Source organism: Yinghuangia soli (assembly GCF_021502675.1).
Lineage (GTDB): Bacteria > Actinomycetota > Actinomycetes > Streptomycetales > Streptomycetaceae > Yinghuangia > Yinghuangia soli.
Map to the genome: position 1 here is coordinate 35644 of NZ_JAKFHA010000008.1, position 57671 is coordinate 93314.

Sequence of the window (57671 nt, forward strand, 5' to 3'; positions counted from 1 at the left end):
CCGCGGCCGTCGCCGAGGCGCTCGCGGACTGACGGCTGCCGGACGCCGGCGCACCGGGCGCGGTGCGGCACCTGTCGGGTTGCCGCACCGCGCCCGTTTTCGTGGGGAAAGCGACACCAGGAGAGTGTCGGCAAGATTTTATCTTTGATAAACTATTGAACAGATGATGGTCAGGGTGTCGAGGGGAGCGGGTCCATGCTTTCGCGAGAAGAGCGCGAGTTCGTCGGCGTCGTGCGGCGGTTCGTCGACTCCGAGGTCAAACCGGTGGCACACGACCTCGAAGCGGAGGACATCTACCCCGAGAAGCTCATCGAGGGGATGAAGGAGCTCGGGATCTACGGGCTCGCCGTGCCCGAGCCGTGGGGCTACGGGAAGGTGAGCGCGGCCTGCTACGTGCTGGTCACCGAGGAACTCGCCCGGGGCTGGATGAGTCTGGCCGGCGCGATGGGCGGCCACACCGTGGTGGCCAAGCTGATCCTGGACTACGGCACGCAGGAGCAGAAGGACAAATACCTGCCGCGGCTGGCCACCGGCGAACTGCGCGCCACCATGGCCCTGACCGAGCCCGGCGGCGGCTCGGACCTCCAGGCCATGCGCACCGTCGCCCGCGCCGAGGGCGGCAAGTACGTCGTCAACGGCTCGAAGACCTGGATCTCCAACGGCCGCCGGGCCGGCCTGGTCGCCCTGCTCTGCAAGACCGACCCCGCCGCCGAACCCGCGCACAAGGGAGTGTCGATCCTGCTGGTCGAGAAGGGCGAAGGCCTGACGGTCTCCCGCGACCTGCACAAGCTCGGCTACAAGGGCGTCGAGACGTCGGAGCTGGTCTTCGAGGACATGCACGTGCCGGCCGACGCTCTCCTCGGCACCGCGGAAGGCCAGGGCTTCGCCCAGATGATGCGCGGCCTCGAAGTCGGCCGCCTCCAAGTCGCCGCCCGCGCCCTCGGCGTGGGCCGGGCCGCGCTGGAGGACTCGCTGCGCTACGCGCAGGAGCGCGAGTCGTTCGGCCGGCCGATCTGGAAGCACCAGTCCATCGGCAACTACCTCGCCAACATGGCCACCAAGCTCGAAGCCGCCCGCCAGCTCACCCTGTTCGCGGCCCAGCGCTACGACGAGGGCGACCGCGTCGACATGGAAGCCGGCATGGCCAAACTCTTCGCCTCCGAGACGGCCATGGAGATCGCCCTCGACGCGGTCCGCATCCACGGCGGCTACGGCTACTCCTCGGAGTTCGACGTCGAACGCTACTTCCGCGATGCCCCGCTCATGATCGTCGGCGAGGGCACCAACGAGATCCAGCGCAACGTCATCGTCAAGCAGTTGGTCGGCCGCAACCGCGTCGCCCGCTGAGAACCCCGGGCGTTGCGCCCGGCGTCGAGCGGCCCGGCGGATCCCGATCCGCCGGGCCGCGGGCCGACTGCACGGCCCGGCGCGCCGCGCCCCCCCCCCCCCGCGGGCCCCGCGGGCCGACGGCACGTCCGCGGGGGCGGACGGCGGTACGCAAGAAGGGGGCTTCCCGATCGGGAAGCCCCCTTCGCCGTGCGGGCCGTGCGGGCCGTGGGCGGCGGTGGGCCGCAGCGGCCCGTGCGCAGCGGCAGGTTCAGGGCGCGGCGGGCGTCTCAGCGGCCGCGGCAAGGATGCGTTCGGCGCGGAGCAGCACCGGGCGGTCGATCATGTGGCCGTCGATGGCGGTGGCCGAGTCTCCGGCGGCCAGGACGCTTGCGGCCCAGCGGACCTCTTCGGGAGACGGTGCGAAGCCCCGGGCCGCACCCGGGAGTTGCGCCGGGTGGATGCAGAGCTTGGCGGTGAAGCCGAGGCGGCGGGCGTGGCCTATGTCGGTGCGGAGGGCGTCGAGGTCGCGCAGCGCGGTGGTGACGCCGTCGACGGGCGGCGCGATGCCGGCCGCAGCGGAGGCGACGACGAGGCGGGACCGAGCGTAGGCCAGAGCCGTGTGGTCGTCGGGGGCCGTGCCGAGTTGGGCGGAGAGGTCGACGTTGCCGAAGGCGGCGCGGACCACGCCCGGTGCGCGGCAGACCTCGTACGCGCGTTCCACGCCGAGCGCGGTCTCGACGAGAGCGATGAGGCCGCAGCGGGCGCCGGAGAGGGCCACGAGGTCCGCGAGCGTCGCCGCGTCCTCGGCCTTGGGCACTATGACGGGGCAGCCGTGCCGGGCCGCCATCGCGACGTCGGCTGCGGACCAGGGAGTTCCGGGGGCGTTGATGCGGACGATCGCCTGGTTGCCGTCGGCGAGCCATCGGTCCGCGGCGGCGCGGGCTTCGTCCTTGTCGGCGAGGGCCACCGCGTCCTCGAGGTCGAGGATGACGAGGTCGGCGCCGGAGGAGGCCGCCTTGGCGAAGCGGTCGGGGCGGTTGCCGGGGACGAAGAGCAGCGTGGTCGCGGTGGCGATCCGGTCGCGGGTTTCGGTGTTCATGCGAAGTCCACCTCGGCCGTGGCGTGTTCGCCCGCGCGGTGGGTGGCGGTGCGGAGGATGGCGCCGGTGGTGGTCGGCGTTCCGTACGCGGCCAGGCGTTCGCCGCCGAAGATCGGTGCACGGAGGCGGTAAGAGAGGGCGCGGACCTGCCGGGCCGGTGCGTGGCGGCGGGGGAGTTCGAGCATGAGGAGGGCGAGGAGCGGGCCGTGCACGACGAGCCCGGGGTAGCCCTCCTCGTCGCGGCAGTACGGCGCGTCGTAGTGGATCCGATGGGCGTTCGCGGTCAGGGCGCTGAAGCGGAAGAGCAGCGGCGGGTCCGGCTGAAGCGCGAGCTGCCAGGGGGCGTCGGCTTCGGGGCGTGCGGACGTGTCCAGGCTTTGGGGGTGCCGGGCTTCGTTGCGGCCGGAGCGGTAGACGATGTCCTGTTCCTCGACCAGGCACGTGCGACCGCGCTGGCGGAACTCGCGGCGTTCGGTGACGAAGAGGAGATCGCCGGTGCGGCCGTGCTTCTCGGTGATGGAGAGCAGGCTGCTTGTGCGCTCGGCGGGTTCGCCCACGAGCAGCGGTTCGGTGATCGTGCAGCGGCCGCCGGCGAACATGCGCTGCCGGTCCGGGACGGGCGGCAGGAAATGCCCGTCGCGCGGGTGGCCGTCGGCGCCGAGGGCCTGGTGCGCGGGCCACGGGAGGAAGTGCAGCCAGTGCCACAGCGGCGGCAGCGGGTCGCCGTCGCGGGCGACGGGTGCGGGGAGGTCGAGGACCGCGGAGAGAGCGGCGACCGGCCCGGCGAGCAGCGGGTCTTCGTCGGTGACCGGGGCCGGACACCAGGATGCGACATACGAGCCGAGGGACGCCGTCGCGTCGGGGCCGGTCTCGGGAGCGGCGGACATCGGTGCCTCCGGCGGCGCGTGGGGGATGAGGGCATGAGGGCAGAACGAACGGGCGGACGCCTCGGCATAGGCGTCCGCCCGTGTTCGATCATCGGTGCTGCGCGGCGGGGTTGGACAATAGAAAGGCGTGATGGGCGCATGAGCGGGAGGCATGGCCGCGGGCGGTGGCCATGGCGCGCGCTCTGGTGCGGGCGAGGACTCGCCGGGGCCGCTCAGGAATCGGCCGGCGGATCCCCGGCGCCGGGTGCCAGGGCCGAAGGCCAGCGGCCCTGCGCCACCGCGGTGCCGATCAGGTGGACCAGTTCGCGGGCCACGACCTCGACCGCGGGCGGCGTACGGGCGTACCGCGGCGTGGCGAGCACGATCGAGCGCCAGATGTCCGGCTCGCTCAGCGGTGCCGCGCTGATCGTGCCGGATTCGACGTCGTCGGCGATGCCGAGTCCGGGCAGGATCGTCCAGCCGTGCCCGGCGGCCACGAGTTGCTTCTGGACGCGCATGGAGTTGGTCTGCACGGCGACGGAAAGCTCGGTGCGGGCCCGGGTCGCGGCGGCGTCGATCAGGCCCCGGAGCGCGTGCCCGGCCGCGGGCATGACCAAGGGGTGGAGGGCGGCCTCGGCGAAGGGCACCGGGACGTCGGCGCGCAGGCCGGCCTCGGGCGGCGCGACCGCCCACAGGCGCTCGCGGACGAGGGGGGTCGCGTTGACGGCCGGAGTGCTGTCCAGGTTGTAGAGCAGGGTGAGGTCCAGGTCGCCGTCCGCGAGCCACTGCTGGAGATGGCCCGAGTACGCGGTGATCAGCTGCAGCACGACGCCGGGGTGCTCGCGGCCGAGCGCCGCGACGAGGGGCTCGGCCAGCAGGTCGCTCGTGCTCTCCAGCAGGCCGACCGCGACGATGCCGGTGACCTGGCCCGGCGGCGGCTGCACCTCGGCGCGGGCGCGTTCGAGTTCGTTGAGGGCGCGGCGGGCCCGGTCGACCATGATCGCGCCGGCCTTGGTCGGCCGCATGCCCTGCCCGGTCCGCTCGAAGAGCGCGATGCCGAGCTCCTTCTCCAGGCTGCGGATCTGCCGGGTGACCGCGGGCTGGACGAGATGCAGCAGCTCCGCCGCCCGGGTGACGCTGCCCGCCTCGGCCACCGTGACGACGGCCCTGAGCTGCTTGATGTCCACGGTGGGCCTTTCCGTACCGCGTCGTGCCGGCTATCCGAGGCCCGCATGGGGGCATCACAGAATGCTATTTCAATTGGGACGCCATCACTCATCATGATGGTGGGACCGGTGCCGGTTCCCTGCCCTTGGAGGCCGCATGAGCGACGACCCTGCTGCACGGCTGCCGCTCGCCGGCATCACCGTCGTCAGCATCGAGCAGGCGGTCGCCGCCCCGTTCGCCACCCGCCAGCTCGCCGACCTCGGCGCCCGGGTGGTCAAGGTGGAGCGCCCGGGCGGCGGCGACTTCGCGCGCCGCTACGACACCACCGTGCACGGCGAGTCCAGCTACTTCGTGTGGCTCAACCGGGGCAAGGAATCGGTCACGCTCGACCTCAAGGCCGGTGCCGGACGCGCGATCCTCGAGGAACTCCTCGCCGGAGCCGACGTGTTCGTCCAGAACCTGGCCCCCGGCGCGGCCGCCCGCATGGGCCTGGGCGCGGCCGACCTCGCGGCGCGCTTCCCGGACCTGATCGCCTGCACGGTGTCGGGCTACGGCACCGACGGCCCCTGGGCCGACCGCAAGGCGTACGACCTGCTCGTGCAGTGCCAGACCGGCCTGGTCTCGCTGACCGGCAACGAGCACGGCGCGGCCCGGGTCGGCGTGTCGATCGCCGACATCGCGGCCGGCATGTACGCCTACTCCGGCATCCTCACCGCGCTCTTCACCCGGGCCGCCACCGGCGTCGCGCGGGCCGTGGAGGTCTCGCTCTTCGAGGCACTGGCCGAATGGGTGAGCCAGCCCGCGTACTACACCCGGCACGGCGGCACCCAGCCCCCGCGCATCGGCACGCAGCACGCCACCATCGCCCCGTACGGCGCCTACCCTGCCGCGGACGGCCGCGACGTCCTGCTGACCGTCCAGAACGAACGCGAATGGGCGGCGCTGTGCGAGCGGTTCCTCAAGCGCCCCGACCTGGTCGCGGACCCCCGCTTCGGCACTCCGTCGGACCGGGTGGCCAACCGCGCCGAACTGGACGTGGTCCTCGCCGCGCGCTTCGCCGAACTGGACGCGGCGGAGGCAATGGACCTGCTGGACCGGATCGGCGTCGCCAACGCGGGCGTCAACACCGTCGCGGACTTCCTCGCCCATCCGGTCCTCGAAGCCCGCGGCCGCTGGCGCGACGTCGGCATACCCGGCGGCACCGCGGTGCCCGCGCTCCTGCCGCCCGCGGACCTGGCCGGCGTCGAGGCCCGGATGGGCGACGTGCCGGCCGTCGGCGAGCACACCGCAGCGGTGCTGGCCGCGCTGGGCCGCGAGCCGGCCGAGATCGACGCCCTGCGCGCCGAGAACGTCATCTGAACACGGCACGACCGTGCCCCACGAAGCACCTGAAGCACCTTGAAGCACCTCGAACAGGCGGGATACCGGATACCTCATGCAGCGCTACGAGTTGTTCATCGACGGCGAGAGCCGCGCGGCGGCCGGGGCCGAGTGGTTCCCGACCGACAACCCCTTCCTGGGCACCCCGTGGGCCGAGATCGCCAAGGGCACCGCGCAGGACGTCGGCGATGCCGCCGAGGCCGCACACCGCGCCCTGCACAGCGGCCCCTGGGCCGAGCTGACCGCGAGTGCCCGCGGCGCCCTGCTGCGCCGGCTCGGCGACGCCATCGCGGAGCACGCCGAGTACCTGGCCGAGCTCGAAGTGCGGGACAACGGCAAGCTGTTCACCGAGATGCACGGGCAGGTCGCGTACATCCCGCAGTGGTTCCACTACTACGGCGGGCTCGCCGACAAGATCGAGGGCACTGTCCCGCCGCTGGACAAGAAGGGCTACTTCGCCTTCACGAAGAAGGAGCCGGTCGGGGTCGTCGGGATCATCACGCCGTGGAACTCCCCGCTCCTGCTCCTGGCCTGGAAGCTCGCCCCGGCCCTGGCCGCGGGCTGCACGGTGGTGGTCAAGCCCTCCGAGTTCACTTCCGCGTCCACGCTCGAACTCGCCCGGCTCTGCCACGAGGCGGGCCTGCCGCCGGGCGTCTTCAACGTCGTGGCCGGCTTCGGCCAGGACGTCGGTGCGGCCCTGGTCGAGCACCCCCTGGTCCGCAAGATCAGCTTCACCGGTTCGGACGCCACCGGCCGCCGCATCAACCAGGCCGCGGCCCGGGACTTCAAGCACGTCAGCCTCGAACTCGGCGGCAAGTCGCCGAACATCGTCTTCGCCGACGCCGACCTGGAGTCCGCGGTCAACGGCGCGGTGTCCGGCATCTTCGCGGCCACCGGCCAGACCTGCATCGCCGGTTCCCGCCTGCTGGTCCAGGCCGGCGTGCACGACGAGGTCGTGGCCCGCCTCGTCGACCTCGCGGCCACCGCCCGGATCGGCGACCCGATGGACGCCGCGACCCAGGTCGGCCCGATCACCACCCCGGCCCAGTACGCCAAGGTCCTCGACTACATCGACGTCGCGCAGAAGGAGGGCGCCCGGCTCGTCCTCGGCGGCAAACCCGCCGACCGCGGCGGCCTGTTCGTCGAGCCGACCGTCTTCACCGGCGTGCACAACAGCATGCGGATCGCCCAGGAAGAGGTCTTCGGCCCGGTCCTCGCGGTCGTGCCCTTCCAGGACGAGGACGAAGCCGTGGCGATCGCCAACGACAGCCGCTACGGCCTCGGCGCGGGCGTCTGGACGAGCGACATCGGCCGTGCCTTCCGCATGGCCGACCGCATCCGCTCCGGCACGGTCTGGGTCAACACCTACCGCGCAGTGAGCTACTTGGCTCCCTTCGGTGGCTTCAAGGACTCCGGCATCGGCCGCGAGAACGGCATCGCCGCGATCGGCGCGTACCTGGAGGACAAGTGCGTCTGGATCAACACCGGAGCGCCGACCGGCAACCCCTTCGTCCTGAAGTGACCCGCCCGGCGAGGTGATGAACAGCCGGCCACCGGCGCCCGACTCCGGTGGCCGGCGCCGTCACGCTTCCGGGGACTCGGGCTCCTCCTGCGGTCGAGCCTGCGCCGCGGCCCAGGCCTTGATCATGGCGTCCATGTCGAAGACGACCGTGTCCGGCGTGTAGGTGCCGTCCAGCCGGAAGAGCAGGTACCGCGCGGCGGCGCCGACGTACTCGTCGCCTTCGGCGGCCGCGGCGACCACGTCGCGGAACCTGCCGACCCGGTCCAGGGGCAGCGCGGTCAGCGCGTCCAGCGCCTCCAGGCGAACCGGCCGCGGGTTCTCCGGCCCGGCCCGGCGGGCGAGTTCGGCGACCGCATCCTCGTCGCCGGCGTACCGGGCGAGGGCCTCCGCGCACGGGATCCGGACGAACGGGTCGGCCTCGGAGCCCGGGGCGTCGCCGGAGCCCAGCAGCGGACGCAGCACCGGGACGGCGTCGAGCGCCTTGCTGCCGAGCGCGAGGATGCCGATCGCCGCCCAGCGCCGCACGGTGGCATCGGCGTCGGCCAGCGCGGCGGTGAGCAGCGGCAGGTCGGCGGGGTCCTGCCGGGGTACCGCGTCGGCCACGGCGAGGATGCGCTCCAGCGGGTACGCACCCGGCACCCGGCTTGCCGCGTGGCCCTCCGCCGGTGCCCCCTCGGGGAGGAAGCCGTTGTCGTGCACCTCCAGCATGTGCGCGCGCAGGGCACCGGCGAGCCGGCGTTCGACGTCCTCGTACGCCGGGTCCCCGGCCAGATTGCGCACCTGGTCCGGGTCGGCGACGGTGTCGTACAGCTCGACGCCCGGCTTGGCCTGCCAGAACGCCGACCGGGTGGCGTCGAGGCGGCCCGCGAGGTGCTCGGCCTCCCAGGACCGGTAGCCCGCGGCGAGCCACGCGAACGCCTGGTGCATGCCGTACGGCCGGTGCGGGGTGTAGTTCCGGATGTAGCGGTACCGGGCGTCCCGGACCGTGCGGACCATGTCGTACCGGGCGTCCATGCGGTTGCGCATGCCGAACGCGAGCTCGCCTGCCGCGTCGAATCCGGTGCGCAGCAGGCTCGTTCCCTGCATGTGGCCGGGGACCGCGCCGCCGGCCAGGTCGATCAGCGTGGGCGGGATCCGGATCGTGCCGACCGCGGCCGCGACCCGCGTCCCGGGCGGCGGCAGCAGATGCGCGAACCGCTCGGGTGCGGAGACGATCAGCGGGACGTGCAGGCCCTCGTTGTAGCACCACCGCTTCGAGCGCGGATTGACGCCGCCGTGGTCGGAGGTGTGCAGGACGACGGTGTCGCCGCGCAGCCCGTCCTCCTCCAGTTGCGCCAGCAGCGAGCCGAGGAAGGCGTCGAAACCGGCGATCTGCGCGTAGTACCCGGCGATGTCCTGCCGGACCTCGGGGGTGTCGGGGAGGTACTCGGGCACCCGTACGGCCTCGGGCGGCACGGGCGAGTCGCCGCCGCCGAACACCGCGCTCTCGTGGGTCGCGTCGTAGTTGAACACCGCCAGGAACGGCGCGCCTTCGGGCCGGTTGCGCCAGTGCGCGGCGGGCGAGGAGTCGTCCCAGACGGCCTGCGGGTCGATGTCGCAGTTGTAGTCGGTCTTGGCGTTGTTGGTGCAGTAGTAGCCGAGGCCTCGGATGACCTCGGGGTACGTCGGCATCCCGGCCGGATGCCGCGCCTCGGCCCGCATGTGGTGGGCGGGCCCGTTGCTCTCGGGGGCGAGGCCGGTCAGCAGCGCGTAGCGGGACGGTGCGCACACCGGCGCGGCGCTGTACGCGTGCTCGAAGAGCGTTCCCCGGGCGGCCAGTTCGTCGACGTGCGGGGTGGCCGCGTGCGGATCGCCGTAGCAGCCGAAGCGCGGCGGGCAGTCCTCGCTGACCACCCACAGGATGTTGGGGCGCGGGTCATGCGGGCTCACGCGGACGTCCCCTCCGGCGCGCCGGCTGCTACCTGGACCGGAGCCGCTGCGGAACCGGGCAGGGCGGCGAGGGCGGTGGCGATCGTCCGTACCGTGTTCGGCGGCAGCAGCCCGCCTGCGAGCTGGGCGACTTGCAGCAGGCTCGCATCGCCGACCATGCGGAGCAGGCTGCCGTCCAGGACGCGGCCGAGCCCGGCGTCGCGCAGCACCTGCTCGCTCGCGGGGTCCGCGGCGAGCTCGCGGAGCGGGGTGTGCACGCTGCTCGGCCCGTCCGGGAACTCCGACGGATCGAGCGGGAGTTCCTCCACCGCCGCGCTGCGCTGCTTGCCGACCAGGAGGTGCTCGGGCCCGACGGGGCCGACCGGCGGCAGGCCGAGGCGCTCGTACTGCTCCGCGGGGGCGTCCGCGGCGCGCATCACGTCGGCGAGGAGATTGGCCATGCGCAGTTCGAGGTCGTCGTCGACCAGCGGGTTCTCCTGCTCCGGGTCGGTGTGCAGGTCGAACAGCAGGCTGCCGAACCGGGCGGGGGAGAGCGCGAAGCCGGGCACCTTGAGCACCGGCGTGCCCTTGGTGAAGGCGTAGGTGCCGCCCGGGACCAGCTCGGCGCCGCGCAGTTCCCCGACCGTGAACAGGCCGCGCATGTGCGCGGGCATGAGGGTGTGCTCGGACAGCGGTTCGTTCGCCGCGGTCGCGCAGGCGCGCATGTAGACGTGGCGCCCGTCGGTGACCGAGACATGCCCGCCGAACGCACCGAAGATCCCGGCCTCGCGGACCGGGGTGCCGTCCGCGACGGTGGCGCGCAGCGGCACGCCCATCATGTCGGCGGTGCGGTCGACGCCGAAGAATTCGAGGAGCGTGGGCCCGATGTCGATGGTCTGCACGAGGGCGTCGCGGCGTTCGCCCCGCACGCGGCTGCGCGGGTCCCATATGAACAGCGGCGTGTGGATGGTCTCGTCGTACCAGGGCTGGACGTTCTTGCCCCACCAGCCCTTCTCGCCCAGCAGGAAGCCGTGGTCGGTGCAGACGATGAGCATGGTGTCGTCCCACAGGCCCTGCTCGTCCATCGCGTCCAGGACCCGGCCGAGGTTGCGGTCGCACATGGACAGCAGGGCGGCGTACTCGCGGCGCACGTGCTCGACCTGCTCGGGGGTCTCCAGGACCATCCGGTAGTCGGGCCAGTCGTACTGCGGGCCGTCGTAGTCGTGCGGGTAGAGATCCTTGTAGTGCTGCTGGCTGAAGAACGGCTCGTGCGGGTCGAAGGTCTCGATCTGCACGAACCAGTTGTCCTCCGCCCGGTTGCGCGCGATGAACTCCAGCCCGGCGTCGAACGTCTTCGTCTGCGGCTGGTCCTCCTCGCGCGTGAGGTACGTGCGGTTGATCCAGTCCTGGCGCCACGCTTCGCCGCGCATCGTCTTCAGGCTCTCCGGGATCTCCGGATCGGCGACGTGGCCCTTCCAGAAGTCGCCCTCCTGGCCGCGGAAGAACTCGTGGGTGCGGTAGCGGCCGTGGTACGTCGCGCCGCCGTCCTCCCAGTAGTGCTGGTGGTCGGTGGCCAGGTGGGTGTAGACGCCCGCATCGCCGAGCATCTGCGGGCAGGAGTCGTCGAACGGCTCCAGCGGGCCCCAGCTCCGGTGCAGGAAGTTGTGCCGCCCGGTGTGCAGTTCGCGCCGGGCCGGCATGCACGGCATGCTCCCCGCGTAGCAGTTGTCGAAGGTCGCGGTCCGCTCGGCCAGCCGCGCGAAGTTCGGCGCGTGGATCCAGTCCGCGGCGCCGTACGGCGGCAGATAGCGCCGATTGAGGCTGTCGAACATGACCATGACGGCTTTCATGCGTGCTGCTCCTCGACGTTCCGGCACCGGGCCCGCCGGCTCCGCGCGGCACGCGGCACCGCCCTGAAGCAGACCTGCCCTCTATATATGCCAGAACACTGCTGCTTGGAATAGCTCCCTGCTCAGGACGACACATGCCGTTCACATCTTCACTCAGCTAGATTCTCTTGTATCTAGTCGGCCAGGTATCGGTCAGACCGCGGCGGCCGTGACCGGAGGCAGTTGCGGCTCGTCGGCCACCCTGCGCCGCAGGTACGCCCGGGCCGCCGCGGTCCCCGCGACGACCAGCAGCGCGGCCCCGTACGCGCCGACGTGCACGGTCTCGACCTGCTCCGGTGTGAGCCCGAGCGTCCACAGGAAGTAGAGCGCGTAGCCGGCCAGGCCGACCGCCATCCACTCGGCCCGCCCGTCGAGGACCACCAGCCCGACCAGCATGAGCGCGTACCAGGGGTAAGCGGGCGCCAGGACGAGCAGCAGGACCCCGATCATGGTCAGCGCCGCGCCCCACGGCCGATCCGGATCGGAACGGCGCATCACCAGCACGGCCGTGGCGACCAGCACGGCCACCGCGGCGTACGGTGTCGCCCGATCCGGCAGCACCAGCCCCAGCAGCGCGAAGCGGGCGCCGTCCTCGTAGCGTTCCTCGCGCAGATAGCCCGGCAGGTAGCCGACGACCGCGGAGCCGGACATGAGCAAGTACGGCACGTACGAGACCACGACGGTCGCGGCGGCCGTGCCCCAGGTGACCCACGGCCGCCGCCGCGCCGCGCCGACCAGGGACGCGGCCGGGAACATCTTCGTGGCCACCGCAGCCCCGGCGAGCAGCCCGCCCAGCACCGGACGCCGCGCCGCCACCGCGGCCAGCCCGAGCACCATGAACAGCACGCCGAGCCCGTCCACATGCGCGTTGTTGCCGGACTCCAGCACCACCATCGGGCACCACGCCCACAGCACCGCATGCCGGGGGTCGCGGCCGAAGCGGCGCAGCACCAGCAGCAGCGCGACCGTGACGGCCAGCGCGACCAGCGCAGCCGCGGCCTGCACCGGCTCACGCCCGCCGTCGGGTGTGACCGCGTGTACCGCGCGGTACCAGAACTGCGCGACCGGCGGATAGATCGTGTGCACGGCAGGACGGTTCATCATGGTGCAGGTGCCGTCCGGCAGCGGGTGTTCCAACCACCCCGTGCAGTCCCCCGACGGGAAGAGCCACTCGTCGCGCAGTTCCCGCAGTTCCGGATCCTGCGGCGCGTACTGGTACGGCGAGATCCCGGCCGCCTGCACACGCCCGTCCCAGGCGTACCGGTAGGAATCGTCGCTTGTCTGCGGCGGCGCGGACATCGCGACGAGCTGGAACGCGACGGCACCGATCAGGATCATCGGCACTGCGGCCCGGCGCGGCACATGGCGGATCACCACGTACGCCGCCGCCGCGAACAGCGCCCAGGCGGCCCCGTACACGGCGTAGGTGCCGTAGTCGCCGGGACGCGTGTGCGGGCCGTGCACGGCGTAGGCGAGAGTGGCGCCGAGCCCGACCCCGAGGGCGGCGGCCGACACCGCGATCGCGACGGCGGCACCTTGGCGACGACGGGATTCCATGCCCCGACCCTGGCAGGCCGAACGCCGCCGGGCCGCCCGCCGCGGCGACACGTCAGCACTCCGTAAGCACCCGGAGCGGTACATCAGGCCCGTTTCGGGGATTGAGTGCGGACATGAGCATGCAATGCGAGCGAAGCGAGAAGAGGCCGCGCTCGGCGGATGCGGCCGCCGGGCGCACCGGGGCCGCGGCATGAGCCGCATCTCCGTCCCGCGCGGGCACGTTCCCGACATCCCGCTGCCCGAACCCCCCGCAGCGCTGCGCCGCGGCCCGCTCCGCGAGGGAGCCTTCCGCAGCGCCCTGCACGACCCGCGCACGGCAGTCGTCGTCGGCCGCCTGCTGGGCGTCTCGTTCGCGGTGTGCTTCCTGACCGGCCTGCTCAGCCACCTGATGCAGCACCAGCCGGGCTGGCTCGCCTTCCCCAGCCGCCCGGTGTGGGGGTACCGGGTGAGCCAAGGGCTGCACGTCGCGACCGGCATCGCCGCGGTGCCGCTGCTGCTGGTCAAGCTGTGGGTGGTCTACCCGCGGCTGTTCGCCTGGCCGCCGGCCCGTTCGGTACGCCACGCACTCGAACGGCTGTCGATCGCGGTCCTGGTCGCCGCCGCCATCTTCGAACTGGCGACCGGTCTGATCAACATCGTGCAGTGGTACCCGTGGCCGTTCGCGTTCGTCCCGGTGCACTACTGGATCGGCTGGGTCGCCACCGGCGCACTCGTGCTGCACATCGGGGTGCAACTCCCGGTCATCACCGAGCACTGGCGCCGCGGTCCCGAGGTACTGCCCGCGGCGTCGCCCTCCGCGGCCGGCGACGGCAGCTCCGCCGATGCGCCGAGCCGCCGCGGGCTGCTCGCCGTCCTGGGTGCCTCGGTGGGTGTCGTCACCCTCGCGACGGTCGGCCAGACGGTCTCGCCGCTCGCCAAGGTCTCCCTGCTCGCACCGCGCAAGCCCGGCGTCGGACCCCAGGACCTGCCGGTCAACAGGACCGCCGCGGCCGCCGCGGTCCTGACCCCGATCCGCGACCCCGGGTGGCGGCTCACCGTGGCCGGCCCACGGGGATTCTCGCTGTCCCGCGCGGAGTTGCTGGCGATGCCGCAGCACACGGTGACCCTCCCCATCGCCTGCGTCGAAGGCTGGAGCGCGTCGGCGAGCTGGACCGGGGTGCGGATCCGCGACCTGATGGACCGCGCGGGCGCGCCCCGGGACGCCACGCTCCGGGTGGTCTCGCTGGAACTCGGCAGCCCGTACTCCGTCATGGAGATGCGGCACGACTACACCCGCGACCCGCTGACGCTGCTGGCCCTCGGCCTCAACGGCGAGACGCTGGACGAGGACCACGGCTACCCGGCACGGATCATCGCCCCGAACCGGCCCGGCGTGCTGCAGACCAAGTGGGTGGACCGGATGGAGGTCCTGACGTGACGGACGAGCCCGCGGCGGACGAGCCGACGCCGCACGACACCCCGGACCGGCCCGATCCGGACCGCTCCTCCCAAGGCGGCCCGTCGGGCACCGCCGCGCCCGCGTCCACCGCGGTCCGGGTCGCCCGGACGCTGCTCGGCGCCGCCGGCCTGGCCGGGATCGGCTACGGCATCGCCGGACTCCTCGACGAACCGGCCTACACCGACAAGTGGGGAGTCGCCGAGTGGCTCGTCGGCGGCCTGCTCCTGCACGACGCGGTCTTCGCCGTCCTCGTGTTCGTGCTCGGCGCGGCCGCCATGCGCGCGGCACCCGGCCGCGGCCCGGCGCCCTGGGTGCGGCGCACCTTCCTCGGCGGCCTCGCCGTCGGCATCGCCGCCACGCTGATCGCGCTGCCGGCCCTGGTGCGGCCCGGCACGCCGCCGAACCCGTCCGTGCTGCCGCTCGACTACGGCCGCAACCTGGCCGTGGTCTGGGGCGTGGTCCTCGCCGTCACCGGCATCACCATCGCGGTACGCAAATGGCGGGCCGGGCGCGGATAGCCGCCCGGCCCGCCTGGAAGGACGGGTCAGCCGCAGCGCACGAGCGCCGCGAACGCCCGTCCTTCCGTGCGCCACGCCGCATGCGGAGTGAACGCGCGGGCACCGGCCAGACCGGCGAGCGCGCGGGTGCCGACGCGCGCCCAGCGGAACGGTGCGCCGCGCCGGCCCTGCGCATCCTCGACGCGCGCCGCGAACCGCTCGTGCGCGCCGGGATCCGCGGCGTCCGTCTCGACCAGCAGCACGCCGCCAGGGCACAGGAGTTCGCGGACCCGGTCGAGCAGCGCGCCGGGATCGCCGCCGATGCCGATGTTCCCGTCCGCCAGCAGCGCCGCCGACCAGCGCCCTTCCCCCGGGAGCGGGTCGAACACCGAACGGCGCAGCACCGCGGCGCCGGCCGCGGCGGTCAACCGGACCGCGGCCGGCGCGACATCGATGCCCAGCGCCGGGACGCCGCGCCGCACGAGTGCCGCCGCCAGGCGCCCGGGCCCGCAGCCGATGTCGAGCGTCGGCCCGGCGCAGCGCGCCAGCAGCGTCTCGTCGTCCGCGTCCGCACCCGCCTTCCAGCGGTCGACGTCCAGGCTCTCGCGCCGCCCGTCGGCCCGGACCAGGAAGAGCGGACCGCCGTCCTGCAAGGCCCGTTCGTACGGCGCGGTGGCACGCGCGTCGCGGATGTCCGGGGCCGGGACCGGCACATCCGCCGGCCGGGGAGAGGACGCCTCCGGCACGCCCCGCGGCGACCGGAGGCTCCCGGACGGCGACGCGGCCGCCGTCACGCGAGGACCCCGATGCGGCCCGGAGCGGATACCCGGGCTCCCGGCGGGTGGTCCGTGAGCGTGCCGTCCGTGGCCGTGCTGTCCGTGGCCGTGCCGTCCGCGACCGTGCCGTCCGCGACGCCCAACGCGCGGGCCAGCCGGGCCGTGCGGGTGTGCGGGGCCAGGGCGGCCACGTGCGCGAGGTCGTCGGCGGTGTCGATGTCGTCGAGCTGCGGCAGGTCCCGCACGGCCAGACCGGCTGCGGTCAGCCGGGACCGCTGCGCCGCGCCGGTGTGCGGCACCGACATCGGTACGCCGCGCAGCAGTTCCGGATCGGGCCGGCGCAGGCCGAGTGCCCAGAAGCCGCCGTCGGCGGCCGGGCCGAACCACGCGTCGGCCGCGTCCCAGTCGACCGAGCCCAGGAGCGCGGGGGTGACCTGCGGCGTGTCCATGCCGACCAGCAGCGCGGGCCCCCGGCACAGCGCGAACGCCGCGGCCAGCCGGGCGTCCAGCCCTCCGGCGCACTGCGGGACGACCTCGAAGCCGGTCGGGAACCACGGGCTCGGCACACCGTCGAGCACCAGGATCCGGCGGGCGGCGGGGGTCGCGCGTACCGCCTCCAGGGTGTCGGCGAGCGCCGCCTCGGCGACGTCGGCGGCCTCGCGGTGCGTGAGCCCAGGAGTCAGCCGGGTCTTCACGCGGCCGGGTACCGGCGCCTTCGCGATGACGAGCAGAGTGGTGCCGGAATCAGACACGGGCCAGCACCGCGCTCATGTCGCGCACCGCGGTGATCGTCCCGCGTACTGTCCCGGTCACTTTCGAACGCCCGGTGCGCGGGAGGTAGCGCACGTCCGTCTCCCGGATCCGCCACTGCGCCTCGGCGGCCCGCACCACCATCTCCAGCGGATAGCCGGACCGGCGGTCGGCCAGCCCGAGGCCGAGCAGATCCTCGCGCCGCGCCGCCCGCATCGGTCCGAGGTCGTGCAGCCGGGCCCCGGTCCGCGCCCGCAGCCGGCGGGCCAGCACGCGGTTCGCGACGCGGGCATGCGGCGGCCAGGCGCCGAGGGTGGCCGGCCGGCGGCGGCCCAGCACCAGGTCCGCGTCACCGGCGAGCACCGGATCTGCCACGTACGGGAGTTCCGCGGGGTCGAGCGAGGCGTCGCAGTCGCAGAAGCACACGACAGGTGCGGTGGCCGCCGAAAGCCCGGCGTGGCACGCCGCGCCGAAGCCGCGGGCCTGCTCGTCGACCACCACCGCCCCGAGGCTGCGGGCCAGCTCCGCGGAGCCGTCGGTCGAGCCGTTGTCGACGACGATCGCCCGGTAGCCGGACGGCATGCGGGCAAGGACCCAGGGCAGTGCGCCGGCCTCGTCCAGGCACGGCAGTACGACGTCCACGGCGGGGGAGGGAGGCGGACTCGGGGGCGTGGCCCCGGAGAAAGAGGCGGCATCCATGTCCCTCACGCTAGGCAGACCGCGACCCGATTCCCGGGCGCGGCGTGCTTACGAAATTCGTACGTCACCCGCTTGCCGTGCGGGGCCTTACGGAATCCGAACGGAGTGCCGAAGGAATCCGGCGTGCGGGGTGCGCGTCCCTAGACTCGGCCGTATGACAGGCATCGCGGGCACCGTCCTGGTCGTCGACGACGACCCCACCGTGGCCGAGGTGGTCGTCGACTACCTGCGCCGTGCCGGGTTCGCCACCGCGCACGCGCCGGACGGCCCCACCGCCCTGGCGATGGCCGAGCAGACCCTGCCCGACCTGGTGGTCCTCGACCTCATGCTGCCCGGCATGGACGGCCTGGAGGTGTGCCGGCGGCTGCGCCGCCGCGGACCCGTGCCGGTGGTCATGCTGACCGCGCTCGGCGAGGAGAGCGACCGGGTGCTCGGTCTGGAGATCGGCGCGGACGACTACGTCACCAAGCCCTTCAGCCCGCGGGAACTGGTGCTGCGGGTGCGGTCCGTGCTGCGCCGTACCGGCGCCGCAGCCGCCGCGGCCGCGGCGTCGACGGGCGGCCCGGTCGAACTGCTCCGGCACGCCGGCATCGAGGTGGACGTCGCCGCCCACCGGGTGACCCGGGACGGCCGCGAGCTGGCCTTGACCGCACGCGAGTTCGACTTGCTGTGCTTCCTGCTGCGGCATCCCGGACGGGTGTTCTCCCGCGAGGAGCTGATGCACGAGGTGTGGGGCTGGTCGTTCGGCGACCGGTCCACGGTGACCGTGCACGTGCGCCGGCTGCGCGAGAAGATCGAGGACGACCCGGCCGCACCGCGGCTCCTCGCCACCGTCTGGGGCGTCGGCTACCGGCTCGACGCGGGGGAGCCGCCGGAGCCCGGCGCGCCCGGGGACCGCACCGGGACCGGTCCGGCCCGGGGGACGCTGCCCGGGCCCGCCGCGGGCAGTCCGACCGGCAGCCCGGCCGGCCCGCCGTCGCCCGGTGCCCCGCCGCCGCGTTCGTCCGGTCCCGTGCCCCCCGTCGCCGCGTCGGCTCAGGACACCTCGTGCCGCTGAACGACTTCCTCCTCATCTGCCTCATCGCCGCGGCCTGCGGCCTGGTGGTGACCGCGGTCGGCATGGGAGGCCTGCGGTTCACCCGGCACCGCCCGCTCTCCGTCGCGCTCGGCGCGGTGTCGGTGGTCACCGTCGCGGCGATGGCGGCCGGCACGGTCGGCGTCGCGCAGGCGATGTTCCTGTCCGCGCACGACCTGACCGTGATGATGGTGGTGTGCGGGGTCTCGGCCGTGCTGGCCGTGGGCGTGGCCGCGCTGCTCGGCCGCCCGGTGGTCGCCGACGTCCGGGCACTGCAGCAGGCCGCCCACGGGCTGGGCTCGGCGTCCGCCGGGCAGGACTCCGCCTACCGGCCTCCGCGGCCCTCGTCGATAGTGGAACTCGCCGAACTGAGCCGCGAGTTGGAGCGCACCAGCGCCCGGCTGACCGAGGCGAGAGCCCGGGAGCGTGCGGTCGAGCAGTCGCGGCGCGAGCTGATCGCGTGGATCTCGCACGACCTGCGCACTCCGCTTGCCGGGCTCCGCGCGATGGCCGAATCGCTCGAGGACGGCGTGGCCGCCGACCCGGCGCGCTACCACCGGCGCATCCGCATCGAGGTCGACCGGCTCAGCGGCATGGTCGACGACTTGTTCGAACTCTCCCGCATCCAGGCCGGCGCGCTGCAACTGACCCTGTCGCGCGTGTCGCTGTACGACCTGGTCGGCGACGCGCTGGCCGGCACCGAGGTGCTCGCCCGGTCCCGCGCGGTGCGCCTGGAAGGCGGCGCCGTCGAGCCGGTGCCGGTGCGGGTGGACAGCCGGGAAATGTCGCGGGCGCTGACGAACCTGCTGGTCAACGCCATCCGGCACACCCCCACCGACGGCACGGTCGCGGTCGCGGTGACCGGAGTTCCGGACGGCGGCGCGGTGGTGACCGTGACCGACGCATGCGGCGGCATCCCCGAGGAAGACCTCGGGCGCGTGTTCGACACCGGCTGGCGCGGTTCGCACGCGCGTACGCCCGGACCCGACGGCGGCGCGGGCCTGGGCCTGGCGATCGTGCGCGGCATCGTCGAGGCCCACCGGGGTTCGGTGGGCGTGGTCAACGTCAGCGGCGGCTGCCGGTTCGAGGTCCGCCTCCCGGCGTGACGCGGGTTCGCCTGGCCGCCGAGCCGGAGTCCCGCTGCGCGGCGGAGTCCGGCTCGGCGGCCAGGCGGTGCTCAGCGCAGCGGAGCGGTCGCGAACTCCGCCATCCCGGCCTCGAACGGCACTTCGGCACGCCACCCCAGCTCGTCCTGCAGCCGGGCCGGGGACGCGGTGATGTGCCGGACGTCGCCGAGCCGGAATTGCCCGGTGACCACGGGCTCGGGACCGCCGTGCGCATCGGCCAGCGCGGCGGCCATCTGACCGACCGTGCGCGGCCGCCCCGTACCCACGTTGTACGCGCGCAGCCCCGCGCCGTCCCGGCCGAGGGCCGCCACGTTCGCCCGCGCGATGTCCGCCACGTGCACGAAGTCCCGCCGCTGGCCGCCGTCTTCGAACACCCGCGGAGCCCGCCCCGCCTCCAGGGCGGAGCGGAAGATCGACGCGACCCCGGAGTACGGCGTGTCGCGCGGCATCCGCGGCCCGTACACGTTGTGGTAGCGCAGCGAGGTCGCCGTACCCCCCACCGTCCGCGCCCAGGCCCCGGCCAGGTGCTCCTGCGCGAGCTTGGTCGCGGCGTACACGTTGCGCGGATCCGGCGCGGCCTCCTCGGCGACCTGGCCCGGCGTCAGATCCTGTCCGCAGCCCGGGCAGCGCGGTTCGAACCGGCCGCTTTCGAGGTCGGCGGCAGGCCGCGGGCCGGGGACGACGCGCCCGTGCTCGCCGCATGTGTAGTGGCCCTCGCCGTAGACGACCATCGAGCCGGCCAGCACCAGCCGCCCCACCTCGGCGCGCGCCATTGCGGCGAGCAGGACGGCCGTCCCCAGGTCGTTGCACCCCACATAGTCGGGCGCGTCGTCCAGGTCCAGGCCCAGCCCGACCATCGCCGCCTGGTGGCTCACCGCATCGACGCTGCGCAGCGCGTCGGCCACCGCGGCCGGATCGCGCACGTCGCCGACCCGGAAGTCGATCTCGGCGGGCAGGTACGGCGTGCCGCGATGCACGGCAGGCAGCAGCGCGTCCAGCACGCGCACCTCGTGGCCCGCCGCCAGCAGTGCTTCGGCCACGTGCGACCCGATGAACCCGGCCCCGCCGGTGACAAGGATCCTCATGCCTCCGACGCTAGGCCCGCCGCCGCGCGCCGGGCCGCCGACGCGGCCCGACGTCAGCGTTTCGTAAGAGGCGCTCCGCGGCGGGCAGTCCGTCACACCCCGATGAAGCTCACGATCTCCGCGAGGTCCGCGCGCCCGGTGCGCAGCGGCGGGACGCCCGGCTTCTCGAAGCCGACCGCCATGCCGCAGAACAGCACCAGGCCGTCGTCGGCGCCGACCAGCTCGCTCACCGTCTTGCGGTACACGGTCCACATCGCCTGCGGGCAGCTGTGCAGCCCCTCCGCGCGCAGCAGCAGCATCACCGTCTGCAGGTACATGCCGGCATCGCCCCACTGCCCGGTGCCCATCGCGCGGTCGACGTAGCAGTACAGGACCAAGGGGGCGCCGAACGCCGCCGAGTTCATCGTGACGATCTTCCGGCCCCGGTCCGCGTCGCCGCGTTCGATGCCCAGCGCCTGGTAGCGCTGCGCGGCCGCGGCGGAGTAGCGGTCGCGGTACGGGGAGGCCAGCCCGGCCGGGATCATCGGGTACTCCGGCTCGTCGCCCGGATCCCCGGCCAGCGCCCGGGCCGTGGTCCGGCGCTTCAGCTCGGCGAGCGGTTCGCCGCCCACCGCGAACAGCCGCCACGGCTGCAGGTTCCCGCCCGAGGGAGCGCGCGTCGCGGCACCCAGCACCCGTTCGAGCACCTCCTTGGGCACCGGCTTGTCGCTGAACGCCCGCACCGCGCGGCGGCTGTCCACGGCCTCGTACACATCCACGTTGCTTCCGTCCTCTCACCCGGCGACGACCACCCGACCACTGTCCTCACCCGCTGCGGGCCCGAACAAGGGCCGGGGCGGTCATCGCCCGCCCACCGGGGAAACCGTGTGTACGGCCAACGGGTACACGGCAGTTGCGGCCGGACGGGAAACGCCGAACCCGGGGGGGGGGGGGGGGGGGGGCCCCCCCCCGGGGGGGGTGGGGGGGGGGGGGCCGGGGGGGGCGGGGGGCAGTTGCGGCCGGACGGTAACCGCCGAACCGGCGGCGGTCCTGGTACTGGACCGCCGCCGGTTCGGTATTGCCTTGTGCTGCCCGGTGTCGCCTTGTGCTGCGCGGCGTTGCCTGATGCTCCGGGCGGTGCCGCGTCAGGTGCGGGCCGGCTCCCGGTCCCGGTCGCCGTCCAGGTCCAGGTCCCAGGCGTCCCTGTCGGAGCCCGCGTCCGTCCCGGCCGTCTTGGCGTCGATGTGCTTGCGCAGGCTGTCGCCCTCGACGTCGACGTTCGGCAGGATCCGGTCCAGCCACTTCGGGAGCCACCAGGCGGACTTGCCGAGCAGCGCCAGGACCGCGGGCACCAGCGCCATGCGGACCACGAAGGCGTCCAGGAAGACCGCCGCCGCGAGGCCGAACCCGATCATCTTGATCATCGAGTCGCTGGCCCCGATGAAGCCCGCGAACACCGCGATCATGATGATGGCCGCCGCGGTCACCACCCGGGCGCCGTGCCGGAACCCGCTGACCACCGCCTCGCGCGGGCTCTGGCCGTGCACGAACGCCTCGCGCATGCCGGTGACCAGGAAGACCTCGTAGTCCATCGCCAGGCCGAACACCACGCCGACCAGGAAGATCGGCATCATGCTCATGATCGGGCCGGTCTGCTCGACCCCGAACAGCTCGTTCAGCCAGCCCCACTGGAACACCATCACCACGGCACCCAGCGCCGCCGTCACCGACAGCAGGAACCCGAGCGCTGCCTTGAGCGGCACCAGGATCGACCGGAAGACCGCGATCAGCAGCAGGAACGCCAGGCCGACCACCAGGGCCAGGTACGGCAGCAGCGCGTCGTTGAGCTTCTGCGAGAAGTCGATGTTGAGCGCCGGGGTGCCGCTGACCAGCGTCCGGGCCCCGGTGTCCGCCTGGACCTCCTTGACCGCATCGCGGATGTCGTGGACCAGCGTCTCGGTCTTCGGGTCGCTCGGCTTGGTGGTCGGGGTCACCTGGAAGGTGGCCAGGTCGCCGGCCGCGTTGAAGGCCACCGGGCCGACCGAGGCGACGCCCTGGCCCTGCAGGCCCTCGACCTTCTGCCGGACCGCGTCCGCCGCGGCCTGGCCGTTCGGCAGCCCCGCCGTGTCGACGACCAGCATCAGCGGGCCGTTGAAGCCCGGGCCGAAGCTCTCCGCGAGCATGTCGTACGCCTTGCGCTGCGTGGTGCTCGTCGGGCTCGAACTGTCGTCCGGCAGACCCAGGTTCATGCTCGCCGCGGGGAGTGCGACGGCACCCAGGCCGATCACCGAGATCAGCAGCACGGCCACCGGGTGGCGCAGCACGAAGCGCGCCCACCGCGAACCCATGTTCGGCTTCTCCGCGGGAGCCGCGGCCGACCCCGCCGGCGCCGCGGCGGCGGCCGCGGCCCGCTTGCGGTCCTTGCGGCCGAAGATCCGCTTGCCCGCGAAGCCGAGCAGCGCCGGCACAAAGGTCAGCGCCACCAGGACCGCGATCACCACGGTGAAGGCCGCGGCCAGGCCCATCTCGGTGAGCACCGGGATGTTCACCACGGCCAGGCCGGCCAGCGCGATCACCACGGTCAGGCCGGCGAAGACCACCGCGGAACCCGCGGTGCCGACCGCCCGGCCGGCGGCTTCCTCGGGTTCCCGCCCCAGCTTCAGCTCGCTGCGGTACCGCGACACGATGAAGAGCGCGTAGTCGATGCCGACCGCCAGGCCGATCATCATGGCCAGCGTCGACGTGCTCTCCGACAGGTCGAAGATCCCGGCCACCGCGGTGATGCCCGCGATGCCGACACCGACGCCGAGGATCGCGGTCAGCAGCGGCAGCCCCGCGGCGATCATCGCGCCGAAGGTGATGGCCAGCACCAGCGCGGCGACCGCGATTCCGATGATCTCGCCGTTGCCCACACTCGACTCGGTGACCAGCGCGTCACCGCCCACCTCGACGCTCAGCCCCGCGTCCCGGCCCTCGTCGACCGCGTGCTCCAGGGTGTCGCGCGCCGAGTCCGGCAGCAGGTCGGCGCCCACCAGGTAGCCGACCGTGGCGTACGCGGTGCTTCCGTCCTTGCTGACCGTCTCCGGGGTGAAGGGCTGCGACGCGTCCGCGATGTCCGGGCTGCCCTGCAGGGCAGCCATGGTCTTCTCGACGCCGGCCCGGTTCTGCGGCGCGTCGATGCGCTGCCCGTCCGGCGCGCGGAACACGATGCGGGCCGTGGCACCGCCGCCGCCCGCGTCCGGGTTCCGCTCGTCGAGCAGGTCGAACGCCTGCTGCGCCTCGATGCCCGGGATGGTGAAGGGCTTCGCAGCGGGCTTGGACGCGGTCGCGGCACCGACGCCGACGGCGACCAGGATGGCCACCCAGATCAGGAGGGCGAGGCGCCTCCGGCGGAATACGGTCCGCCCGAGGCGGTAGAGGAAAGTGGCCATCGAAAGTGTCTCCAGGTCGGTCAGGAGGCGAAAACGGGCGTGCGGCACCGACCCGGGACAAGGCCGTCGCCAGTCGGGTGGAACGCGGAATAGCCGGCACCGGCCGCAACAGGACGCGGGCATGCCGGATAAAGGGAGAAGTGCGGACAGTGGGAAAAGGGCTCGTCAGCGCGGGCGAGAGCCGGGGGCCGGACAGCCGCGCATCACGCGGGCCCGGCAGGTCGGAGCGAAATTCGGATCAGGAAGCGGAGCAGGTCGGAGCGGGTGCCGTACCGGTGACGGAACGGCGGATCGAACACTAAGAAGTATTCCGCCCCGATCCCCGCGGGAAGTCCTCCGCCAGGTCAGAAGTCACGTACTACAGGGGGCGTACGTCTCGCGCCCCCTGCCTCCCGCGCCGAAGCCCCCCTAATCCCCAGGAAGGCGCCCCCCGACCGGCTTGCGCCCGCGCAGCGGACCGCCGACCGGCCGGCGCCCTGGGCGACCGCCCGGCCGGTGGTGGTCCCGACCTTGGTCAGGCTTTTGCGGACTCCGGTGCGCGGGCGGCCGGCTCCGCCGAGCCCTTCACGGCGTTCAGGACGGCCTGGCCCTGCTGGTCGACGAACCTGGTGAAGAGCTGCTGGGAGTATCCGAAGATGATCGCCCACGCAATGATCTGCGCGGACGAGTCGAGCGCGGTCAGCCCGGGCACGAACCCGCCGCGCATGAGCAGCAGGCCCAGCGTCGCGGTCAGGGCCCCGGTCGGCAGCTTGAGCACCGCGAGCGCGACCGGTACGTCGTAGGGAAGCGCGGTGCCGCGGATGTGGCGCAGTGCCGCGGCCGCGGAGACGGACGCCGCCACGAGGCCGGCCAGGGCGACGACCAGGTAGTCCGCGGTCCGGGCCACCGCGGCGATCTCCTGGGTATCGGGGCGCTGCTCCTGCGGGGCCGCGTTGTTGGTCGGGCAGACGACCTCGTACGAGGAATTGGCCTCCGGTGCGAAGCACAGCGGCACCGTCTCCGGCCACGTCATCCCGAAGAAGAGGACCAGCCCCGCCACCACCGCGAGCGCGAAGCTGACGAACTTCACGATGCGCACGAAGCTGCGTACGCGCAGCGTCTCCTTCTGCAGCAACCGCCGTGCCAGGCCCACCGTTTCGGCGAGGAAGTAGCGTTGGACCGGGCTGATCTCGTGGGTTTCCTTGACCTCTTTGACGATGTCGGCCATCTCCCGGCGACGCTGGTCGGTCTCCGGGAGATGCTCTTCGACGAGCGCGGTCATGTGCGGCAGCATCGCCTCGACGTCGTCCGCCGGAGCCAGCCAGACCATCAGGTTCATGGCCGCATCGACGTGCGACTGCGCGACGGCGAGGTGGGCCGCGCGGCGGAGCGCGGGATGCTTGTCGTGGGAGAGGACCTGGGTCGCCATGTCCAGTTCCTCGGCGGCGCGCATGGCGTATCCCGAGGCGACGGGTCTGCGGTCGGGATTGTTGCGGGCGAGGAGTTCGACCGCATCGAGCATGGCGCGCAGCTCGGTGATGCGGGCGCACAGCGCCTCTTTCTGTTCCCAGGGGCCCCGTTCGTTGCGCGAGCTCCGCGGGTTCGGCTCGGGTGGATCGTCGGTGCCGACATCGTGCTCATGATCATCGGTCATGGGTCGACTATCCGAGACCACGCAGGAAATTCGGCGGTGCTCTCATGTGAGCGCCGCGACTTCACCCGTATGGCTGCACCCGTTATGGCGCGGCCGGCTTTGCGGCCGGGCCGTGGCCGCGTCCACGCCATGTCTGTGGCCGCCCACTGTCGCGGTGCCGGGGCCTGTCGGAGGTTGCTACTCGTGGGTATGCTCGCGCTTGCTGGGCGTCGGCGTGGACGCCCCGGGGAGGCCACCATGTCCACCGCCCTGCGTATCTGCCCGTTGTGCGAAGCGACTTGCGGGCTCACCCTCACCATTGATGCGGGCCGGGTCACCGGTGCCCGCGGGGATCGCGACGACGTCTTCAGCCAGGGCTTCATCTGCCCCAAGGGCGCTGCGTTCCCGCAGGTGGATGCCGACCCCGACCGGCTGGCCGGGCCGCTCGTCCGGGAGAACGGGCAGCTGCGCGAGGCCAGTTGGGAAGAAGCATTCGAGGTGATCGCGGCCCGGATCCGGCCGCTGATCGAGGCGCACGGCGCGGACGCGGTCGCCATCGTGCTCGGCAATCCCAACGTCCACACGGTCGCCGGCGCGCTTTATCCGCCACTGCTCATCCGCGGCGCGGGCACGCGCAACATCTACTCCGCGTCCACGCTCGACCAGATGCCCAAGCACGTCTCCTGCGGGCTGCTGTTCGGTGATGCGTTCGCCATCCCGGTGCCGGACCTGGACCGCACCGACCATCTGCTGATGCTCGGCGCCAACCCCCTGGAATCCAACGGGAGTCTGTGCACCGCGCCGGACTTCCCCGGGCGCCTCAAGGCACTGCGCGCCCGCGGCGGCACGCTCACGGTCGTCGACCCGCGCCGCACCCGCACCGCCCGGCTCGCCGACCGGCACCTCGCCATCCGGCCCGGCACCGACGCGCTCTTCCTCGCCGCGCTCGTCCACACGCTGTTCGCCGAGGACCTCGCACGGCCCGGCGGCCTCGCCGCGCATGTCGAGGGGATCGAGGAAGTCCGCAAGGCCGTCCAGGAGTTCAGCCCCGAAGCGGTGGCCGCGGCGTGCGACCTGGACGCCGAGGACATCCGCGGCACCGCCCGCGAGCTCGCCGCCGCCCGCACCGCGGCCGTGTACGGGCGCATGGGCGCCTCGACCGTCGCGTACGGGACGCTGGGCAGCTGGCTGGTCGACGTCCTCAACATCCTCACCGGCAACCTGGACCGGCCCGGCGGCGCGCTCTTCCCGCTGTCCGCCACCGCCCCCGCGCCTCGCAAGGCCGCGCCCGGCAAGGGCTTCGCGCTGGGCCGCTGGCACAGCCGCGTCTCCGGGCACCCCGAGGCCAAGGGCGAGCTGCCGCTGGCCGCGCTCGCCGAGGAGATCGACGTGCCCGGCGACGGCCGCGTCCGCGCGGTGATCACCGTGGCCGCCAACCCCGTGCTGTCCGCCCCGAATGGGGACCGGCTCGACGCGGCTCTGGCGTCCCTCGACTTCATGGTGTCCGTCGACCCCTACCTCAACGAGACCACTCGGCATGCGGACGTCGTCCTGCCCCCGCCGCCGCCCTCGCAGAGCGCGCACTTCGACTTCGCGTTCAACGCTTTCGCGGTCCGCAACCAGGTCCGCTACACCCCGGCCGCGCTCCCGCTCGGGCCCGGGCGCATGGACGAGTGCGAGATCCACGCCCGGCTCGTCCTGGCCGTCTCGGGAATGCACGGCGCCCCGCCCTCGGCCGTCGACGACCTCGCCGTCGACACCACGCTCGCCAAGGCCGTCGCCGACCCCCAGTCGCCCGTGCACGGCGCGGACCCCAAGGCCGTCGCCGCCGGGCTGACCGGGACGACCGGGCCGGAACGCCGCCTGGACATGATGCTCCGGCTCGGCCCGTACGGCCTCACCCTCGACGCCCTGCGGGCCGCCCCGCACGGCATCGACCTCGGCCCGCTGGAGCCCCGGCTGCCCGGCCTCCTCAAGACCCGCAGCGGCCGCATCGAGCTGCTCCCGGCACCCGTCGAAGCCGACCTGCCCCGGCTGCGCGCCGCCCTGACCGAGGCCCCGGACCCGGACACCCTCCAGCTGGTCGGGCGCCGCCACCTGCGCTCCAACAACAGCTGGATGCACAACATCCCGGCCCTGGCCGGCGGCTCCAACCGCTGCACGCTCCAGGTCCACCCGGACGACGCGGCCCGCCTGGGCCTGGTGGCCGGCCGCCCGGCCCGGATCACCGGGGAGGGCGGCACGCTGGAGGCCGAGGTCGAGGTGACCGACGCGATGCGCCCGGGCGTGGTCAGCCTCCCGCACGGCTGGGGCCACGACCGCCCCGGCACCAGGCTCGGGGTGGCCGCGGAGCACCCCGGGGTCAACGTGAACCAGCTGCTGGACGGCTCGCGCCTCGACCCGCTCTCCGGCACCGCGGTGCTCAACGGCTTCCCGGTGCGGGTCGCCGCAGCCGTGGCGACCTGAGCCGCACCGGTCGCAGGCGTCAGTCGGCGACCCGGCTGCGCGACTCGTAGACGACGTCCTGGTACTCGGGATGCCGGGCCAGCCAGCCGCCGTAAAAGGGGCAGGTCGGCAGCACCCCGAGCGCGTCCTGCCGGGCCTGGTCGAGCGACGCCCGGACCAGGGCGCTGCCGACCCCGCGGCCCTCGAAGCGCTCGTCGACCTCGGTGTGCACGAAAGCGATGATGTCGCCGCCCCGGATGTACTGCGCGAAGCCGGCGAGCTCGCCGCCGATCCGGGCCTCGTAGCGGCTCTCGGCGGGGTTGTCGACGACGTCGACGGTGTCGCTCATGGAAACCCTCCTGCTGTCTCGGCCGTGGTCTCGTCCGCGGCCGGGTACCCGGTGCCCCGGGCACACAACCGCGTACCGCCGCCCGCGGATCTCACAGGTCCGGAGCGGAGATGTCGGACGGGCGTAAACACCCAAGATCCGTCCGTGTGACGTGGGCGTAACCGGGACGTCCTAGGTTCGAAGCGCGCAGACCGGACAGATCGAGGGGGATCCGCGTGGCGGCACAACCGACCGAGCAGGTCCGCACCGCCTGCTCGTACTGCGGCGTCGGCTGCGGCATGGTCCTCGACATCGGCATGGGCCCCGACGGGCGCCGGACCGTCCTCAAGGCCTCCGGCGACAAGACTCACCCCGCGAACCTCGGCCGCCTGTGCACCAAGGGCGCCACCACCGCCGACATGCTGGCCGCCCCCGGCCGGCTGGCCACCGCACTGGTCCGCCCGGAGCGGGGCGCCGAGGCCGTCCCCGCGGGCGTCGACGCCGCGGTCGCCGTGACCGCCCGTCGGCTGCGCGCGATCGTCGACGAGCACGGCCCGGACGCGGTCGCGCTGTATGTCTCCGGGCAGATGACCCTGGAGGCCCAGTACCTGGCCAACAAGCTCGCCAAGGGCTTCCTGGGCACGAACCAGATCGAGTCCAATTCGCGGCTGTGCATGGCCAGCGCGGGGACCGGCTACAAGCTGTCGCTCGGTGCGGACGGCCCGCCCGGCTCGTACGACGACCTCGACAAGGCCGACCTCTTCCTGGTCATCGGCTCCAACATGGCCGACTGCCACCCCATCCTCTTCCTGCGCATGATGGACCGCGTCAAGGCCGGCGCGAAGCTGATCGTCGTCGACCCGCGCCGCACCGCGACCGCCGCCAAAGCGGACCTCTTCCTCCAGATCCGGCCCGGCACCGACCTCGCGCTGCTCAACGGCCTGCTGCACCTGCTGCACGCCGCCGGGCACACCGACGCCGGCTTCATCGCCGAGCACACCGAGGGCTGGGACGCGATGCCCGGGTTCCTCGCCGACTACGCCCCGGACGCGGTGGCCGCCCTCACCGGCATCCCCGAAGCGGACATCCGCACCGCCGCCGCGTGGATCGGCGCTGCGGGGGAGTGGACGAGCTGCTGGACCATGGGCCTCAACCAGAGCACCCACGGCACCTGGAACACCAACGCCCTGGTCAACCTGCACCTCGCCACCGGCGCGATATGCCGCCCGGGCAGCGGCCCCTTCTCGCTGACCGGCCAGCCGAACGCCATGGGCGGCCGCGAGATGGGCTACATGGGCCCGGGCCTCCCCGGCCAGCGCTCGGTCCTGGCCGCCGACGACCGGGCGTTCGCCGAGGAGCTGTGGGGCCTGCCCGCGGGCACCATCCGCGAGGACGGCAGCGGCCAGGGCACCGTCGACATGTTCCGGCGCATGGCCGACGGTGAGATCAAGGCCTGCTGGATCATCTGCACCAACCCGGTCGCCTCGGTGGCCAACCGCCGCAACGTCATCGAGGGTCTCGAAGCCGCCGAATTCGTGGTCGTCCAGGACGTGTTCGCGGATACTGAGACCAACGCGTACGCCGACGTCATCCTGCCCGGCGCGCTGTGGACCGAGACCGACGGCGTCCTGGTCAACAGCGAACGCAACCTCACCCTCGCCCGCCAAGCCGTCGACCCGCCCGGCGAGGCGACCGCCGACTGGCGGCTCATCGCCCGGGTGGCCTGCGCGATGGGCTACGAAGAGGCCTTCTCCTACGGCAGCGCCGAGGAGATCTTCGAGGAGATCAAGCAGGCCTGGAACCCCAAGTCCGGCTACGACCTGCGCGGCGTGACCTACGACCGGCTGCGCGAGACTCCCGTGCAGTGGCCCGCGCCCGACGCGGACGGCCCGGCCCGCAACCCCATCCGGTACGTCGGCGATGACGGCCGCCCGGTCTTCCCGACCCCGAGCGGCCGGGCAGTGTTCCACCCCCGACCGCATCTCGCCCCCGCCGAAATGCCGGACGATGCCTTCCCGTTCGTGCTCAACACCGGCCGCCTGCAGCACCAGTGGCACACCCTCACCAAGACCGGCAAGGTCGGCAAACTCAACAAACTGAACCCGGCCCCCTTCGTCGAGATCCACCCGGACGACGCCCGCTCCCTCGGCATCGCCGACGGCGACCCGGTCGAGGTGGCCTCGCGGCGCGGCCGGGCGGTGCTGCCCGCGGCGGTGAGCGACCGGGTGCTGCCCGGCTGCTGCTTCGCGCCCTTCCACTGGAACGACCTGTTCGGCGAGTACCTGAGCGTCAACGCGGTGACGAACGACGCGGTCGACCCGCTCTCCTTCCAACCCGAGCTCAAGGTCTGCGCGGTGTCGCTGGCGAAGGTCGCGGCCCCCACCCCGGTGCCGGACGCGCCCGCGGACGAACTCCCGGACGCCGGCACCGCCCCGGACGCCTTCGCGGCCGCCTTCCCCGACCCTTTCGCGATGCCTGCGGACGGCAGCCCCGAAGCCGCCGCCGCCCGGATCTTCGGCCTGGCCCCGGCCCCGCGGCCCGAACTGGGCGATGCGGGCCGCCGCTACCTCGCCGGCTTCCTGGCCGGAGTCGCGGCCGGGGCACCGGGCGTCCCGGTGATCCCGCGCAGCGCCCCCTTCACCGAGGAGCAGGCCCAGTGGGTGGACGGCGTGCTCGCGGGTCTCTACTCGCGGGACCCCGGCCACCGCCCCGCACCGGGCACCGGCCGCGACCCCGGGCGCGGACCCGGTACGCCCGGCAGTGGCGCCGCACCCGCGGATCCGGCTCCGGCCCCGGCTTCCGTCCTGACCGCTGCCGCGCCCGGCAGCGACGTCACCGTCTTGTGGGCCTCGCAGACCGGCAACGCCGAGGACTTCGCCAACGCCACCGCGGCCCGCCTCACCGCCGCCGGGCACCGCGTCACCCTCGAGGACATGGACACCGCCGACCCGGAGGCCCTCCCCGCGGGCGACCTCCTGCTGATCACCAGCACCTTCGGGGACGGCGACGCCCCCGACAACGGCGCCGGTTTCTGGTCGGCCCTGGCCGGCAGCGAGATCGCCGGGCTGGCCGACGTCCGGTACGCGGTCCTGGCGTTCGGGGATTCCTCGTACGACGACTTCTGCGGCCACGGCCGGCGGCTCGACGAGCGCATGGCGCAGCAGGGCGCGGTCCGCCTCACCGACCGCGTCGACTGCGAACCCGACTACGAACCGGACGCCGCGGCATGGCTGGACCGCGTCGTCACCGCCCTCGCCGAGCCCGCGCCCGCCCCGCTGCCCGCGCTCGCCGCCGGGCCGGCGTCCGCTCCCGCACCGGCTGCCCCGCGCTGGATCTCTTCCCTGATCCCGAGCGCCCCAGCCCCTGCACCAGCCGGCCTCGGCACCGAAACCGGCGTCGCGAAGCCGGTGCCGGCGATGGCCCGCCTGACCGGCAACCGGCTGCTCAGCCTCCCCGGCGCCGGCAAGGAGGTCCGCCGCTTCGCCTTCGACCTCGGCAGCCTCCCCGGCGCGCCCTCCTACCAGGCCGGCGACGTCCTCGCCGTCCACCCGTCCAACTGCCCCGACCTGGTAGCCGAATGGCTCGCCGCGACCGGCCTCGACAGCGGCACCGAGGTCGACGTCCCCGGCATCGGCCCGGTCGCCTTCGGCACCGCGCTCCACCGCCACCTCGACATCACCCGCATCACCGGCGACCTGCTGCGCTTCACCGCGGAACGCAGCGGCGCCCGCGAACTCCGCGACATCCTGCGCGGCGACGCCAAGACCCGCCTGGCGCAGTGGTCGTGGGGCCGCCAAGCGGTCGACGTGGTGGCCGAGCACGCGGTCCGGGCCACCGCACAGGACTGGACGGGCGTCCTCAAGCGCCTGCAGCCGCGCCGCTACTCGATATCGTCCAGTCCGCTCGCGGACCCGCGCGAAGTCGCCCTCACCGTCTCGGTCGTCCGCTACGAGAACGCCGCGGGCCGCCCCCGCAAGGGCGTCTGCTCGGCCTTCCTCGCCGACGCGGCGCCCGGCACCCCGATCCCGGTCCACGTCCAGCGCGCCCCGCACTTCCGCCCGCCCGCCGACCCGGCCACCCCGATGGTCATGGTCGGCCCCGGCACCGGCATCGCGCCCTTCCTCGGCTTCCTCGGCGAACGCCGCGCGCTCGGCCACCGCGCCCCGAACTGGCTCTTCTTCGGCGAGCAGCACCGGGCCACCGACTTCTACTACGAGGACGAGCTGGACGCCTTCCGCCGCGACGGCACCCTCGCCCGCCTCGACACCGCCTTCTCCCGCGACCAGCGCGCCAAGATCTACGTGCAGGACCGCATGCGCGAGAACGGCTCGCGGCTGTGGTCCTGGCTGCAGGACGGCGCGCACTTCTACGTCTGCGGCGACGCGTCCCGCATGGCGAAGGACGTCGACCAGGCGCTCCGCGACATCGCCGCCGTGCACGGCGGCCTGACCTCCGACGCCGCAGCCGCGTACGTCAAGCAACTCGCCGCCGACAAGCGCTACGTCCGCGACGTCTACTGACCGCGCAGCCCGCCCCGGTTGACAAAGAGTTCATGTGGGCGTTGCAACTACCTTGCGGGGAGCTCTTGTTGACCTTGGGGCCAGCCTCCTAGGCTCGCAGAATGCACCTTGACCTGTGCAGCCGCCGGCACGTGGACTACGGGCGCGTGCACAGCGCGCGCTGTTGCCGCCACTGCCGCTGAGCCGGCCCGTGCGGGCGCTGCCGTCGAGCCGCCCGCGGTATCTGCCGATTCCTGCTTTCGCCTGACCGCGTCGGAGTCCCCGACGCGCCAGGTCCTGCCGTCCTGCCCGGCCTCGCGGTCCGCACCGGCATTGTCCGGCGGCCCGTCCCCTGGTCCGTTCCCCGGCCCGATCGCCTTCCCGGCTGCCGCCCGTGCGGCAGTCCGCGCATGCTCACAGGAGCTCCCCGTGCTCGTTCCCCGCCGTACCCGTCTGCTTGCCCACCTGCCCGGCCGCCGCAGAGCCGTCGCGGCCGGTGCCGCCGCGCTCGCGCTGGCCGCCACCGCGGCGTGCTCCGGCGCCGACCCCGCGGGGAACACCGCGGCGGACGCCGGTCCGCCGGTCTCCGGCGGGACGCTGTCGTTCGCCCTCGCGATCGACCCCACCTGCCTGGACCCGCAGCAGTACGGCCTCAACGCGAGCCTCAACATCGGCCGCCAGCTCGTCGACTCGCTGACCGACCAGGACCCGGCGACCGGCGAGATCAAGCCCTGGCTCGCGCAGTCCTGGGAGGTCAACCCGCAGGCCACCGCCTTCACCTTCAAGCTGCGCCCGGGCGTGACGTTCAGCGACGGCACCCCGGTCGACGCCGCCGCGGTCAAGGCCAACTTCGACACCGTCGCGACGCTCGGCGCCAAGGCGGTCATCGCCTCCGGATACCTGGTCGGCTACCAGGGCGCGACGGTCGTCGACCCGAGCACCGTGCGCATCGAATTCAAGGCGCCCAGCGCCCAGTTCCTGCAGGCCACCGCCACCGTCTCGCTCGGCCTGCTGTCCACCGCGACGCTCGCGAAGACCCCCGAAGAGCGCTGCCTCGGGGCGCTGGTGGGCTCGGGGCCGTTCGTGTTCGGGTCGTACAAGGCGAACCAGAGCGTCGAGATCACCCGCCGCGCGGGCTACGCGTGGGGCTCGCCGCTGTGGACGAAGTCCGGCGAGGCGTACCTCGACAAGGTGGTCTACAAGATCATTCCGGAGTCCGGGGTACGGGCCGGCGCGCTGGAATCCGGCCAGGTCGACGCGATCAGCGACATCCAGCCGCAGGACGAGGCCCGGTTCGCGACCGGCTACCGCGTGGTCACGCGGCCCAACCCGGGCTTCGTCTTCGCCCTGCAGCCCAACGCCGCCCGCCCGGTGCTGGACGACGAGCGTGTCCGGCAGGCGATCCAGAAGGCCGTGGACCGGCCCGAGCTCTCCAAGACCGTGCTCAGCCCGCTCTACAAGCCGGCCACCAGCGTGCTGGCCGCGGTCACCCCCGGCTACACCGACCTCTCGGCCGCACTCGCGTACGACCCGGAGGGCGCGAAGCGCATCCTCGACGCGGCAGGCTGGGTGCCCGGCGCGGACGGCATCCGCGCCAAGGACGGCCGCAAGCTGAGCCTGGACGTCGTCTTCGGTTCGGCGTTCAACGCCAGCCAGTCGGTGCTCGAACTCGTGCAGCAGCAGCTCAAGCGGGTCGGCGTCGACCTGCGGCTGCGCAAGCTCGCGATCGGCGACCAGAACAACGTGATCGCCGCGGGCGACTTCGACTTCACCTACTACAACGTCACGCGGGCCGACCCGGACGTCCTGCGCGTGATCTTCGGCACCCAGGGCACCAACCGCGGCCGCCTGCCCGCCGGCCCCCAGGACACTGCGCTGACCCAGCAGGCGCAGCTCGTCGACCCGGCCGCACGAGCCGCCCAGGTCGCCGAGGCGCAGCGGCAACTGGTCGACCGCGGCTACGCGATCCCGCTGTTCGAACTCGCCCAGGTGCACGGCTTCTCGGCGAAGGTGCAGGGGGTCACGCTGGACGCGTCGTCGCGGCTGACCTTCCACGACACCTGGATCAAGGGCTGACCCGCGGTGGCCAGGTACCTTCTGCGGCGGCTCGGCCAGGCGGCGTTCGTGCTCTGGGCGGCGTTCACCCTGTCGTACGCGATCCTGTTCGTCCTGCCCGGCGACCCGGTGGACATCAAGCTGGGCGGCCTCGAATCGAACGCCGCGCCCGAGCAGATCGCCGAGGTGCGCGACCGGTACGGCATCGGCGACCCGCTGCTCGTGCAGTACGGCAAGGCACTGCGCAACGCGCTCGCGGGCGACTTCGGGCACTCGATCCAGACCGGCGCGGAGGTCCGCACCACCATCACGGACGCACTGCCCGAGACGCTCAAGCTGACCGCGTTCGCGCTGCTCCTCGCGGTGGTGTTCGGCGCGGGGATCGCGCTGCTGGCGACCTACGTGCGCGGCCGGGCCCTGCGGCAACTGCTCTTGTCCGTCCCGGCGGTCGGCATCTCGGTGCCGGTCTTCTGGGTCGGGCTGCTGCTGATCCAGGTCGTGTCGTTCCAATGGCGGCTGCTGCCCGCACTCGGCAACGACGGCTTCGAGAGCCTGGTGCTGCCCGCCGTCACGCTGGCGCTGCCGGTCGGCGCGATGATCGCGCAGGTGCTGGCCAAGAGCATGACCACCGCGCTGGCTGCGCCGTATATCGGCACCGCGCGGGCCAAGGGCGCCGGGCGGGTCCGCATCCACTTCCGGCACGCCCTGCGCAACGCCTCGCTGCCGACCCTGACGCTGTTCGGCGTGGTGGCCGGGAACCTGGTGACCGAGGCGGTGGTCGTCGAGACGGTGTTCTCCCGGGCCGGCCTCGGGCGGGTGACTGCGTTCGCGGTGGACCGGCAGGACATCCCGGTGGTGCAGGGCGTCGTCGTGCTGTCCGCGCTGATCTTCGTGGCGGTCAGCCTGCTGCTCGACGTGCTCTACCCGCTCCTCGACCCGCGCATCGCCCGCGACCGCGCGCCGCTCCGGCGGTCCGCGGCCCGGGCCTCGGCGGTCCAGGGGGCGGCGGCATGAAAGAGGGGGAGACATGGTGACGGCAGTCGAGCGGCTGCCCGTGCCGCCGCAGGACGCGAAAAAGCCGGTGGCGCCCACGGATCCGGCGGGTCCGGCGAGCCGCGGCCGCCGCCTCGCGCGCCGGGCCGGCACCGCGGCCAGGTTCGTGGCCGCCCGTCCCGGGTTGCTCGTCTCGTGCGTGGTCGTGGCCCTCGTCCTGCTGGCCGCGGTGGCCCCCGGGCTCCTCGCGGGCGGCGACCCGCTCACCGGGACCCCGGCCGAACGCCTGCAAGGCCCCAGTGCCGAGCACCTGTTCGGCACCGACCAACTGGGCCGCGACCTGTTCACCCGGGTCGTGCACGCGACATCGCTCTCGCTGCGGGCCACCGCGCTCGCGGTGGCGGTATCGCTCGTGGTCGGCGGATCGCTCGGCCTGGTCGCCGGGTTCGTCGGCGGGGCGCTCGACGACGCGGTGATGCGGCTCGTCGACGTGCTCCAGGCGATCCCGCGGCTGCTGATGTCCCTCGCGGTGGTCACGGCACTCGGCTTCGGCACCACCAAGGTCGCCTTCGCGGTGGGCATCGCGGCCGCGGCCGGGTTCGCCCGCGTGATGCGCGCCGAGGTGCTGCGGGTCCGGCAGGCCGAGTACGTCGAGGCGGCCCGGGCCTGCGGGGTGCGCCCGTCCGGGGTGCTCCTGAGGCACGTCCTGCCGAACGCCTGGGGGCCGGTGCTGGTCATGGCCGCCCTGGAGTTCGGCACCGCGATCCTCGCCGTGTCCGCACTCAGCTTCCTCGGCTTCGGCGCCACGCCGCCCACCCCCGAGTGGGGCGCCCTGGTCTCGGACGGCCGCAACTTCGTGGCCACCGCGTGGTGGCTGACCACGTTCCCGGGCCTGGTGATCGCCGCGACCGTGCTGTCCGCGAACCGCATCTCGCGGGCCCTCGACACCGAACGAGGAGACGACCGTTGAGCAGCAAGGACGCTTCCTTCCCGGCATCCCCCGGCCCCGCCGGCCCGGACGAGCCGCTGCTGGAGATCCTCGGCCTGGACGTCGCGTACCGGAGCCGGAACGGCACCTCCCGCCCCGCCGTGCGCGGTGCCTCGCTGACCGTGGCACCGGGCGAAGTCGTCGCGGTGGTCGGAGAGTCCGGATCCGGCAAGAGCACCACCGCGCACGCCGTCCTCGGCCTCCTGCCGTACGGCGGCCGGGTCACCGGCGGCACGATCCGCTTCGCCGGCCGCGACCTGCTCACCCTCGGCGAGAAGGAACTGGACGCGGTCCGCGGGCCCGGCATCGGCTTCATCCCGCAGGACCCCAACGTCTCGCTCAACCCCGTCCAGCGGATCGGCCACCAGGTCGCCGAGGCGCTGCGCGTGCACGGAATGGCCGTCGACGCCCGCGCCGCGCACGCCCGCGCGGTCGAACTCCTCGGCGAGGCCGGGCTGCCCGCACCGCACATCCGCGCCCGGCAGTACCCGCACGAACTGTCCGGCGGAATGCGGCAGCGCGTCCTGATCGCCATCGCGCTGGCCTGCCGGCCGCGCCTGGTGATCGCGGACGAGCCCACCAGCGCGCTCGACGTCACCGTGCAGCGCCGGATCCTCGACCACCTGGAGGCCCTCACCCAGGAGCACGGCACCGCCGTGCTGCTGATCACCCACGACCTCGGCGTTGCCGCCGACCGGGCCGACCGGGTCGTCGTGATGTCCGACGGCGAAGTCGTCGAACACGGCGCCGCGGACCGGGTTCTGAGCGCTCCGGAACACCCCTACACGCGGGCGTTGCTGGCTGCGGCGCCGGGACTCGACGACCTGCCGCGCGGCGTCGGGGGTGGCGGGGGAGGCGGCGGCAACGAGAGCGGACGCGGCAGCAACGGGAGCGGACGCGGCAGCGGGGACGGCGGCGCGGACCGGCCGACCGCGCAACTCGTCTCCGTCGCGGGGCTGGTCAAGGAATTCCCGCTGCCCGGCGGCGACCAGCTGCGGGCGGTCGACGACGTCGCATTCCATATCGCCCCCGGCGAGACACTCGCGCTGGTCGGCGAGTCCGGCTCCGGAAAGTCGACGACCGCCCGCCTCGTGCTCGGCCTGGAGCACAGCACCGACGGGCGGATCGACGTCGCCGGTACCCGGCTCACCGACCTGGCCGGCCCCGGGCGGCGGCGCCCGCGGCGGGCCGCCCGGACCGAGCTGCGGGCCCTGCGGCGCCGCGTCCAGATCGTGTCGCAGAACCCGTACGCGTCCCTGGACCCGAGGTTCCGGGTCGCCGACATCGTCGCCGAGCCGCTGCGTGCCTTCGGTATCGGCAACCGCAGAGAACGCCGGGACCGGGTGGCCGAGTTGCTCGATCAGGTGGCGCTGCCGCCGGACCTCGCCGACCGGCGTCCGGGGGAACTCTCCGGGGGGCAGCGGCAGCGCGTCGCGATCGCCAGGGCCCTCGCGCCCGGGCCCGATCTCGTCGTGTGCGACGAGCCGACCTCGGCACTGGACGTGGCCGTGCAGGCCCAGATCCTCGACCTGCTGGCCGGACTGCAGCGCGATCTGGGCGTGGCGATCCTCTTCATCTCGCACGACCTGGCGGTGGTGCGGCGCATCGCGCACCGGGTCGCCGTCATGCGCGCCGGCCGGATCGTCGAGACAGGCGACGTCGAACGCGTCCTCACCGACCCGCGGCACGACTACACGCGGGACCTGATCGACGCCGTGCCCGGCCGTCGCCGCCGCCCCGGCCCGGTCGAAACCGGCGCAGAAGTGGTGGGTGTCCCTGGGTAGTTCATCGATGGGCCCGCTCCACCTGCCTCGACCCCCTCTTCCCGGAGTACCGCCATGGCTTCCGTTCTGACCCTCTGGGGATCCCCTTCCGGGACCTCCCGCACCGGCATCGTCGCCGGCCACGTCTCCGACCGCCTCGAGGCGGCCGGCCACCGCGTCGACCGGCTCGCGGTCCGCGACCTGCCCGCCCAGGCCCTGCTGCACGCCGACTTCGGCGACCCCGCCCTGCGCGAGGCCATCGCCGCGGTCGAGAAGGCCGACGCGCTGGTCGTCGCCAGCCCCGTCTACAAGGCCGCGTACAGCGGCGTGCTCAAGGTCTTCCTCGACGTACTCCCGCAGTTCGCGCTGCGCGGCAAGGCGGTGCTCCCGGTGCTCACCGGCGGCACTCCCGCCCACGTCCTCGCCCTCGACTACGCGCTGCGGCCCGTGCTCACCTCGCTCGGTGCGACGCACGTGGCGCAGGGCTGGTTCGTGCACGAGGCATACGTGCACCCCGCCGAAGGCGACGGCGAGCACCGCGTCGACGCCGAGGGCGTGGCCCCGCTCCTCGACCTCGTCGATGCGTTCGCCGCGCACCTGTCCGCCACTTCCGCCGCGCCCGCCCCCGCGTCGGACCGGCCCTGAAAGGAGGGCGAGACCGCCATGACCGAAGCACTCGCGAACAGCCCCGGAACCGAACCTGCCGCACCCCTGCACCTGGCCGTCGCCCTGGACGGCGCCGGCTGGCACCCGGCCGCTTGGCGCGAGCCGGACGCCCGGCCCGCCGACCTGTTCGGCGCCGCGTACTGGGCCGATCTGGTCCGCGAAGCCGAGCACGGACTGCTCGATTTCGCCACCCTGGAGGACTCGCTCGGCTTCCAGTCCGACCACCCCCAGCACGCCGACGACCGCACCGACCGGGTCCGCGGCCGCCTCGACGCGGTCCTCATCGCCGCCCGGATCGGCCCGCTGACCGACCGCATCGGCCTCGTGCCGACCATCGTGACCACCCTGACCGAGCCGTTCCACCTGGCCAAGGCCATAGCCACGCTGGACTACACGAGCACCGGCCGGGCCGGGGTGCGCGCCCAGGTGTCGCTGCGCCCCGCGGACCTTGCCCTCTTCGGCCGCCGCGAGGCCCCCGACGTCGATTTCCTCACCGGCCCGCCCGAGCGCCTGCGCGCCGTGCTCGAAGACGCCTTCGACGAGACCGCCGACTACATCGAAGTGCTCCGGCGCCTGTGGGACAGCTGGGAGGACGACGCCGAGATCCGGGACGCCGCCACCGGCCGCTTCGTGGACCGCGACAAGCTCCACTACATCGACTTCGAGGGCCGCTGGTTCGACGTCAAGGGACCCTCGATCACCCCGCGCCCGCCCCAGGGCCAGCCGCTGGTGACCGCACTCGTCCACCAGGAGACCGGGCACCGGCTGCTGGCCCGTTCCGCCGACGTCGGCTTCGTCACCCCGCACAGCACTGGCGAGGCCCGCACGATCGTCGCCGGGATCCGGGCCGCCCAGGAAGCCGCCGGCACCGCCGCCCGCCCGCTGCACGTGTTCGGCGACCTGGTCGTCTTCCTCGACGCGACCGAGGCCGCCGCCCGGGACCGCCGCGACCGGCTCGACGCGGCCGCCGGCGCGCCGTACACCAGCGATGCCGAGATCTTCGCGGGCACCGCGGCGCAACTCGCCGACCTGCTCCTCGAACGGCGTACCGCCGGACTGTCCGGCTTCCGGCTGCGGCCCGCCGCGCTGCCGCACGACCTCCTCGGGATCACCCGCGCCCTGGTGCCCGAACTGCAGCGGCGCGGCGCCTTCCGCACCGCGTACGAGGCCGGCACCCTGCGCGGCCACCTCGGGCTGGAGCGCCCGGCCAACCGCTACGCGCACCTCTGAGCGAAAGGCACCACCAGCCATGAGCAACGCCGTCGACCCACCGGCCCGGCACAACGACCGCCCCCGCAAGCGGATCCATCTCGCGGCGCACTTCCCCGGGGTCAACAACACGACGGTCTGGAGCGATCCCCGCTCCGGCAGCCACATCGACTTCAAGTCGTTCGTGCACTTCGCGCAGACCGCCGAACGCGCCAAGTTCGACTTCCTGTTCCTCGCCGAAGGCCTGCGGCTGCGCGAGCAGCGCGGCCGCATCTACGACCTCGACGTCGTCGGCCGCCCCGACACCTTCACCGTCCTGGCCGCCCTCGCCGCGGTCACCGACCGCCTCGGCCTGACCGGCACGATCAACTCCACCTTCAACGAACCGTACGAAGTGGCAAGGCAGTTCGCCAGCCTCGACCACCTCTCCGCGGGCCGCGCCGCCTGGAACGTGGTGACTTCCTGGGACGCCTTCACCGGCGAGAACTTCCGCCGCGGCGGCTTCCTGCCGCGCGACCAGCGGTACGAGCGCGCCCGGACCTTCCTGCACACCACCTGGGAGCTGTTCGACTCCTGGCACGGCGGCGAGATCCTCGCCGACAAGGAGTCCGGCACCTTCCTCGCCGACCCCGACGCAGGCCGGTTCGCGCACCACGACGCGCACTTCTCCATCTCCGGCCGCTTCAACGTGCCGCGCAGCCCGCAGGGCCGGCCGGTGATCTTCCAGGCCGGGGACTCCGAGGAAGGCCGCGAATTCGCCGCCTCCTCCGCCGACGCCATCTTCAGCCGGCACGCCCGGCTCGAGGAAGGCCAGGCGTTCTACCGCGACGTGAAGAGCCGGCTGGCCCGCTACGGCCGGGCCCGCGACGACCTGAAGATCCTGCCCGCCGCGACCTTCGTGCTCGGCGCCACCGACGCGGAGGCCGCCGAGCGGTCCCGCGAGGTCGCCCGGCAGCAGGTCAGCGGGCGCACCGCGATCGCCTTCCTGGAACGCGTATGGAACCGCGACCTGTCCGACCACGACCCGGACGGCCCGCTGCCCTCGGTCGACCCGTACGTCGGCGAGACGACGCTCTCCCGGGGCCGCGCCGACACGGTGTCCGGACCGGACAAGCTCCGGGTGGCCCGCGAATGGCGCGAACTGGCCGAGGCCGAGAAGCTGACCTCCCGCGAGCTGGTCATCAAGCTGCACGGCCGGCACGCGTTCGTCGGCAGCCCGGCCACCGTCGCCGACCGCATCGACGAACTCGTGCAGAACGACGCCGCCGACGGCGTCATCCTCGTCCCGCACATCACCCCCGGCGGTCTCGACGAGTTCGCCGACACGGTCGTCCCGCTGCTCCAGGAGCGCGGCGCCTTCCGGACCGAGTACGAGGGCGAGACGCTGCGCGACCACCTCGGGCTGCGCCCGCCCCAGCGCCTCGGCCGCGCCGCCGGAGAGGAGCGCAACGCGTCGTGAAGTTCCTGACCATCACGCTCATCGTGCACACTCCGGACCCGGCCACCGGACGTGCGGTGCCCACCCGGGAGCGCTTCCGGCAGGTCGTCGAATCCGCCCGGGTGGCCGAGGAATTGGGCTTCGACGGGTTCGGAGTGGGGGAGCGGCACGAGTACCCCTTCGTGTCCTCCTCGCCGCCCGTCGTGCTCTCCCACATCGCGGCGGTCACGTCCCGGATCCGGTTGTTCACCGCGGTCACCACGCTCAGCCTGCTCGACCCGGTCCGGGCCTACGAGGACTACGCCACCCTCGACAACCTGAGCGACGGGCGCCTCGAACTGATCATCGGCAAGGGCAACGGCGAGGCCCAGCGCCGCCTCTTCAGCGTCACGCCCGAGGACCAGTGGGCGCGCAACGCCGAGTCGTACGAGCTGTTCCTGCGCATCTGGCGGGACCACAAGGTCACCGCCCGGCCGCGGTTCCGGCCCGAGCTGGCCGACGCCGAGGTGTGGCCGCTGCCGCTGCAGCAGCCCATCCGCATCTGGCACGGCAGCGCGACGAGCCGCGAATCGGTCGACCTGGCCGCACGCTACGGCGACCCGCTGTTCTCGGCCAACGTCACCAATCCCGTCGAGCCGTACGCTCAGCTGGTCCGCCACTACCGCGAGCGGTGGGCGGCGTACGGGCACGATCCGGCCGCCCTGGCGGTGGGGGCGGGGACTGCGGGCTTCCACGTCGAGAAGCGCTCGCAGGACGCCCTGGCCACGTACCGGCCCGCCTTCGAACACCAGCTCGCCTTCATGCAGCAGCACGGAATCGAACCGGTGTTCGCCACCTACGAGGACTACCTCGAACGCAGTTCCGCCCTGATCGGCAGCCCGCAGCAGATCGTGGAGAAGGTCCACCGCTACCACGAACACCTCGGCCACACCGTCCTGCACCTGTCCGCCGACGCCACCGGCCTGGACACCGCGACCCACCACCGTGCGCTGGAGCTGTTCCAGTCCGACGTCGCACCGGTCCTCCGGCGCGAGATCCCGGACCCGCCGTGGGGGTGGGGGAGCCCGGCCACCGCCGACCTGTCCGACACGGCGGCCGTCCCGGTGGGCGGCTGACGGCAGGGGGACGCAGAGCGGCGGCGCCTTCGGGACATCTGTCCGGAGGCGCCGCCGCTTTTGCGGTGAGTCTGTGCAACCCGGCATGCCGCTCAAGTCTCTTCATGATGACAAACTCCCTCCCCCGGGGTGAGCCGGCGGAAGGGAGCCATCTCGGTTTTGGGGGATCTCTGTGAGACTCGCACGGCGTCGCACCACAGCACTGGTCACCACGGGCGCGGTGCTGGTGTCCGGTGGGCTGTTCGCGGTCCAAGGGCCCGCCGCTGCCGCCGATGAGCGGCCGCTCGGGTGTACGGAGGGAGCTTGGGAAAACGACCTGCAGATCACCGTGCCGCGAACACCCGGTGCGGCTCCCGGTGTCCTTATGGCGGATCTCGCGTCACCCGGCAGCGGGTGGGGCCACGGCCAGATCGGCTTCGCCGACGACGGCAGGGTGATCCTGGGGTTCTCCGGCGCCAGGCCGCGCAGCGACACCGGAACGTTTCAGTACCGCGGACAGAGGGTGGTGGTGCACCGGGTCTTCGGGGGTTGGCATATCCGCGACATGGCCGGGCAATTCATCAGGGAAATCGCCGACCTGGAAGACCGCAGCGGTGTCGAGCACAACCTCACGCCATCCGCGGACGGCAACCGCGTCCTCCTGTCGACGTCCGAAAGCGTTCCGGTCGACCTCTCGCCTTACGGCGGACCAGCACAAGGCGTCGCCTTGCAAGGCGTGGTCCGCGAGATCGACATTGCGACCGGGGAGACATTGTTCGAGTGGAAGAGCCTCGGCCCCGGCGGCATCCCCCTCGGCGACTCGACGGTCGACTTCGGTTCCTCCGGCGACTACTTGCATCTCAACGCCGCGACCTATGACACGGACGGCAACTTCCTGCTCTCCGCCACCAATACCGGCGCCGTCTACAAACTCGACCGGGCGGCCAGGACCATCACCTGGACGCTCGGGGGAAAACGCAGCACGGTCACTGTGTCCGGAGACCCGGTCGGACTCGCCCGCCCGCAAGACGTCCGCCGCCAAGCGGACGGCCGTCTCAGCGTCTTCGACGACCATCCCGCACCCGGCACTGCCCGAGCGGTCGCGTACACGCTGAACGAGCAGGCGAAAACCGCCGCGCTGAGCAGGCAGTTCGTCCCCAGCCCGGCGCTGCCGGACGCCGGGACCGGCGGCAGCCAGCCGCTCCCCAATGGCAACTACCTCGTCACCTTCGGCGCTCAGCGCATCGTCCGGGAGTACACCCCGAGCGGGGCCGTGGCGTTCGAAGGGCGCTTCCCGGAATACGAGCCCTACCGCGTCCAGCGCGAGGTCTGGTCGCAGTCCGGACTCGGCTTGGTGGTGTACCCGGAATGCCACGACCGCAACATCGGTGGCGACCTGGCCGCGATAGTCAGTCTCGCGGGGGCGACCGACGTGGCCACATGGGAGGTCTGGGCCGGCGCGCGAGAGACCGCCCTTCGCAAGGTCGCCGCGTTCCCGGCCACGGACTTCTACACGAAGGTGACCGCGACGCTGGGGTGGGAAGGCGCGCTGTACCGGTTCCGGGCCGTCGACAGCAGCGGACGGGTGCTCGCCACCTCGGCGACGTACAGCCGGGGGCCCATCGAAGAGAAGTACGCGGAGCTGGGCGGACCCGGATCCTGGCTCGGCAATCCGGTCGGGGACCGGTACGTCTTCCCCCACCACTTCCCGGCGCAGAACTACGAGCACGGCGCGATCATCGCAAGGACCGCGATGACGCTCGGCGCGTTGGGCGCATACCTGCGCAGCAAGGACGTCTACGGCCCCATGGGGATGCCGGCGGCGGACACCGCGGACGTCCCCGGCGGGCAGGTCACCGTGTTCGGCGGCGGCGTGGTCCTGGAATCGGCGGCCACCGGGGCGCACTGGATGCGCACCAAGTACGCCGACGCACGCACCGCGAACCTGTGGCTCGGCTTCCCCGTCGGCGACGAGGAAACGCGGTGCGAGAACAGTTCCGGCGGAGCGGAGCCGCTCACCCGGGTGCGGTTCGGCAACGGGGCGCTGATCGAGACGCCCGGTGAGGGGCGCGTCTTCGAAGTCCATGGCGGCATCTGGATCACCTACGCCTCGTTCAAGGAGCGCTGCGGCTTCCTCGGCTTCCCGACCTCGAACGAGACCGCCGCGGCGGACGGGCAGGGCCGCTTCGGCACCTTCGAGCGCGGTGCCGTCTACTGGTCGCCCGCGACCGGCGAGGCATTCGAGGTGCACGGCGCGGTCCGCAACAAGTGGGCCGAACTCGGCGCGGAGCGCGGCTTCCTCGGCTATCCGATCACCAACGAGCTGCCGACCGCGGGCAATACCGGCGCCTACAACCACTTCCAGCGCGGCTCGGTGTTCTGGAGCCCCGCCACCGGCGCCCACGAGGTCCACGGCGGGATCCGCGACGCGTGGGCCAGGGTCGGCTGGCAAGGCGGCCGGCTCGGCTTCCCGACCTCCGACGAGTTCGCGCCGTCCGACGGGTACCGGCGGCAGGACTTCCAGGGCGGCTACGTCATGTGGAGCGCGGCCACGGGCAAGGCGGAGGTCTTCTACCGCTGACAGGGCGGGCGCGATCCGGGAAGACGGGCAAATTGCGGGCCCGGCAGCCGACTTGGCTGCCGGGCCTTCCCGTTGCCGGGCTTCGGGTGCGGGATGAGGGCGGATCGGCCGCGGCCCGGGGCCGGTCAGCCGCGATCCGCCCAGGCCTTGGCGAGGAGTTCGTACGACCGCACCCGGTCCGCATGCCGGTGCGTGATCGTGGTGATGGCCAGTTCGTCGGCGCCGGTCGCGTCCCGCAGCTGCACGAGCCGGGCGGCCACCGTCTCCGGAGAGCCGACCAGTTGCGTCTCCACCCGGTCGCGTACCAGGGCGCGGTCCGCCTCGCTCCACTCGTGCGCGAGCGCTTCCTCCGGGGAAGGGAAGGGGATCGCCGAGAGGCCGCGGCGGATGCTGCGCACCCAGAGTGCGTAGCCCGCGGCCAGTTCACGGGCGGTCGCATCGTCGTCGGCGACCACGATGTCCGCGGAGACCGACACGTACGGCCGGTCGAGGTTTTCCGACGGCCGGAACGCCGCCCGGTACGCCTCCACCGAGTCCACCACCGTGCTGGGACTGTGGTGGTACGAGGCCGCGAAGCGCAGGCCGCGCGCCCCTGCGGTCCGGGCGCTCTCGCCGCCCGACGCGCCCAGCACCCAGACCTGCAGGTCGGCACCCTCGCCCGGGTAGGCGTGCGCCGCCGTGCCGTCCGGGGTGCGGTAGTCGCCCGCGAGGAGGTCGAGCACCTGGGCGATCTGCCCGTCGTACTCCGGCGTCCAGGCCCCCGGCTGCTGCAGCAGGCCCAGCAGCGCGCCGACGCGCGCCGGGTCCGCGATCTTGGCGATGTCCACTTGCGCGGGGAGGAGGAGGCCGTTGGCGGTACGGCGGTCGGTGCTGTGGTCGACGCCGCCGCGCTTCGCCCGATAGGTGCTGAGCGCGGTGACCGCGGGGTCGGAATGGGGGGTGGGCGGTTCGGCCGGTGCCTGCTGTGCAGGCTGCGTCGGCGTCTGTGCCGGCTCCCGATTCAGGGCCTGATTCGGGGCCTGATCCGAGGGCTGCTTCGGGGGCTGGCGACCGATCGAGCGGCCGATGCCCAGGTCGAGGCGGCCGGGGAACACCGCGTCGAGCAGGCCGAATTCCTCGACCGCGGACAGCGGCGTGCGATGGCCGAAGAGCACTCCCGCGGACCCGAGCCTGATGCTGCGCGTCGCCGGTCCCACGAGCGCGATGGCCACGGCGGGGGAGACGCCCAGCACACCCGGGTTGAGGTGGTGTTCGGCGAACCAGTAGCGGGTGTAGCCGAATTCCTCGGCCCGGCGGGCCAGGTCGACGGCGTTCGCCACGGCTTCACGGTGCGTGTCGCCCTGGCTGAGCGGGAGCAGGTCGAGGACGGCAAGTGGTGTGGGGCTCACGGGTGTTCTCCTCCGGGGAGCGGAAGGCCGGAACGGGAGTGCGCATCCCGGCGTGACGGCGGAGGCGAACGGGGGCGGAGCCGGGCACGCAGGCGCCGGAACGGCCGCGGCGCGGTGCGGCCGTGTCCTCGTACGGAATCACGCGGGGAAGGGAAGAGGAAGGTGCGTGGCAGAAGGCGGATCGGCCGGGCGCACAGGGCCGAGGCGCGCCGAGGATCAGCGACAGCGCGAACCGGCGGACCGGCACAGGTCGATCGCCCGGCGCCGGGTCAGCAGCGTGACCGGCAGGCATGTCGGCCGCATCCGCTGTCCTTCCCCGAGTTCCAGGTGAGACCGCCCGTGAACGGCCATGTCCTGGAAGCTAACCCAGGCCCCGCCGCGATGTCCACGGCACCGGAAGGGACTTAACACTCCCGGCACAACCCGGCAATGTCGCGGGGGCAGGAAGTGATCAGGTGCGCGTCACGCGGTCAGCGGGGGACCGGAGTCCGGGCTGCGGTGCCCGTCGGCCCGCGGGGCGGGGAAGCGGCGGCGGGCAATGGCCAGTGCGGCGTGCAGCTCCCGCGTACCGGTTGCGATGCACAGGTTGTAGACCACGTCCGCGTACCTGCGGCGTGCCGCGGGCGAGCCTTCGGCGGCGTTCAGGCTGCTCAGTGCCTCGTACTGGTCGAGCAGGTTGCGCAGCAGCACGGGATGCCCCATCAACATGCGCGTTTCCTTCCGCCCGGCGGCACTGTCGGCCGTGTCCGGCACGGATACCCGGTCTCCGACGTGTCATGCACGCGTGCATGCGTCAACGTGCATGCGTCAAGGAGCCGGGTATTGCCCGGCGAGGAGATTGCCCGGCATGGGAGTTTTCCCGCATGGAGTGCGATACGCGGGGCAGCGCGCAAGAGAGAGACCGTCCCGGGGAATCGGCCCGGCTGTTCCGGCCTCGGTGCAGACACCAGGTCGCACCCTCGCCGTCGAACGCGTGTCCGCCCGAGGCCCTCTCGTGAGCTGTGCGGGCCTCCGGCGCCGCGTGGGCCTACCGGAGGTCTCGCTCAGTCTCAGTTGTGGGAGTCCTTGCGTCGGGACTTCGCGCGCGAACGCCGCCAGACCAGCAGCCCGACCGTCGCCGCCGCAGCGCCGAACAGGGGCTTCCGGCGGCCCGCCATGCCCCCGCGGCCGCGCACGGCACCATGCTCTTCCGCCTTCGCGCGGACGTCGTCAGGGGTCGGCGTGGAGATCGGCGCCGAGTGTTCCGTACGGGGGTCGGGGCCATCGGCCACGGCCGGCTCCTCTCGTCGCGGGCCGTCGCTGCCGTCCGCATGATCAGCAGTCGTTCCGGCCCGCGCCGCCGCTACCCCGTACCGGGACTGCGACACATGCGAACGGCGACGGCCGGCTGTCTCAGCCGGCTGTCTCGGCCGGCGACCCTGGACGGACCAGCCGGAACAGGCGCAGGGTCTTCGTCCGCTGACCTGCATGACCATGCGGTCGCCGGGCAGCCGCCACGCGGGTGCCATGATGATCATCTGTGCCGCGGGACCACGTGCCGGGACCGGTGTGCCGGTACCCGTGTGCCGGGACCCGAGGAGCCCTGAGGAGGCCTTATGACCGACGCCGCCGATGCCGACGCCGTGATCGTGGGCGCCGGGCCGAACGGGCTCGTGGCCGCCAACATCCTGGCCGATGCCGGCTGGCGCGTCCTCGTCCTGGAGGCGCAGCCCGCACCCGGCGGCGCGGTGCGCAGCGACCGCGGCGTGCACCCGGACTTCGTGCACGACCTGTTCAGCGCCTTCCACCCGCTCGCGGTCGCCTCTCCCGCCATCGCCGCACTCGGCCTGCACGAGCACGGGCTGCGCTGGAGCCATGCCCCCGCGGTGCTCGCGCATCCGCTGCCCGGCGGGCGTTGCGCGGTGGTGCGCCGCGGCACCGAGGCGACCGCCACCGGGCTCGAACGCAGTTTCGGGGCCGCGGACGCCGACGCCTGGCGCCGGCTTGCCGCGCTCTGGGACCGGCTCGACCCGCACTTCGTGGACGCCCTGCTCAAACCGTTCCCGCCGGTCCGCACCGGTCTTGCGCTGGCCGCCCGGCTCAAGCCCTCCGAGGCGCTGCGCCTGGCCCGGTTCCTCACGCTGCCGGTACGCCGCCTCGGCGAGGAGGAGTTCACGGGGCCCGACGCCGGCGCCGCGATGCTGCTCGCGGGCTGCGCGCTGCACGCCGACCTGCACCCGGAGGCGCCGCCGAGCACCGTGTTCGGCTGGCTGCTGGCGATGCTCGGCGAGCAGCACGGCTGGCCCGCCCCGGTCGGCGGCGCGGGCGCGCTCACCGATGCGCTCGTCCGGCGCCTGGAGTCCCGCGGGGGTGCGGTGCGCTGCGGTACGCGGGTCGCGTCCGTCGTGGTGCGGCGGGGCACGGCGCTGGGCGTGGTCACTGCCGACGGCGACCCGGTCCGGGCCCGCAAGGCCGTTCTGGCCGACGTCGCCGCGCCTGCGCTCTACGGCGGCCTGGTGTCCTGGGACGACCTCCCGCCCGCGCTGCGCGGCGATATGCGCCGATTCCAATGGGACTTGGCCACCTTCAAGGTCGACTGGGCGCTCGACGGGCCGATCCCGTGGGAGGCATCCGAGACCGCCGAGGCCGGGACCGTTCATCTGGCCGCGGGCATGGACGAACTCTCCGACCACGCGGTCCAGGTCGCCTCGGGGCGGGTGCCCGCGAAGCCGTTCGTGATGCTGGGCCAGATGACCACCGCGGACCCCACCCGTTCGCCGGCCGGCACGGAGTCGGTGTGGGCGTACACGCACGTGCCGCGGCGCATCCGCGAGGACCTGGGCGAGGGCGGCCGGGTGACCGGGAGCTGGGACGAGAGCGAGGCGGAGGCGTTCGCCGCCCGCGTCGAGGCCCAGGTCGAACGCTTCGCGCCCGGCTGGACGTCGCGCATCGTCGGGCGGCGCATCCTGACGCCTCCGGTGCTGGAGTCCATGAACGAGAACCTGGTCGACGGGGCCCTCAACGGCGGCACCGCGGCGATCCACCAGCAGCTCTTCTTCCGCCCGGTGCCGGGGACCGGCGGTCCGGGAACTCCGGTCAAGCGCTTGTTCCTTGCCTCGGCGTCCGCGCATCCGGGCGGGGGAGTGCACGGGGCCTGCGGCGCGAACGCGGCACGGGCGGCGCTGCGCGCCCAGCGCCTCCGCCTTCCGTCGCGCTGAGGAGCGGCTCCTTCTTTCTCCTGGCGTTCTCCTGGCATTCTCCTGGCTTTTTCCGCGGATTCGGAACGCCGCGACTCATCGGCGGCGGGCCGGGTAGCCGCGGCGGCATGGATACGCTCCCGATCGCTGCTGTCACGTCCGCCTGGCCGTTCACCTGGGTGGCGGTACCTGCCTTCTTGGTGGTCGCCGCTCTTATGGCCCTGCTCTTCCGGGAGCACGCGGCACGGCGGCGTCGGCGGCATGTGGTCCGGTACGCCGACGTCCACCCACTGCGCGGGTTCGGCAACTTCGGTGTGCGGCCCATGAGTTGGACGCAGCGCGACGACCGGTGACGCGGTGCGGGCAGGCGGGACGCGGGGCGGGGCAGGCAAACCGGACTGCTGCGCTCCCCTTCCCGATCGTCCGCGCATGCATGCCGGCGCGCGGGTCGGGCACCCGCACTCCGGCGGGGACTCCGCCCCCGCACCGGAACCGGAAGAGGAAAGCACATGGCGACCACCATGGACCGCAGGAAGACCACGACCGACCCCAACCCGCTGTACGCCGTCGTCGGCGCGGGCGACCTCGCGGTCGAGAAGATCCGCGAAGTCCCCTCGATGATCGCCGACCTCAAGATCGACATCCCCACGGACGCCCGGTCGATGCGCTACCGCGTCTCCAACACCGCGTCGGACGTGCGTGCCCAGGTCGGCGGGACGTTCGACGCCGTCTCCAAGGACCCCGGCGGCTTCGCCAAGGACCAGTACGGCAAGGCCCGCAAGGCGTACGAGGACCTGTCCGTGCGCGGCGAGCGCGTCGTCGACCGGATCCGCGGCAAGGTCGACGAGGCCACGCGTACGGCCTCCCGCGAGGCCAAGGAGCTCAAGGACACCGCGAAGGACCGCGGCCGCGAGGCCAAGCACGAGGTCGAGGAGCGGGCCGCCGAACTCAAGACCCGCGCCGGCAGCGCCGCCCGCGACGCCAAGGACGAGGTCAAGACCCGCGCCGACGGCGCCGCGGCGAAGGCCAGGACGGCGTCCGGCTCCACGGGCCGCCCGAAGACCGCGCGCACGACACCCAAGCCGGGCCCGGCCGCGGGTCGGTAGGCACGTCCAGGCCGTCCAGGCCGGCCAGGCCAGCCAGGCCAGCCAGGCCAGCCAGGCCAGTCAGGCCAGCCAGGCCGCCCAGAACCGACGCAGGGCCGAACCGCGACTGCACCGCGGTCCGGCCCTGCGTCTTGGGGTGCTGTTGCTGGATCCCGCGGCCGCAACCCCCGCGCCCCGCAGCCCGCGGCCTGCCGGCCGTTGGCCCGGCATCCCGCTCCCGCGTCCTGCTCCCGACCTTCGGTTCTGCGTCCTGCTTTCGCGCCGTACGTCCCTTTTCTCTTTCCGGCGTCATGCAGTTCCGCCTCCACCGCACTGCCTGTCCCTGGCTAACGTGGGGACGAGACGGGGGCCGCCCCCGCGCCCGACCGCCCGCCCGACCCACCGGAGGCATCGGTTTGAGCGTCCGCGACTTCGCGCCGGAACCCGCGGCGGCACCGCCGTTCGACCCCGAGGTGGAAGCAGTCCTGGCCAAGGTGCGCGGGCGCTCACCCGGTCCGCTCACCCCGGCGAATCTCGCGGACCGCCAGACCCAGGACGCCACCGCCCGTCCGCGCCCCACGCTCGACAAGCTGAGCACCGACGAGCGCTGCGAGTTCGCGGAGCTGCGCGTCCCCGGACCGCCGGGAGCTCCTGACGTCACCTTGGTGAGCGCCCGTCCGCGCGGCCTGGACGGCCCGCTTCCGCTGGTCTACTACATGCACGGCGGGGCGCTGGTGATGGGCAACGCCTGGTCCGTGCTCCCGCGCGTCGTCGAGGAATGGGTGCTGCCTCTCGGGATGGCGGCGCTGTCCGTCGAGTACCGGCTCGCCCCGGAGGCCCCGTACCCGGGTCCCCTCGACGACTGCCACGCCGGGCTCGTCTGGGCCGCCGAACACGCCGCCGACCTCGGTATCGACCCCGACCGCATCGTCATCGCCGGCAAAAGCGCCGGCGGCGGCCTCGCCGCGGCGCTCGCCCTCCTGAACCGCGACCGCGGCGGTCCGGCGCTCCGCGGGCAGATGCTGCTCTGCCCGATGCTCGACGACCGCGACCGTACGTACTCCAGCCACCAGATGTCCGGCCGCGGCCTGTGGGACCGCACGTCCAATGCCACCGCCTGGCAGGCGTACCTCGGCGACCGATACGGCACCGACGACGTCCCGCCCTACGCTGCCGCCGCCCGCGCCACCGACCTCTCCGGCCTGCCTCCGACTTTCCTCGACGTCGGCTCCGCCGAAATGCTGCGCGACGAGGCCGTCGCCTACGCAAACGCCCTTTGGCAGGCCGGCGGCGAAGCCGAACTCCACGTCTGGCCGGGCGGATCCCACAGCTTCGACAGCCTGGCCCCGCACGCAACCCTCAGCCACGACGCCCGCAACGCCCGCACCCGCTGGCTCCGCCGCTTGTCGGGCTGAGTCTGTTCGACAGGCCGCGCTTTCGCGGCGCGGAGCCGACGGGGCGGGCGCGTGGCCTACTTGGGCGGGGCCACGGGGAAGACGAAGTAGGCGTTGCCGCTGTCCTCGCGCACGACGCCGAAGGTGTCGCCGAACGACGGCACCGTGGGCACCTTCTCGGCAAGGAGGGCGTGGGTCCGGGCGTCGAGGGCCGCGGTGCCACCGCCGTCCAGCAGGGCGTAGAGCACACCCTTCGGGGAGACGGCCTCCGGGCGCAACTGCCGCTCGTCCGCTGCCTGCTCCCACAGCTTCCGGCCGGAGGCAGTCTCCCAGGCGACGGCGCCCTTCGTCAGGGCCACTACGGCGATGCCGCCGTCCGGCGACAATGCGACACCCGATTTGGTGGGGCCCGCAAGCTTCACACCGGGCGGCGTGGTCGGGCCCTGGGAGATGAGCCTGCCCGTCGCGGGGTCGTGCGCGGTGAACGTGGTCGCGCCCCCGGAAGGCGCGGTCCACGCCAGGAGCAGCAGCTTCTCCCGGGCGGCGACCACGGACACCGACGGCGCCTTGCCCGCCGCGGCGGCGCGGATCGGTTCGGGTACGGGAATCGACTTGGTGCCCCACAGCTCCTTGTCCGTGAACATGTCGCGGACGACGAGCTTGCTCGGGCACCACCCGGGCTCGCCGCACTCAGTGGTGCCGTGGAGGAAGTACTTCAGCGGCTCGCGCCGGTAGTTCTCCGCGGGCGACGCGTGCTCGTAGAGCATGCCGCGCGGCGGCCTGAACTCCGCGCCGCCGCCGATCGGAAGGTACGGCCCGCTGGACGGGACGAGGTAGCCGTCCCACACGATGGGGTCCTGGTGCACGTCCCCGTCGAACTCCGAGGTGCCGAGCACCTTGCCGGACGGCGCGTACATCGTCAGCGTCGTGCGCGTCGTCGCCGCCTTCAGCCCGTCGGCGCCGGCCTGCGCGACTGTGCGGACCACCAGCGCGGGCGAACCGTCCCTCCAGTAGCCGACCTTCACGAACTTGTCGGCGCTGATGGCGACATCGGACGCGGCCGGCTTCGCTTCGATCGTGGCCCGCTCCGCGCCCGTGGCGCCATCGCGGATCGTCGCCTTGAAGCCCTCCTTCGCGTGAGTCGCGGAGACGCTGCGGATGAACACCACCGCGTCGCCGAACGCACAGGCCGGGTCCGGGCTGCCCTGCAGGCCGCGCACGATGTCCGCGCGCCCGGCGCACAGACCGGCCTCTTCGACGCTCACACTCCACGCCGGACGGTCCGCGAGTCCCGGTATCGCGGGCCCCTTGTACTGCGGCCCCTTCGGGGCCTCGGAGCCCTGTCCCGATGCGCCGTCGCCGCCCCTGCCGGCTGTGCCTGCCGCGTTCGCATCCTGGGCCGGGTCGTCGCCCCCGGAACCGCACGCGGCCGTCATCGTCAGCGCGAGCAAGACCCCCGCTCCGACCACGGCCGCCCGCCGCGAACGCCCCCGCCCGGCAGCGCCGGATGCGGTCAGGAGGCGCCGGTTTCGGACATGGCCATGCGGTCGGTACATGAGGAGAGCAGGTCCCATCGGCAGAATGGATCTTGGAATGGACAGCCCACCGTAACGCCGCCCACGACACCCGGCCGTACCCGGTAGCCATAATGCGCATCCGTGCCGCACCGGACACCGTCCGTCCCGCAGCGTCCGCAAGGGGATGCAGGCCTGGGAGCGAAACGGTGCCGTGTCAGACCAGGATGAGAGAAACGGATGAAGCAAGGCGACCTGGAGGGCGACCGACCGATGACCCACACCCCTGAATCCGCCGGCACCCCAGACGACGGCGACCAGACGGTCATAGACGCCCTCGCGCGCGCGAACATCGTTGCGCTCGCGGCCGAGCTCGTGGAGCGCGGCTGCCCGGCCGAGGGACTGATCGATCCGGACGCGGCGGAGGAGGACGACGAGGAACGTGCCGAGTACCGGATGTTCGCGGTTCAGGTGCACCCGGGCCTGGAGCGCTGGGTCGCCATGCCCGGTGTCGACCTCGCACTCGTCCGCGCCGCGGGACCGGACGACCCCTGGGCCGTGGAATGCGACATGGACCCCTACGCCTGGCCCGATCTGATCGCCGAGTTGGCCGACGACGCCCTCGGATGGATCGCGTTCGGACGCAACCTCGCGCTCGTCAGGGACGAACTCGCCCGCCGCGGACTCGTGTTCCACGACAAGGACGTGAGCACGGACGTGGACGCGTGCGGCGGAGGCTACGAGGCATTCACGTTGCACGCACCGAACTCGGTGGTGATCCGCCTCGGCGTCCCGAACCGCGAAGCGGGTCCGGGATCGCGCGCTGAGCTTTTCGTGAACGGCTACGGTCACCTCTTCGAGCAAGCGATCGAATCGATCCTGCAAGCGGCGGCGACTCCGTAACCCGACGGCCCACGTTTGCTCGCCACCGAGCCGCCCTAGCCCGGGCGCCCAAGAGTTCGGAACGGGAGGCGGCCTCTGTCGACAGCCGACAGCCCGACCGCCCACGCCGGAGGTCACCAGCGCCAAGCGTCCTCCTCCGTACCGTATTTGGCGTGGTAGTTGTCGTGCGACAGGGGTGCGCTGCCGTCGTCCGGCTTCGGCACCGAATCCGCCGCTTCGCCGAACGTCGCACGTACCGCGGCCAAGGCGAAGGCGACGCGGGGCAGGCTCTGCCCCAGCTTCTCGGCCTCGCGGACGGCGCGCTCCGCGGGTTCGCGCTTGCCTTCCAGGCTGTACGCGATCGCCGCCGTGCACAGCGCATGGGCGGCGACGAGACGCGAACGGGCTTGGAGCGCAACCCGGTCGGCCATGGTCGCCGTTCCTGCGACGGGCCCGTACGCCAGCAAGTACGCAGCGATCGCATCCGTACTCGGCTGTGCGGGACGCAGGCGCAAACCGAGCGCGGCGGCGGTGTCCAGCGCCGCCCGCTCCAGCCATGAAGGCACAGGCGGGGGAGCGGCTGCCTTGGGCCGCCGGACGAACGCTTCCAGCCAGTAGCAGGCCGCCCGCAAGAAGTGCTGCGCAGCCAGCGCCTGGTCGGGCCCCGGCGGCAGACTCCCACCGACCCGCGCGTACAACTCGCCAGCCTCCTCGTACCGCCCTTCGTGGACGAGAAGCTCCAACGCAAAGACGCACGCCGCGCCCGACGCCGGATCCAACGCACCCAGCGCCGTGCGAGCCGCAGCCAAGTCGCCTACGTCCAGCAGTTGGCGCACCCGCACCTCGCCCGCCGAGCGCGCCAACTGCGAGAACTCCTCGCGTCCGGCGAACGGCATCACGAAGAGGAACCACCCGGGCGTCGCCGACAACCCGTACGGCATGAACACTTCGACCGCCCCGAGCCCGATTCCCAAGGCGACCGCGACTCCCCAGGCATCAGGCAACCCTGCGACCCCAGCGGCCGCAAGCGCGGCGAACACGGCCAACTCCAAGGCGAATCCGCTCCACACGCGCACCCGACCGGTCGCCTCCGCCCGCGGCACGACATCGACCGACGCCCCGAGGGCCACAGCTCCCCGCACGATCAGCCGGTCGCCGGCTATCCGGACCTCGTCCGGACGCCCCGACCCGTGCTTCACCGCCACGACCCGCATCCCGAAGAGCGGCGCGCAGGCCCGCCACCACCCCAGATGCAGCCACTTGCGAGCCACCCACGACCCGGCGAGCACCCCGAGGAACGCGAGCGGTTCACCGTACGCCGTCAAGACAAAGAGCACGGCCCCGAACACAGCCGAAATCTGCACAGCCAGCCGCACCCGCACTGCCCGCCGATTACGCAGCACCTGCTCGCCAAAAGCACTAGTTGTCACAAGCAAGCATGATCCCACCGGCCCACGCGTACAGCCCGCGGATTTCCTCGTACCGGCCTTCGCGGACGCGAAGCTCCACAGCAAGACGAGGGCTCAGTGCTTGAGCGTGAAGGTGAAGTCGCCGGAGAGCTTGCCGCTCAACCGGGATGCCGAAACGAGCTTCCCCTCCGCGATCAGCCTCTCGGCCTCGGCCCGCGAAAGACCGCAACCTTCGGCGATCAACCGCACCGGCCGGACTGGGATCCGGGCCGCAAAGCGGACCGCGACGTCGATCACTTCGCGGCCCACATGATCCGATCCGCCGGTGTCGAGACGCCAGGCGCCGTCCCAGTCCAGGGCTATGCGATTACAGCGCTTTACGACCGGATCCTGGAGCAACTCGGCTGCCAGGCCAGGGCCATTCCCATGCATCCGCTCCAGCAGATCAGGCCGTACGGATTGCACGTTCGTCCGCTCGAGAACCGTGAGCTTCGCCGTGTCCCCGCAAGCGGTACAGAGCACAAGGAGCCAGGCGTCGAGGTTCTTATGGTTTGCGTTGACGCGGAACTTGCCGTTCGCCCGAAAGCGCTCGGACGCGCACACGTGGCAACGGCGGAGAACGGTCGGCAGGCAGGTGGGCATGACCACCCAGCGATGGAGCACAGAAGTACACCGATTTCAGTGAGAAGTCCGCAGCAAAGAGGAGCGCGGCGCACATACGCGACGCGCGACACATCAGCTCTCGGGAGGTCTCACAGGGTGTACAACGGCACGTCCTTGCCTAGGCGACTTGGCTCGGACACAAGGTAATGACGCTCAGCAACGCATCTCCACCGATTTTCGAGCGCTCGGGGCAGGCGCGGAGGATGACGCGTTCCTCGGGCATGCCGGCGAGAGCGCTTCGTGGAACCGTCGAGTGATTCCCTTACAGATCAGGGGTGTTCGTACGGCAAGATCCATCAGGCCGAAGGTGCGATGCCGGTCCTTCGCAGCGCGTCGAGTCCTTTGATACGGAGCAGCGCCTCAGCCACGTAGGAAAGTCCGCTGCCATTCGGTGGACGACAGACCCTGCGAGGCGTCGCCCAGAGCGACCGCCGAGGCCGTCTTCAGCTTGGCCCGCGTGCTGTCGACCCATTCCTGGGCATTGGCATAGCCCTGTTCGAGGTATTCGAGTCCCTGGATCATGCACTCGAGCCGGTCCGCGTCGTGGGCGACCTGGGCTTCAAGAGTCTCGCCCCGCTCGTACTCGTCGACCGCTTCGGCGATGCCGGCCGCGACAGCCGGATGCGCGTCGGCGAGCTGGTCGGCAGTGACCTGGCGGTTGTCCGCGGCTTGCAGGTAGCGGCGACCGACCCAGGGGATGTCGCCGACGCGGGTCTCCTGCGAGTCATGGAACGTACACAGCAGCGCGACCCGTCCGGCATCGGCACCCTCCATCATCGCCAGCACGGAGCCGATGACCGGGGTACGCCAAGAGTGCTCGGCAATGGTCTCAGGATCCTTGACGCCGACGATCCACCGCCGCTGCTGCTGAGGCTGCGGTGAGGAGTTCCCTAACGGTTCCCGAGAACTCGTCGA

The 57671-nt window shown here is 72.9% G+C and carries 46 protein-coding genes (1 of these 46 running past the window's edge); 23 read left to right on the forward strand and 23 right to left on the reverse strand.

The features are described from left to right. The first annotated feature begins 195 nt into the window (after positions 1–195). Positions 196–1347 (forward strand): acyl-CoA dehydrogenase family protein, encoded by a 1152-nt coding sequence (locus LZ495_RS16160; protein ID WP_235052906.1) that lies wholly within the window; start codon positions 196–198, stop codon positions 1345–1347. Between the two features lie 250 nt (positions 1348–1597). On the opposite strand, the gene LZ495_RS16165 is transcribed toward LZ495_RS16160, so the two are convergent. The 3 genes from LZ495_RS16165 to LZ495_RS16175 form a co-directional block, all read right to left on the reverse strand. Continuing rightward, positions 1598–2428 carry an HpcH/HpaI aldolase/citrate lyase family protein gene (locus LZ495_RS16165; RefSeq protein ID WP_235052907.1) on the reverse strand — a complete coding sequence of 277 codons (831 nt, stop codon included), beginning with the start codon at positions 2426–2428 and terminating at the stop codon, positions 1598–1600. Then, positions 2425–3315: an HTD2 family dehydratase gene (locus LZ495_RS16170; protein WP_235052908.1), complete on the reverse strand. Its 891-nt coding sequence runs from the start codon at positions 3313–3315 to the stop codon at positions 2425–2427. The genes LZ495_RS16165 and LZ495_RS16170 overlap by 4 nt, the downstream gene beginning before the upstream one ends. 212 nt (positions 3316–3527) lie before the next feature. Beyond that, entirely contained in the window at positions 3528–4481 is a 954-nt protein-coding gene (locus LZ495_RS16175; protein ID WP_235052909.1) for a LysR family transcriptional regulator, read from the reverse strand. A 136-nt stretch (positions 4482–4617) separates the two neighbouring features. Here LZ495_RS16175 and LZ495_RS16180 point away from each other — a divergent pair, with 136 nt between their 5' ends. Then, on the forward strand, positions 4618–5820 hold the full coding sequence (locus tag LZ495_RS16180; RefSeq protein WP_235052910.1) for a CaiB/BaiF CoA transferase family protein: 1203 nt from the start codon (positions 4618–4620) through the stop codon (positions 5818–5820). A 76-nt stretch (positions 5821–5896) separates the two neighbouring features. Then, the gene (locus LZ495_RS16185; protein ID WP_235052911.1) at positions 5897–7363 is read left to right on the forward strand and encodes an aldehyde dehydrogenase; all 1467 of its coding nucleotides are present in this window, start codon (positions 5897–5899) and stop codon (positions 7361–7363) included. Positions 7364–7423: 60 nt separating this feature from the next. Here LZ495_RS16185 and LZ495_RS16190 read toward each other — a convergent pair whose 3' ends face one another. The 3 genes from LZ495_RS16190 to LZ495_RS16200 all read right to left on the reverse strand — a co-directional run bounded on the left by LZ495_RS16190 (position 7424) and on the right by LZ495_RS16200 (position 12717). Next, on the reverse strand, positions 7424–9292 hold the full coding sequence (locus LZ495_RS16190; RefSeq protein WP_235052912.1) for a sulfatase-like hydrolase/transferase: 1869 nt from the start codon (positions 9290–9292) through the stop codon (positions 7424–7426). Continuing rightward, positions 9289–11121, reverse strand: a complete 1833-nt coding sequence (locus tag LZ495_RS16195; protein WP_235052913.1) for a sulfatase — start codon at positions 11119–11121, stop codon at positions 9289–9291. Before LZ495_RS16195 ends, LZ495_RS16190 begins: the two co-directional genes overlap by 4 nt. Before the next feature lie 192 nt (positions 11122–11313). Next, positions 11314–12717 carry a glycosyltransferase 87 family protein gene (locus LZ495_RS16200; protein WP_235052914.1) on the reverse strand — a complete coding sequence of 468 codons (1404 nt, stop codon included), beginning with the start codon at positions 12715–12717 and terminating at the stop codon, positions 11314–11316. 124 nt (positions 12718–12841) lie between these two features. Between LZ495_RS16200 and LZ495_RS16205 the strand changes: the two genes are divergently transcribed. Both LZ495_RS16205 and LZ495_RS16210 read left to right on the forward strand, forming a co-directional pair. Next, on the forward strand, positions 12842–14134 hold the full coding sequence (locus LZ495_RS16205; protein WP_235052915.1) for a molybdopterin-dependent oxidoreductase: 1293 nt from the start codon (positions 12842–12844) through the stop codon (positions 14132–14134). Further along, positions 14131–14673, forward strand: coding sequence for a hypothetical protein (locus tag LZ495_RS16210; RefSeq protein ID WP_235052916.1), 543 nt, complete (start codon positions 14131–14133; stop codon positions 14671–14673). The genes LZ495_RS16205 and LZ495_RS16210 overlap by 4 nt, the downstream gene beginning before the upstream one ends. A 26-nt stretch (positions 14674–14699) precedes the next feature. Here the strand turns inward: LZ495_RS16210 and LZ495_RS16215 are convergent, their stop codons facing one another. From LZ495_RS16215 to LZ495_RS16225, 3 genes are all read right to left on the reverse strand, one after another. After that, positions 14700–15365 carry a class I SAM-dependent methyltransferase gene (locus tag LZ495_RS16215; protein ID WP_235052917.1) on the reverse strand — a complete coding sequence of 222 codons (666 nt, stop codon included), beginning with the start codon at positions 15363–15365 and terminating at the stop codon, positions 14700–14702. Between the two features lie 77 nt (positions 15366–15442). Next, entirely contained in the window at positions 15443–16180 is a 738-nt protein-coding gene (locus LZ495_RS16220; protein ID WP_235052918.1) for a TIGR04282 family arsenosugar biosynthesis glycosyltransferase, read from the reverse strand. Beyond that, positions 16173–16877, reverse strand: coding sequence for a glycosyltransferase family 2 protein (locus tag LZ495_RS16225; RefSeq protein WP_235052919.1), 705 nt, complete (start codon positions 16875–16877; stop codon positions 16173–16175). The genes LZ495_RS16220 and LZ495_RS16225 overlap by 8 nt, the downstream gene beginning before the upstream one ends. Before the next feature lie 154 nt (positions 16878–17031). On the opposite strand from LZ495_RS16225, the gene LZ495_RS16230 reads away from it, so the two are divergent. Both LZ495_RS16230 and LZ495_RS16235 read left to right on the forward strand, forming a co-directional pair. Beyond that, positions 17032–17934 (forward strand): response regulator transcription factor, encoded by a 903-nt coding sequence (locus LZ495_RS16230; protein WP_235052920.1) that lies wholly within the window; start codon positions 17032–17034, stop codon positions 17932–17934. After that, positions 17931–19058, forward strand: coding sequence for a sensor histidine kinase (locus tag LZ495_RS16235; RefSeq protein ID WP_372498583.1), 1128 nt, complete (start codon positions 17931–17933; stop codon positions 19056–19058). The genes LZ495_RS16230 and LZ495_RS16235 overlap by 4 nt, the downstream gene beginning before the upstream one ends. Positions 19059–19129: 71 nt before the next feature. Here LZ495_RS16235 and LZ495_RS16240 read toward each other — a convergent pair whose 3' ends face one another. From LZ495_RS16240 to LZ495_RS16255, 4 genes are all read right to left on the reverse strand, one after another. After that, entirely contained in the window at positions 19130–20164 is a 1035-nt protein-coding gene (locus LZ495_RS16240; RefSeq protein ID WP_235052921.1) for an NAD-dependent epimerase/dehydratase family protein, read from the reverse strand. A 92-nt stretch (positions 20165–20256) separates the two neighbouring features. Further along, positions 20257–20922: a nitroreductase gene (locus tag LZ495_RS16245; RefSeq protein ID WP_235052922.1), complete on the reverse strand. Its 666-nt coding sequence runs from the start codon at positions 20920–20922 to the stop codon at positions 20257–20259. Between the two features lie 366 nt (positions 20923–21288). Further along, on the reverse strand, positions 21289–23574 hold the full coding sequence (locus tag LZ495_RS16250) for an MMPL family transporter (RefSeq protein WP_235052923.1): 2286 nt from the start codon (positions 23572–23574) through the stop codon (positions 21289–21291). Between the two features lie 514 nt (positions 23575–24088). After that, a complete protein-coding gene (locus LZ495_RS16255) occupies positions 24089–25207 on the reverse strand; it encodes a hypothetical protein (RefSeq protein ID WP_235052924.1) in 1119 nt (372 codons plus the stop codon). A gap of 237 nt (positions 25208–25444) precedes the next feature. Here LZ495_RS16255 and LZ495_RS16260 point away from each other — a divergent pair, with 237 nt between their 5' ends. Continuing rightward, positions 25445–27652, forward strand: a complete 2208-nt coding sequence (locus LZ495_RS16260) for a molybdopterin oxidoreductase family protein (RefSeq protein WP_235052925.1) — start codon at positions 25445–25447, stop codon at positions 27650–27652. A gap of 19 nt (positions 27653–27671) precedes the next feature. Here LZ495_RS16260 and LZ495_RS16265 read toward each other — a convergent pair whose 3' ends face one another. Beyond that, positions 27672–27980 carry a GNAT family N-acetyltransferase gene (locus tag LZ495_RS16265; RefSeq protein WP_235052926.1) on the reverse strand — a complete coding sequence of 103 codons (309 nt, stop codon included), beginning with the start codon at positions 27978–27980 and terminating at the stop codon, positions 27672–27674. 278 nt (positions 27981–28258) lie between these two features. Here LZ495_RS16265 and LZ495_RS16270 point away from each other — a divergent pair, with 278 nt between their 5' ends. The 10 genes from LZ495_RS16270 to LZ495_RS16315 all read left to right on the forward strand — a co-directional run bounded on the left by LZ495_RS16270 (position 28259) and on the right by LZ495_RS16315 (position 45245). Then, the gene (locus LZ495_RS16270; RefSeq protein WP_235053098.1) at positions 28259–32479 is read left to right on the forward strand and encodes a bifunctional nitrate reductase/sulfite reductase flavoprotein subunit alpha; all 4221 of its coding nucleotides are present in this window, start codon (positions 28259–28261) and stop codon (positions 32477–32479) included. A gap of 408 nt (positions 32480–32887) precedes the next feature. Further along, positions 32888–34534, forward strand: coding sequence for an ABC transporter substrate-binding protein (locus tag LZ495_RS16275; RefSeq protein ID WP_235052927.1), 1647 nt, complete (start codon positions 32888–32890; stop codon positions 34532–34534). Between the two features lie 6 nt (positions 34535–34540). After that, the gene (locus LZ495_RS16280) at positions 34541–35527 is read left to right on the forward strand and encodes an ABC transporter permease (protein WP_235052928.1); all 987 of its coding nucleotides are present in this window, start codon (positions 34541–34543) and stop codon (positions 35525–35527) included. Positions 35528–35540: 13 nt separating this feature from the next. Then, positions 35541–36476, forward strand: a complete 936-nt coding sequence (locus LZ495_RS16285; RefSeq protein ID WP_235052929.1) for an ABC transporter permease — start codon at positions 35541–35543, stop codon at positions 36474–36476. Then, positions 36473–38278, forward strand: coding sequence for a dipeptide ABC transporter ATP-binding protein (locus LZ495_RS16290; RefSeq protein ID WP_235052930.1), 1806 nt, complete (start codon positions 36473–36475; stop codon positions 38276–38278). Before LZ495_RS16285 ends, LZ495_RS16290 begins: the two co-directional genes overlap by 4 nt. A 54-nt stretch (positions 38279–38332) precedes the next feature. Continuing rightward, a complete protein-coding gene (gene ssuE / locus LZ495_RS16295) occupies positions 38333–38902 on the forward strand; it encodes an NADPH-dependent FMN reductase (protein ID WP_235052931.1) in 570 nt (189 codons plus the stop codon). An 18-nt stretch (positions 38903–38920) separates the two neighbouring features. Further along, positions 38921–40153 carry an LLM class flavin-dependent oxidoreductase gene (locus LZ495_RS16300; RefSeq protein WP_235052932.1) on the forward strand — a complete coding sequence of 411 codons (1233 nt, stop codon included), beginning with the start codon at positions 38921–38923 and terminating at the stop codon, positions 40151–40153. Between the two features lie 19 nt (positions 40154–40172). After that, the gene (locus LZ495_RS16305) at positions 40173–41591 is read left to right on the forward strand and encodes an NtaA/DmoA family FMN-dependent monooxygenase (RefSeq protein WP_235052933.1); all 1419 of its coding nucleotides are present in this window, start codon (positions 40173–40175) and stop codon (positions 41589–41591) included. Beyond that, positions 41588–42685: an LLM class flavin-dependent oxidoreductase gene (locus LZ495_RS16310; protein ID WP_235052934.1), complete on the forward strand. Its 1098-nt coding sequence runs from the start codon at positions 41588–41590 to the stop codon at positions 42683–42685. Before LZ495_RS16305 ends, LZ495_RS16310 begins: the two co-directional genes overlap by 4 nt. A 364-nt stretch (positions 42686–43049) precedes the next feature. Next, positions 43050–45245: an arylsulfotransferase family protein gene (locus tag LZ495_RS16315; protein WP_235052935.1), complete on the forward strand. Its 2196-nt coding sequence runs from the start codon at positions 43050–43052 to the stop codon at positions 45243–45245. A 125-nt stretch (positions 45246–45370) separates the two neighbouring features. On the opposite strand, the gene LZ495_RS16320 is transcribed toward LZ495_RS16315, so the two are convergent. From LZ495_RS16320 to LZ495_RS16330, 4 genes are all read right to left on the reverse strand, one after another. Then, a complete protein-coding gene (locus tag LZ495_RS16320) occupies positions 45371–46633 on the reverse strand; it encodes an LLM class flavin-dependent oxidoreductase (RefSeq protein WP_235052936.1) in 1263 nt (420 codons plus the stop codon). Positions 46634–46849: 216 nt separating this feature from the next. Further along, complete coding sequence (locus LZ495_RS45285) at positions 46850–46984, reverse strand: putative leader peptide (protein WP_372498579.1); 135 nt, start codon at positions 46982–46984, stop codon at positions 46850–46852. Between the two features lie 111 nt (positions 46985–47095). Then, the gene (locus LZ495_RS16325; protein ID WP_235052937.1) at positions 47096–47341 is read right to left on the reverse strand and encodes a DUF5133 domain-containing protein; all 246 of its coding nucleotides are present in this window, start codon (positions 47339–47341) and stop codon (positions 47096–47098) included. Positions 47342–47682: 341 nt separating this feature from the next. Further along, positions 47683–47904 (reverse strand): hypothetical protein, encoded by a 222-nt coding sequence (locus LZ495_RS16330; RefSeq protein WP_235052938.1) that lies wholly within the window; start codon positions 47902–47904, stop codon positions 47683–47685. Positions 47905–48228: 324 nt separating this feature from the next. Between LZ495_RS16330 and LZ495_RS16335 the strand changes: the two genes are divergently transcribed. The 4 genes from LZ495_RS16335 (at position 48229) to LZ495_RS16350 (ending at position 52309) form a co-directional block, all read left to right on the forward strand. After that, positions 48229–49830 carry a phytoene desaturase family protein gene (locus LZ495_RS16335; protein ID WP_235052939.1) on the forward strand — a complete coding sequence of 534 codons (1602 nt, stop codon included), beginning with the start codon at positions 48229–48231 and terminating at the stop codon, positions 49828–49830. Between the two features lie 107 nt (positions 49831–49937). Continuing rightward, a complete protein-coding gene (locus tag LZ495_RS16340) occupies positions 49938–50162 on the forward strand; it encodes a hypothetical protein (protein ID WP_235052940.1) in 225 nt (74 codons plus the stop codon). A 156-nt stretch (positions 50163–50318) separates the two neighbouring features. Continuing rightward, positions 50319–50915 carry an apolipoprotein A1/A4/E family protein gene (locus LZ495_RS16345; RefSeq protein ID WP_235052941.1) on the forward strand — a complete coding sequence of 199 codons (597 nt, stop codon included), beginning with the start codon at positions 50319–50321 and terminating at the stop codon, positions 50913–50915. Between the two features lie 395 nt (positions 50916–51310). Next, entirely contained in the window at positions 51311–52309 is a 999-nt protein-coding gene (locus LZ495_RS16350; RefSeq protein ID WP_235052942.1) for an alpha/beta hydrolase, read from the forward strand. Positions 52310–52365: 56 nt separating this feature from the next. Here LZ495_RS16350 and LZ495_RS16355 read toward each other — a convergent pair whose 3' ends face one another. Continuing rightward, positions 52366–53553, reverse strand: coding sequence for an outer membrane protein assembly factor BamB family protein (locus tag LZ495_RS16355; RefSeq protein WP_235052943.1), 1188 nt, complete (start codon positions 53551–53553; stop codon positions 52366–52368). Between the two features lie 489 nt (positions 53554–54042). Here LZ495_RS16355 and LZ495_RS16360 point away from each other — a divergent pair, with 489 nt between their 5' ends. After that, positions 54043–54705, forward strand: coding sequence for a hypothetical protein (locus LZ495_RS16360; protein ID WP_235052944.1), 663 nt, complete (start codon positions 54043–54045; stop codon positions 54703–54705). 113 nt (positions 54706–54818) lie between these two features. Here the strand turns inward: LZ495_RS16360 and LZ495_RS16365 are convergent, their stop codons facing one another. From LZ495_RS16365 to LZ495_RS16380, 4 genes are all read right to left on the reverse strand, one after another. Continuing rightward, positions 54819–56066 (reverse strand): hypothetical protein, encoded by a 1248-nt coding sequence (locus LZ495_RS16365; protein WP_235052945.1) that lies wholly within the window; start codon positions 56064–56066, stop codon positions 54819–54821. Positions 56067–56207: 141 nt separating this feature from the next. Next, a complete protein-coding gene (locus LZ495_RS16370) occupies positions 56208–56735 on the reverse strand; it encodes a DUF1062 domain-containing protein (protein WP_235053099.1) in 528 nt (175 codons plus the stop codon). Positions 56736–57116: 381 nt separating this feature from the next. Further along, on the reverse strand, positions 57117–57608 hold the full coding sequence (locus tag LZ495_RS16375) for an HD domain-containing protein (RefSeq protein ID WP_235053100.1): 492 nt from the start codon (positions 57606–57608) through the stop codon (positions 57117–57119). Further along, on the reverse strand, positions 57586–57671 hold the 3' portion of the coding sequence (locus LZ495_RS16380) for an amino acid adenylation domain-containing protein (RefSeq protein WP_235052946.1). The gene runs 1681 nt beyond the window's last position; 86 of the gene's 1767 nt are visible here — the last part of the coding sequence; its start codon lies beyond the right edge, outside the window; the stop codon is at positions 57586–57588. The genes LZ495_RS16375 and LZ495_RS16380 overlap by 23 nt, the downstream gene beginning before the upstream one ends.

Coding starts and splice junctions, on each gene's coding strand:
- LZ495_RS16160 (WP_235052906.1), top strand. CDS start 196: ATGCTTTCGCGAGAAGAGCGCGAGTTCGTCGGCGTCGTGCGGCGGTTC.
- LZ495_RS16165 (WP_235052907.1), bottom strand. CDS start 2,428: ATGAACACCGAAACCCGCGACCGGATCGCCACCGCGACCACGCTGCTC.
- LZ495_RS16170 (WP_235052908.1), bottom strand. CDS start 3,315: ATGTCCGCCGCTCCCGAGACCGGCCCCGACGCGACGGCGTCCCTCGGC.
- LZ495_RS16180 (WP_235052910.1), top strand. CDS start 4,618: ATGAGCGACGACCCTGCTGCACGGCTGCCGCTCGCCGGCATCACCGTC.
- LZ495_RS16185 (WP_235052911.1), top strand. CDS start 5,897: ATGCAGCGCTACGAGTTGTTCATCGACGGCGAGAGCCGCGCGGCGGCC.
- LZ495_RS16195 (WP_235052913.1), bottom strand. CDS start 11,121: ATGAAAGCCGTCATGGTCATGTTCGACAGCCTCAATCGGCGCTATCTG.
- LZ495_RS16200 (WP_235052914.1), bottom strand. CDS start 12,717: ATGGAATCCCGTCGTCGCCAAGGTGCCGCCGTCGCGATCGCGGTGTCG.
- LZ495_RS16205 (WP_235052915.1), top strand. CDS start 12,842: ATGCGAGCGAAGCGAGAAGAGGCCGCGCTCGGCGGATGCGGCCGCCGG.
- LZ495_RS16225 (WP_235052919.1), bottom strand. CDS start 16,877: ATGGATGCCGCCTCTTTCTCCGGGGCCACGCCCCCGAGTCCGCCTCCC.
- LZ495_RS16230 (WP_235052920.1), top strand. CDS start 17,032: ATGACAGGCATCGCGGGCACCGTCCTGGTCGTCGACGACGACCCCACC.
- LZ495_RS16240 (WP_235052921.1), bottom strand. CDS start 20,164: ATGAGGATCCTTGTCACCGGCGGGGCCGGGTTCATCGGGTCGCACGTG.
- LZ495_RS16250 (WP_235052923.1), bottom strand. CDS start 23,574: ATGGCCACTTTCCTCTACCGCCTCGGGCGGACCGTATTCCGCCGGAGG.
- LZ495_RS16255 (WP_235052924.1), bottom strand. CDS start 25,207: ATGACCGATGATCATGAGCACGATGTCGGCACCGACGATCCACCCGAG.
- LZ495_RS16260 (WP_235052925.1), top strand. CDS start 25,445: ATGTCCACCGCCCTGCGTATCTGCCCGTTGTGCGAAGCGACTTGCGGG.
- LZ495_RS16265 (WP_235052926.1), bottom strand. CDS start 27,980: ATGAGCGACACCGTCGACGTCGTCGACAACCCCGCCGAGAGCCGCTAC.
- LZ495_RS16270 (WP_235053098.1), top strand. CDS start 28,259: ATGGTCCTCGACATCGGCATGGGCCCCGACGGGCGCCGGACCGTCCTC.
- LZ495_RS16285 (WP_235052929.1), top strand. CDS start 35,541: ATGGTGACGGCAGTCGAGCGGCTGCCCGTGCCGCCGCAGGACGCGAAA.
- ssuE (WP_235052931.1), top strand. CDS start 38,333: ATGGCTTCCGTTCTGACCCTCTGGGGATCCCCTTCCGGGACCTCCCGC.
- LZ495_RS16300 (WP_235052932.1), top strand. CDS start 38,921: ATGACCGAAGCACTCGCGAACAGCCCCGGAACCGAACCTGCCGCACCC.
- LZ495_RS16305 (WP_235052933.1), top strand. CDS start 40,173: ATGAGCAACGCCGTCGACCCACCGGCCCGGCACAACGACCGCCCCCGC.
- LZ495_RS16315 (WP_235052935.1), top strand. CDS start 43,050: ATGGCGGATCTCGCGTCACCCGGCAGCGGGTGGGGCCACGGCCAGATC.
- LZ495_RS45285 (WP_372498579.1), bottom strand. CDS start 46,984: ATGGCCGTTCACGGGCGGTCTCACCTGGAACTCGGGGAAGGACAGCGG.
- LZ495_RS16325 (WP_235052937.1), bottom strand. CDS start 47,341: ATGTTGATGGGGCATCCCGTGCTGCTGCGCAACCTGCTCGACCAGTAC.
- LZ495_RS16335 (WP_235052939.1), top strand. CDS start 48,229: ATGACCGACGCCGCCGATGCCGACGCCGTGATCGTGGGCGCCGGGCCG.
- LZ495_RS16340 (WP_235052940.1), top strand. CDS start 49,938: ATGGATACGCTCCCGATCGCTGCTGTCACGTCCGCCTGGCCGTTCACC.
- LZ495_RS16345 (WP_235052941.1), top strand. CDS start 50,319: ATGGCGACCACCATGGACCGCAGGAAGACCACGACCGACCCCAACCCG.
- LZ495_RS16360 (WP_235052944.1), top strand. CDS start 54,043: ATGAAGCAAGGCGACCTGGAGGGCGACCGACCGATGACCCACACCCCT.
- LZ495_RS16370 (WP_235053099.1), bottom strand. CDS start 56,735: ATGCCCACCTGCCTGCCGACCGTTCTCCGCCGTTGCCACGTGTGCGCG.